The sequence below is a fragment of the Ureibacillus galli genome (assembly GCF_014836845.1).
Taxonomy (GTDB): Bacteria; Bacillota; Bacilli; order Bacillales_A; family Planococcaceae; genus Ureibacillus; species Ureibacillus galli.
The window spans coordinates 1-57,671 of sequence record NZ_JACSQA010000006.1 but is presented as its reverse complement, the minus strand read 5'-3'; the positions used below and the strand labels follow the sequence as shown (position 1 = coordinate 57,671).

General features: G+C 36.1%; 53 protein-coding genes, 1 pseudogene and 3 other annotated features (1 of these 57 running past the window's edge). Of the genes and pseudogenes, 6 read left to right on the top strand and 48 right to left on the bottom strand.

Annotation, left to right across the window (positions count from 1 at the left end):
• From H9636_RS06330 to H9636_RS06310, 5 genes are all read right to left on the bottom strand, one after another.
• Nucleotides 1-81 carry the beginning of a hydrolase gene (locus H9636_RS06330; protein WP_191706782.1) on the bottom strand. Its footprint begins 459 nt before the window's first position, so the window shows 81 of its 540 coding nt (coding positions 1-81); its start codon is at nucleotides 79-81; the stop codon falls past the left edge of the window.
• A gap of 145 nt (nucleotides 82-226) precedes the next feature.
• Nucleotides 227-2,632, bottom strand: coding sequence for a phenylalanine--tRNA ligase subunit beta (gene pheT / locus H9636_RS06325; RefSeq protein WP_191706781.1), 2,406 nt, complete (start codon nucleotides 2,630-2,632; stop codon nucleotides 227-229).
• A gap of 12 nt (nucleotides 2,633-2,644) precedes the next feature.
• On the bottom strand, nucleotides 2,645-3,682 hold the full coding sequence (gene pheS / locus H9636_RS06320; protein WP_191706780.1) for a phenylalanine--tRNA ligase subunit alpha: 1,038 nt from the start codon (nucleotides 3,680-3,682) through the stop codon (nucleotides 2,645-2,647).
• A gap of 109 nt (nucleotides 3,683-3,791) precedes the next feature.
• Nucleotides 3,792-4,023 (bottom strand) — a binding site (T-box leader).
• 218 nt (nucleotides 4,024-4,241) lie between these two features.
• Entirely contained in the window at nucleotides 4,242-5,003 is a 762-nt protein-coding gene (locus tag H9636_RS06315) for a TrmH family RNA methyltransferase (protein ID WP_191706779.1), read from the bottom strand.
• Between the two features lie 116 nt (nucleotides 5,004-5,119).
• Entirely contained in the window at nucleotides 5,120-5,584 is a 465-nt protein-coding gene (locus tag H9636_RS06310; RefSeq protein WP_191706778.1) for a GNAT family N-acetyltransferase, read from the bottom strand.
• A gap of 108 nt (nucleotides 5,585-5,692) precedes the next feature.
• Between H9636_RS06310 and sspI the strand changes: the two genes are divergently transcribed.
• A complete protein-coding gene (gene sspI / locus H9636_RS06305) occupies nucleotides 5,693-5,902 on the top strand; it encodes a small acid-soluble spore protein SspI (RefSeq protein WP_191706777.1) in 210 nt (69 codons plus the stop codon).
• A 47-nt stretch (nucleotides 5,903-5,949) separates the two neighbouring features.
• On the opposite strand, the gene H9636_RS06300 is transcribed toward sspI, so the two are convergent.
• Nucleotides 5,950-6,369, bottom strand: a complete 420-nt coding sequence (locus H9636_RS06300; RefSeq protein ID WP_404817741.1) for a MarR family transcriptional regulator — start codon at nucleotides 6,367-6,369, stop codon at nucleotides 5,950-5,952.
• Nucleotides 6,370-6,505: 136 nt separating this feature from the next.
• On the opposite strand from H9636_RS06300, the gene H9636_RS06295 reads away from it, so the two are divergent.
• Nucleotides 6,506-7,033, top strand: coding sequence for a CarD family transcriptional regulator (locus tag H9636_RS06295; RefSeq protein ID WP_191706775.1), 528 nt, complete (start codon nucleotides 6,506-6,508; stop codon nucleotides 7,031-7,033).
• A 185-nt stretch (nucleotides 7,034-7,218) separates the two neighbouring features.
• Here H9636_RS06295 and argF read toward each other — a convergent pair whose 3' ends face one another.
• From argF to H9636_RS06280, 3 genes are all read right to left on the bottom strand, one after another.
• Nucleotides 7,219-8,184, bottom strand: a complete 966-nt coding sequence (gene argF, locus H9636_RS06290) for an ornithine carbamoyltransferase (RefSeq protein ID WP_191706774.1) — start codon at nucleotides 8,182-8,184, stop codon at nucleotides 7,219-7,221.
• Nucleotides 8,185-8,467: 283 nt separating this feature from the next.
• Nucleotides 8,468-9,556, bottom strand: a complete 1,089-nt coding sequence (locus tag H9636_RS06285; RefSeq protein WP_191706773.1) for a M42 family metallopeptidase — start codon at nucleotides 9,554-9,556, stop codon at nucleotides 8,468-8,470.
• A 102-nt stretch (nucleotides 9,557-9,658) separates the two neighbouring features.
• Entirely contained in the window at nucleotides 9,659-10,141 is a 483-nt protein-coding gene (locus H9636_RS06280) for a dUTP diphosphatase (protein WP_191706772.1), read from the bottom strand.
• A 93-nt stretch (nucleotides 10,142-10,234) separates the two neighbouring features.
• On the opposite strand from H9636_RS06280, the gene H9636_RS06275 reads away from it, so the two are divergent.
• A complete protein-coding gene (locus H9636_RS06275; protein WP_191706771.1) occupies nucleotides 10,235-10,627 on the top strand; it encodes a sigma-w pathway protein ysdB in 393 nt (130 codons plus the stop codon).
• A gap of 68 nt (nucleotides 10,628-10,695) precedes the next feature.
• On the opposite strand, the pseudogene metG reads toward H9636_RS06275, so the two are convergent.
• The 21 genes and pseudogenes from metG to citZ form a co-directional block, all read right to left on the bottom strand.
• Nucleotides 10,696-12,336 (bottom strand): annotated as a pseudogene (metG, locus tag H9636_RS06270) (methionine--tRNA ligase).
• A 48-nt stretch (nucleotides 12,337-12,384) separates the two neighbouring features.
• Nucleotides 12,385-12,624 (bottom strand) — a binding site (T-box leader).
• Between the two features lie 121 nt (nucleotides 12,625-12,745).
• A complete protein-coding gene (locus H9636_RS06265; RefSeq protein WP_191706770.1) occupies nucleotides 12,746-13,015 on the bottom strand; it encodes a DUF1294 domain-containing protein in 270 nt (89 codons plus the stop codon).
• 72 nt (nucleotides 13,016-13,087) lie between these two features.
• On the bottom strand, nucleotides 13,088-13,447 hold the full coding sequence (rplT, locus tag H9636_RS06260) for a 50S ribosomal protein L20 (protein WP_122971136.1): 360 nt from the start codon (nucleotides 13,445-13,447) through the stop codon (nucleotides 13,088-13,090).
• A gap of 67 nt (nucleotides 13,448-13,514) precedes the next feature.
• Nucleotides 13,515-13,715: a 50S ribosomal protein L35 gene (gene rpmI, locus H9636_RS06255; RefSeq protein ID WP_122971135.1), complete on the bottom strand. Its 201-nt coding sequence runs from the start codon at nucleotides 13,713-13,715 to the stop codon at nucleotides 13,515-13,517.
• Between the two features lie 31 nt (nucleotides 13,716-13,746).
• Complete coding sequence (gene infC, locus H9636_RS06250; RefSeq protein WP_122971134.1) at nucleotides 13,747-14,253, bottom strand: translation initiation factor IF-3; 507 nt, start codon at nucleotides 14,251-14,253, stop codon at nucleotides 13,747-13,749.
• A 96-nt stretch (nucleotides 14,254-14,349) separates the two neighbouring features.
• Nucleotides 14,350-14,497: a sequence feature (ribosomal protein L20 leader region), on the bottom strand.
• Nucleotides 14,498-14,690: 193 nt separating this feature from the next.
• Nucleotides 14,691-16,622, bottom strand: coding sequence for a threonine--tRNA ligase (gene thrS, locus H9636_RS06245; protein WP_191706769.1), 1,932 nt, complete (start codon nucleotides 16,620-16,622; stop codon nucleotides 14,691-14,693).
• 391 nt (nucleotides 16,623-17,013) lie between these two features.
• The gene (dnaI, locus tag H9636_RS06240) at nucleotides 17,014-17,958 is read right to left on the bottom strand and encodes a primosomal protein DnaI (RefSeq protein ID WP_191706855.1); all 945 of its coding nucleotides are present in this window, start codon (nucleotides 17,956-17,958) and stop codon (nucleotides 17,014-17,016) included.
• A gap of 1 nt (nucleotide 17,959) precedes the next feature.
• Nucleotides 17,960-19,333: a replication initiation and membrane attachment family protein gene (locus H9636_RS06235; protein ID WP_191706768.1), complete on the bottom strand. Its 1,374-nt coding sequence runs from the start codon at nucleotides 19,331-19,333 to the stop codon at nucleotides 17,960-17,962.
• An 18-nt stretch (nucleotides 19,334-19,351) separates the two neighbouring features.
• Nucleotides 19,352-19,822: a transcriptional regulator NrdR gene (gene nrdR, locus H9636_RS06230; RefSeq protein ID WP_191706767.1), complete on the bottom strand. Its 471-nt coding sequence runs from the start codon at nucleotides 19,820-19,822 to the stop codon at nucleotides 19,352-19,354.
• Between the two features lie 168 nt (nucleotides 19,823-19,990).
• Nucleotides 19,991-21,010 carry a glyceraldehyde-3-phosphate dehydrogenase gene (locus H9636_RS06225; protein ID WP_191706766.1) on the bottom strand — a complete coding sequence of 340 codons (1,020 nt, stop codon included), beginning with the start codon at nucleotides 21,008-21,010 and terminating at the stop codon, nucleotides 19,991-19,993.
• A gap of 178 nt (nucleotides 21,011-21,188) precedes the next feature.
• Nucleotides 21,189-21,785 (bottom strand): dephospho-CoA kinase, encoded by a 597-nt coding sequence (coaE, locus tag H9636_RS06220; protein ID WP_318240998.1) that lies wholly within the window; start codon nucleotides 21,783-21,785, stop codon nucleotides 21,189-21,191.
• Nucleotides 21,786-21,799: 14 nt separating this feature from the next.
• Nucleotides 21,800-22,672, bottom strand: coding sequence for a bifunctional DNA-formamidopyrimidine glycosylase/DNA-(apurinic or apyrimidinic site) lyase (gene mutM, locus H9636_RS06215; protein ID WP_191706765.1), 873 nt, complete (start codon nucleotides 22,670-22,672; stop codon nucleotides 21,800-21,802).
• A gap of 12 nt (nucleotides 22,673-22,684) precedes the next feature.
• Nucleotides 22,685-25,312, bottom strand: coding sequence for a DNA polymerase I (gene polA, locus H9636_RS06210; RefSeq protein WP_191706764.1), 2,628 nt, complete (start codon nucleotides 25,310-25,312; stop codon nucleotides 22,685-22,687).
• Between the two features lie 144 nt (nucleotides 25,313-25,456).
• Nucleotides 25,457-25,879, bottom strand: coding sequence for a DNA polymerase I (locus tag H9636_RS06205; protein ID WP_225230107.1), 423 nt, complete (start codon nucleotides 25,877-25,879; stop codon nucleotides 25,457-25,459).
• A 136-nt stretch (nucleotides 25,880-26,015) separates the two neighbouring features.
• Complete coding sequence (gene hflC / locus H9636_RS06200; RefSeq protein WP_191706763.1) at nucleotides 26,016-27,032, bottom strand: protease modulator HflC; 1,017 nt, start codon at nucleotides 27,030-27,032, stop codon at nucleotides 26,016-26,018.
• On the bottom strand, nucleotides 27,029-28,021 hold the full coding sequence (gene hflK / locus H9636_RS06195) for an FtsH protease activity modulator HflK (protein ID WP_191706762.1): 993 nt from the start codon (nucleotides 28,019-28,021) through the stop codon (nucleotides 27,029-27,031). Before hflK ends, hflC begins: the two co-directional genes overlap by 4 nt.
• A 244-nt stretch (nucleotides 28,022-28,265) precedes the next feature.
• On the bottom strand, nucleotides 28,266-29,717 hold the full coding sequence (gene pnpS / locus H9636_RS06190; protein WP_191706761.1) for a two-component system histidine kinase PnpS: 1,452 nt from the start codon (nucleotides 29,715-29,717) through the stop codon (nucleotides 28,266-28,268).
• A complete protein-coding gene (locus H9636_RS06185; RefSeq protein WP_191706760.1) occupies nucleotides 29,714-30,427 on the bottom strand; it encodes a response regulator transcription factor in 714 nt (237 codons plus the stop codon). Before H9636_RS06185 ends, pnpS begins: the two co-directional genes overlap by 4 nt.
• Nucleotides 30,428-30,482: 55 nt before the next feature.
• Nucleotides 30,483-30,920, bottom strand: a complete 438-nt coding sequence (locus tag H9636_RS06180; RefSeq protein ID WP_191706759.1) for a MaoC/PaaZ C-terminal domain-containing protein — start codon at nucleotides 30,918-30,920, stop codon at nucleotides 30,483-30,485.
• A gap of 305 nt (nucleotides 30,921-31,225) precedes the next feature.
• A complete protein-coding gene (gene icd / locus H9636_RS06175) occupies nucleotides 31,226-32,491 on the bottom strand; it encodes an NADP-dependent isocitrate dehydrogenase (protein WP_191706758.1) in 1,266 nt (421 codons plus the stop codon).
• 202 nt (nucleotides 32,492-32,693) lie between these two features.
• Nucleotides 32,694-33,809: a citrate synthase gene (gene citZ, locus H9636_RS06170; protein ID WP_191706757.1), complete on the bottom strand. Its 1,116-nt coding sequence runs from the start codon at nucleotides 33,807-33,809 to the stop codon at nucleotides 32,694-32,696.
• Nucleotides 33,810-34,061: 252 nt separating this feature from the next.
• On the opposite strand from citZ, the gene H9636_RS06165 reads away from it, so the two are divergent.
• Nucleotides 34,062-35,030: an AI-2E family transporter gene (locus H9636_RS06165; protein ID WP_191706756.1), complete on the top strand. Its 969-nt coding sequence runs from the start codon at nucleotides 34,062-34,064 to the stop codon at nucleotides 35,028-35,030.
• Here H9636_RS06165 and H9636_RS06160 read toward each other — a convergent pair.
• The 8 genes from H9636_RS06160 to H9636_RS06125 all read right to left on the bottom strand — a co-directional run bounded on the left by H9636_RS06160 (nucleotide 35,017) and on the right by H9636_RS06125 (nucleotide 45,454).
• Nucleotides 35,017-35,406 carry an FxsA family protein gene (locus H9636_RS06160; RefSeq protein ID WP_225230106.1) on the bottom strand — a complete coding sequence of 130 codons (390 nt, stop codon included), beginning with the start codon at nucleotides 35,404-35,406 and terminating at the stop codon, nucleotides 35,017-35,019. The genes H9636_RS06165 and H9636_RS06160 overlap by 14 nt on opposite strands.
• A 161-nt stretch (nucleotides 35,407-35,567) precedes the next feature.
• Complete coding sequence (gene pyk, locus H9636_RS06155; protein ID WP_191706755.1) at nucleotides 35,568-37,328, bottom strand: pyruvate kinase; 1,761 nt, start codon at nucleotides 37,326-37,328, stop codon at nucleotides 35,568-35,570.
• 21 nt (nucleotides 37,329-37,349) lie between these two features.
• Nucleotides 37,350-38,309 carry a 6-phosphofructokinase gene (gene pfkA / locus H9636_RS06150; RefSeq protein ID WP_191706754.1) on the bottom strand — a complete coding sequence of 320 codons (960 nt, stop codon included), beginning with the start codon at nucleotides 38,307-38,309 and terminating at the stop codon, nucleotides 37,350-37,352.
• 305 nt (nucleotides 38,310-38,614) lie between these two features.
• Entirely contained in the window at nucleotides 38,615-39,580 is a 966-nt protein-coding gene (gene accA / locus H9636_RS06145) for an acetyl-CoA carboxylase carboxyl transferase subunit alpha (RefSeq protein ID WP_191706753.1), read from the bottom strand.
• Nucleotides 39,573-40,445: an acetyl-CoA carboxylase, carboxyltransferase subunit beta gene (gene accD, locus H9636_RS06140; protein WP_191706752.1), complete on the bottom strand. Its 873-nt coding sequence runs from the start codon at nucleotides 40,443-40,445 to the stop codon at nucleotides 39,573-39,575. Before accD ends, accA begins: the two co-directional genes overlap by 8 nt.
• Complete coding sequence (locus H9636_RS06135) at nucleotides 40,435-41,097, bottom strand: FadR/GntR family transcriptional regulator (protein WP_191706751.1); 663 nt, start codon at nucleotides 41,095-41,097, stop codon at nucleotides 40,435-40,437. The genes accD and H9636_RS06135 overlap by 11 nt, the downstream gene beginning before the upstream one ends.
• 314 nt (nucleotides 41,098-41,411) lie before the next feature.
• Nucleotides 41,412-44,492, bottom strand: coding sequence for a DNA polymerase III subunit alpha (gene dnaE / locus H9636_RS06130; protein WP_191706750.1), 3,081 nt, complete (start codon nucleotides 44,490-44,492; stop codon nucleotides 41,412-41,414).
• A 17-nt stretch (nucleotides 44,493-44,509) separates the two neighbouring features.
• Nucleotides 44,510-45,454: a DHH family phosphoesterase gene (locus tag H9636_RS06125; protein WP_191706749.1), complete on the bottom strand. Its 945-nt coding sequence runs from the start codon at nucleotides 45,452-45,454 to the stop codon at nucleotides 44,510-44,512.
• Between the two features lie 124 nt (nucleotides 45,455-45,578).
• Between H9636_RS06125 and H9636_RS06120 the strand changes: the two genes are divergently transcribed.
• Nucleotides 45,579-45,884 carry a YtpI family protein gene (locus H9636_RS06120; protein WP_191706748.1) on the top strand — a complete coding sequence of 102 codons (306 nt, stop codon included), beginning with the start codon at nucleotides 45,579-45,581 and terminating at the stop codon, nucleotides 45,882-45,884.
• Between the two features lie 61 nt (nucleotides 45,885-45,945).
• On the opposite strand, the gene H9636_RS06115 is transcribed toward H9636_RS06120, so the two are convergent.
• A complete protein-coding gene (locus H9636_RS06115) occupies nucleotides 45,946-47,253 on the bottom strand; it encodes a DRTGG domain-containing protein (RefSeq protein WP_191706747.1) in 1,308 nt (435 codons plus the stop codon).
• Nucleotides 47,254-47,426: 173 nt separating this feature from the next.
• Nucleotides 47,427-48,107 carry a metal-dependent hydrolase gene (locus H9636_RS06110; RefSeq protein WP_191706746.1) on the bottom strand — a complete coding sequence of 227 codons (681 nt, stop codon included), beginning with the start codon at nucleotides 48,105-48,107 and terminating at the stop codon, nucleotides 47,427-47,429.
• A gap of 182 nt (nucleotides 48,108-48,289) precedes the next feature.
• Here H9636_RS06110 and H9636_RS06105 point away from each other — a divergent pair, with 182 nt between their 5' ends.
• Nucleotides 48,290-49,381: a M24 family metallopeptidase gene (locus tag H9636_RS06105; RefSeq protein WP_191706745.1), complete on the top strand. Its 1,092-nt coding sequence runs from the start codon at nucleotides 48,290-48,292 to the stop codon at nucleotides 49,379-49,381.
• 102 nt (nucleotides 49,382-49,483) lie between these two features.
• Here the strand turns inward: H9636_RS06105 and H9636_RS06100 are convergent, their stop codons facing one another.
• From H9636_RS06100 to tpx, 8 genes are all read right to left on the bottom strand, one after another.
• Nucleotides 49,484-50,245, bottom strand: coding sequence for an ABC transporter ATP-binding protein (locus H9636_RS06100; protein ID WP_191706744.1), 762 nt, complete (start codon nucleotides 50,243-50,245; stop codon nucleotides 49,484-49,486).
• Complete coding sequence (locus H9636_RS06095) at nucleotides 50,238-51,011, bottom strand: ABC transporter ATP-binding protein (RefSeq protein ID WP_191706743.1); 774 nt, start codon at nucleotides 51,009-51,011, stop codon at nucleotides 50,238-50,240. Before H9636_RS06095 ends, H9636_RS06100 begins: the two co-directional genes overlap by 8 nt.
• Entirely contained in the window at nucleotides 51,011-51,964 is a 954-nt protein-coding gene (locus tag H9636_RS06090; RefSeq protein ID WP_191706742.1) for a branched-chain amino acid ABC transporter permease, read from the bottom strand. The genes H9636_RS06095 and H9636_RS06090 overlap by 1 nt, the downstream gene beginning before the upstream one ends.
• A gap of 4 nt (nucleotides 51,965-51,968) precedes the next feature.
• Nucleotides 51,969-52,850 carry a branched-chain amino acid ABC transporter permease gene (locus H9636_RS06085; RefSeq protein ID WP_191706741.1) on the bottom strand — a complete coding sequence of 294 codons (882 nt, stop codon included), beginning with the start codon at nucleotides 52,848-52,850 and terminating at the stop codon, nucleotides 51,969-51,971.
• 106 nt (nucleotides 52,851-52,956) lie between these two features.
• A complete protein-coding gene (locus tag H9636_RS06080; RefSeq protein ID WP_191706740.1) occupies nucleotides 52,957-54,111 on the bottom strand; it encodes an ABC transporter substrate-binding protein in 1,155 nt (384 codons plus the stop codon).
• 180 nt (nucleotides 54,112-54,291) lie between these two features.
• Nucleotides 54,292-55,407, bottom strand: a complete 1,116-nt coding sequence (ald, locus tag H9636_RS06075) for an alanine dehydrogenase (RefSeq protein ID WP_191706739.1) — start codon at nucleotides 55,405-55,407, stop codon at nucleotides 54,292-54,294.
• A 505-nt stretch (nucleotides 55,408-55,912) separates the two neighbouring features.
• On the bottom strand, nucleotides 55,913-56,842 hold the full coding sequence (locus H9636_RS06070; protein ID WP_191706738.1) for a class I SAM-dependent methyltransferase: 930 nt from the start codon (nucleotides 56,840-56,842) through the stop codon (nucleotides 55,913-55,915).
• Between the two features lie 128 nt (nucleotides 56,843-56,970).
• A complete protein-coding gene (gene tpx / locus H9636_RS06065; protein ID WP_191706737.1) occupies nucleotides 56,971-57,474 on the bottom strand; it encodes a thiol peroxidase in 504 nt (167 codons plus the stop codon).
• Between the last annotated feature and the right edge of the window lie 197 nt (nucleotides 57,475-57,671).

The window sequence follows — 57,671 nt, the reverse complement described above, 5'->3', positions numbered from 1 at the left end:
AAATTCACTATTATCTACGATTTCCGCTAGCCTTCCTTGTACATCAATTAGTACCAAAACTGTTTCTTCTTTTTGTAACATAAACATCCCCCTTAAATTTAAAGCATTGCGATATCCCCTTTCATTATAATAAAAATTTAAACAGCAAACAGCTAGAAGACCTTCTTATTTTAAAAGTAAATAAAAAAGAAGAGCGCCCGATATTACGAGCAACTCTTCTTTTATATTAGCGAAGTTCAGCGCCAGCTTCTGTTAATACTTTTAACACTTTGTTATGAGCATTTACTACTTCGTCATCTGTTAACGTACGTTCTGGATCGAAGTAAGTTAATGAGAAGGCAACAGATTTTTTGCCAGCTTCCATTTTTTCTCCTTCGTAAACGTCGAACACTTTTACTTCTTTTAATAATTTTGTACCAGCTTGACGAATGATTTCTACAATCTCACCTGCAGGTTTTGAACGATCTAGCTCCAATGCAATATCTCGTGTCATTGCAGGGAAACGTGGTACTGGGGCATAAACTAAATCTTCCACAGTTGCAGCTAAAATAGCTTTTAAATTTAATTCAGCTACATACGTTTCTTTCAAATCGTATTGTTTACGCTCAGTAGGATGTAAACCACCGATTAAACCGATTTTTTCCCCATCTAAGAAAATCGCTGCAGTTTGACCTGGATGTAAACCATCCACTGTTGTTTTTGTGAAGGATAAACGATCTGTTAAACCTAATTTTTCAAATAGGCTTTCGATAATTCCTTTTGCGACGAAGAAATCTACATTTAACTTTTCACCTTGCCATGTATGGTCAACCCATTTACCTGTTAACACAAAGGCAATATGTTCTTCTTCATAAGGTAACTGCTCTTCTGTTTGACCAAGGAACACTGAACCAATTTCATATAGGGAAACGGAATCTGCTTTACGTGCTACATTATAACTAGCCGCTTCCACTAAATGAGGAATGAGACTTTGACGTAAAGTAGAACGTTCTTCACTCATCGGCATTAATAATTTCGTTGTATCTTCTGCTTTTAACGCAAACTTTTGAGCCAATTCATCAGAAGTTAATGAATATGTAATGGCTTGATATAGACCAGCACCTTCAAGCACATTACGTACAATACGACGTTTTGCTTGGTAAGGTGTTAAACCACCTACCTGTTCATTTCCTTCTGGTAACGTCATTGGAATTTCATCATATCCAAATAGACGGGCAATTTCTTCAATAATATCTTCTTCAATTTTAATATCTTGACGACGTGTCGGTACATCAATAATTAATAAACCGTTTGCCGCTTCCACATCAAATTGAAGACGATTTAAAATGGAAAGCATTTCTTCCAAAGAAATTTTCATCCCTAGGCGTGAGTTAATATAATCTGGAGATACAACTACTCGTGCAGGTGTTTTATCTAAATCATCCACTAGTACTGTACCTTCTAATACTTCTCCGCCTGCAATTTCAGCTAACATTTGGGCAGCTCGTTCACTAGCTAATAGAACACGATTCGGATCAACGCCCTTTTCAAAACGTGCTGATGAATCAGAACGTAAACCTAATTCCTTCGAAGTACGACGTACAGATATCCCTTCGAAGTATGCTGCTTCAATGACAACAGTTGTTGTTTCATTTGTTACTTCAGAGTTAGCTCCACCCATTACACCGGCAACCGCTACTGGTTCCACACCATTTGTAATGACAAGATTATGGGCATTTAATGTACGTTCTTGTTCATCTAATGTGACAATCTTTTCTCCTTCAGTAGCTAAACGCACTACAATCTCTTTCGAATTTAATGACTCATAATCAAAGGCGTGTAACGGTTGACCATATTCCATTAAAATGTAATTCGTAATATCCACGACATTGTTATGAGGTCGTACACCAGCTGCCATTAAGTAATGTTGCAACCAAAGGGGTGATTCTGCGATTTTTACATTTTTCACTACTTTTGCTGCATATAATGGATTTTCTTTCGCTTCGACACGTACGTTAATGTAGTCCTCTGCTTTTTCAGAAATCGATTCATATTGAATTTCGGGTAATTTAACTTCCTTTGATAAAATAGCAGCTACTTCATAAGCAACCCCTAACATAGACAAGGCGTCTGAACGGTTCGGTGTTAAACCTAATTCAAGGACAATATCACGTAGACCTACTAATTCTAATGCATCGCTACCAGGAACAGCATCCTCTGGTAAAACGTAAATTCCATCAGCATAAGCTTTCGGAACAACGCGACCTTCCACACCTAGTTCTTGTAGGGAACAAATCATCCCGTTGGATTCTTGACCGCGCATTTTTGCCTTTTTAATTTTAACGCCACCTGGTAGGCGAGCACCAGGCAATGCCACGATTACTTTTTGTCCTGCTGCAACGTTTGGCGCACCACAAATAATTTGTCGTACGTCTCCTTCACCTACTTCTACTTGGCAAATATTTAACTTATCTGCATCCGGATGTTTTTCTTTTGATACGACATAACCTACGACAACGTTTGTCATACCTTGAGAACGATCAATGACTGCATCTACTTCAATCCCTGAACGGGTAATTTTTTCCGCCAGTTCTTCAGCTGCAATTCCTTCTATATCAACATATTGTTTTAACCAATTTAATGAAACTAACATATTCGTACCCCCTTACCCTTCTGTTCGATGGAATTGTGATAAGAAACGACTGTCATTTGTATAGAAATGACGAATATCATCCACTCCATATTTCAACATTGCGATACGTTCCGCACCAATACCAAAGGCAAAACCTGAAACTTTCTTCGAATCATAGCCTGCCATCTCAAGTACATTTGGATGTACCATACCAGCACCTAAAATTTCAATCCAACCTGTTTGTTTACATACGTTACATCCTGAACCACCACATTTAAAGCAAGAAATATCCATTTCCACTGAAGGCTCTGTAAAAGGGAAGAAGCTAGGACGCAAGCGAATTTCGCGGTCATTACCGAACATTTTTTTCGCTAGTTTATCAAGCGTTCCTTTTAAATCACTCATTCGAATGTTTTCACCAACGACTAATCCTTCAATTTGCATAAATTGATGGGAGTGAGTCGCATCATCATTATCCCGGCGGAATACTTTACCTGGGCTAATGATTCGGATTGGTTCACCTTTTTTCGCTTCCATCGTACGCGCTTGAACTGGTGATGTATGGGTACGTAATAGAGTTTCCTCTGTAATATAAAATGTATCTTGCATATCACGAGCAGGGTGACCTTTTGGTAAGTTTAAGGCTTCGAAGTTATAGTAATCCCTTTCTACTTCCGTTCCTTCTGCAATCGTATACCCCATTGAAACGAATAAATCTTCAATTTCTTCTACAACACGAGTTAAAGGATGACGATTCCCTGAACGAACTGGACGTCCCGGTAACGTTACATCAATCGATTCCTTTTCTAGTTGTTCTTGAATCGCTTGTTCCTCTAACACAACCGCTCTTTGTTCTAATTGGGCCGTAACGTTCTCACGTACTGCGTTTACAAGTGCCCCCATTTTCGGACGTTCTTCTGGAGATAGTTTCCCCATTCCCTTTAATAGATCCGTAATCGGACCTTTTTTCCCTAAATACGCCACACGAACGTCATTTAATTCTTTTAAATTGGAAGCGGCTTGTAATTTTGCTAATGCTTCTTGTTCCAATTGCTTTAACTGTTGTTCCACGTATAAAAACCTCCTTATGAATAGTCATCCTTTGTTTTTCATTATTAATTGGAAAAACGAATTTGTATAATTTCCCCAAGTCAAGAAAAAACAAAAAACCCCGCCCCTAAAAAGGGACGAGGACTAATTTCGCGGTACCACCCTAGTTATTACAAAAAATTGCAATCACTTCATTGACATAACGACTCTTCGGCCGGCTTTCCTTTCACATTCATCATGATCCCGGAAGCTGCTTACGGGGTGAACTTCAATATGCTTGACATTACATAAGCTTCCAGTCTTCGGCTTATGCTCCCTAAAATGTCTTTTTCATATTTACTCTTCCCGCTCCTAGCGCATTTTGTTTATTCATATTATGTTCTAAACCTGCAATTATTTTACGTCAAATCGGAAAAGGTTTCAAGTATTGTATACATAAAGAAATTGATTTGTTCTCTTATTTTATTGAAATATACGTGAAGTGATTAATTGTATCAACCTAGTTTAAACTTCGTTAACCATTTATAAAATAAAAAAAGACAAAGTGTTAAACAAACTTTGTCTTTTCCTTTAAAGAAAATTATTTTACAAATTGATACAATAAAATTCCCGTAGCCACCGCAACATTTAACGATTCGGCCCGTCCAAAAATCGGAATGATGACATTTTGATCTGTTTTGTCTAGTAGCTGTGGATGTATGCCACTTCCTTCATTCCCTACAATAAGGGCAAAGCTTTCTGAATGTTCAACATTTGTATATTCAATAGCATCTTGTAATGCTGTTCCATACACTTTCACACCACGAGCTTGTAAATCTTCCATCCATTCTGCCAGCTCACCTCGAATGACTGGAATATGAAAATGGGAGCCCTGTGCTGATCGTAATGTTTTTGGATTATAAGCATCCGCACATCCTTTTCCTAGCACGACCCCATCGATGCCAGCAGCATCCGCAGTACGAATCATCGTTCCAATATTCCCCGGATCTTGTACCGCATCAACGAGTAATACTTTCTTCCAATTTCCTTTTGCTTCTGAATCGACTTCAACTTGTTTACAGTGGGCAAATACCCCTTGGGAAGTTTCCGTTTCTGCCAGTTCTTTTGCAATAGTTTCTGTCACTTCTACGATCATGACATCATCTGTCGCCCACAGTAAAGGAAGTTCTACCCCTTCACGGACAATCATTTGTACAATTTGGTCTTTATTTTTTAACGCTTCCTCTACGAGATGGAAACCTTCTACGATAAACTCCCCTGTTTTTTCTCGCTCTTTTCGTGTCGTTACAAGTTTTTTCCAATGTTTTACTAGAGCATTTTGTGTTGATTCAATACGTTTCATAATATGACAGTTACCGCCTTTTCCTTCTGTTCTTAATGCCTAATTTTACATGAAAAGTAGGACTGTGTAAAAAATGTTTTCATCGTGATGATGAGGTTCCTTATAAAGCGTCATTATCATCGCACATTCTTAGACATATTCACAATTTTAAACTGTTCACCTGTTGGTCTTGTAATTAACTCTTCATTTAAAATCTCATATCCTGCTGATTCATAAAGTAGAATGTTTCTTGGAACGTTCATACGAACTTTACATTGAATTTTATTATAACCTTGTTGAACTGTAATTTCTTCAAGCTTCTGTAACAATTTTTTCGCATGGCCCTTCCCTTGACTTACAGGGCTTACAGATAGACGATAAAAATAAACATAATCGTCCACATATTTAAAACGAACTGAAGCAACTGGTAAATTGTCATCATATCCAACTAATGCAAAGGCGCCATTTTGCAACTCTTCTAATATCGATTGTTCTGTCTCCTTTAATGCACTAGAAGGTACTGGGTCATCTCGATACTCTTCAAAGGCTTGTATCATAACTTCACGTATTTCTTGAACATTAGTCGAAAATTTAATTTCCATAGAAACTTCCCCTTTATATATTTTGTTTAATTTAAGCAATTATTAATGTATTTACTATGTATAGTTTCAGTCAGACGAAGCAGACTAGTCATTGAGGAGGCGAATGCAATGAATTTTCAAATTAGAGATGCCATTACATCCAATGTAAAAGGTGATAGTGCAAATGAATTCCGTGATACAGTAGAAGATGCGATTTCACGTGGTGATGAGCATTTATTGCCAGGTCTTGGTGTATTTTTAGAAAAATGGTGGAAAACATCTAGTGCAGCTGAGCAAGAAGCATTTACTGAAAAACTATCTAAAGCTTTTCAAAATTAAAAAAGTATGGCTGACAAAGCATTCCATCATTCTTTGTCAGCTCCCTATTAATTTCCCCACTCGCTTTGAAGAATTTCTTTTATAATTGTATATTTCTCATTTCCGATTTTTTCTTGGATTTTCATTTCTAAATCTTTTTTTAATACGATATATTTCTCTACACACAATTCCCCAATATTTGTTAATTGAATGCATTTATCCCGATTATTATTTCCAGGCAAAATTTCTACTAACCCTTTTGATTCGAGTTTTTTAATAAACTTATGGGTCGCTTGTCGCGAAATTCGAACATTTTTTGTCACAGAAGAAATTGTTGGTTGCTTTTTATAAATTTTCATCATAATATACCATTCAGAATTTGAAATGGTGATATCACTTATTTCACTCCATTTTTCTTCTATTTTCTTTCGTATTGAACTATAACATTCACTAATTAACTCAAATAAATCTAATTGTTCATGTTCCACCATTCTCACCCCGTACCAATATTCGAAATAAATATACTGAATGACTAATCAATTGTCAACTAAGTTGACATTTTTCATTCATTAGCGTACAATTAAATTAGTCAACCAAGTTGACAATGAAAAGGGGGCAAAACATATGTTTAAGGTTGGAGATACCATCATCTATTCTGCTCACGGATTATGCCATATTGATGACATAAGTGAAAAAACTTTTTCCGGTGTTACGAAAACTTACTATGTATTACATCCACTCAATAACAATAAATTAGAAATTTGCACTCCCGTAGATAACAAATCCATTTCAATGCTTGAAATAATGAATAGAGAAGAAGCTATTGCAATTTTAAATGTATTTACACAACCTGGAATCGAATGGATTGAAAAAACGAATCATCGTACTCAAACTTATTCAAATATTGTGAGAAAAGGCGATCGTGAAGACATTGCGAAAATTATTCACACTTTAATGGTTAAAAAGTATGAAATTGAGAGCAATGAAAAAAAATTCCCTGAATATGATCGTAAACTTTTAATTTCGATTCAAAATATTTTATTTGCAGAATTGGCTATCTCTTTAGATATGACAATAGAACAAATTCATACAAAAGTACAAGAAATATTAAATATTCCAGTTGATGAATTGGAAATGATCGTCAATCAATAATACGTATTCCAGTGATCAGAAAATTGTCTAATTTTCTTTTCGCTGTTTTTTTATGAAAAAATAAAAGACAACTCAGCGTCTCCCAAGTTGCCTTTCCTATGTAGCGATGCTTTTTTCCACCTTGAAATCGGCATCGCATAATTAGCGGTAGAGTTAATCCCCATTAAAATAGGGAGGTTTCTTTCTTAAGCTAAAATAGAAGCTAACACGGCTTTTTGTGCATGTAATCGATTTTCTGCTTGCTCATAAATATAAGAATGAGGACCGTCAATAACGGAGGCAGTCACTTCTTCCTCACGGTGAGCAGGTAAACAATGTAAAAACATATAATCCGGTTTTGCATGGGCAACTAATTTGTCGTTAATTTGGTAATCTTTGAAATCGACTAAGCGTTTTGCTGTTTCCTCTTCTTGCCCCATACTAGTCCATACATCTGCATACACAACATCGGCATTTTTTACAGCTGCTACTGCATCATTCGTTACGGTAACAAGACTGCCATTTTCTTTGGCGATATTTTTCGCCTTTTCAATGATTTCATCATTTGGTTCGTAACCGACAGGAGTTGCGACAACGATATCCATGCCCACATGAACTGCAGCGACGACTAAAGAATGAGCAACGTTATTGCCATCCCCTACATAAGCAATTTTCAATCCTTTAAAAGATCCTTTGTTCTCAGCAATCGTCTCTAAGTCAGCCAACGCTTGGCAAGGGTGATATAAATCCGTTAAACCATTAATGATTGGAATAGAAGCATGGTCTGCTAGCTCCTTCACCATTTCGTGGGAATTTGCACGAATCATTACCCCATCAAGATAACCGGATAACACATGCCCCGTATCGGAAATCGGTTCCCCACGACCGATTTGTAAATCACGGGAATGCATAAACATCGCTTTTCCACCAAGTTGATTCATCCCCACTTCAAATGAAATTCGTGTACGAGTGGAATGCTTCTCAAAAATCATTCCTAATGTTTTTCCTTCTAATAACTTTGGACATTTCCCTGCCTTTGTAATCTTCTTCAATTGTGTCGCTAATGTAATTAAATCATGGACTTCTTCGCTCGTATAATCTAATAATGTTAATAAATCTTTCCCTTTTAAACTAGAAACTAATTTCAGTTGAACCTCTTCTAATAATTTCATTTTTTTCCCCGCCCCTTATACAATGGATGATGTATTTCATTATACATATGCATATTTATTAAATCAAGTGCATTTTTATAATAAGTTATATTTCTTTCCAATGTAATAAATATGCATATTTAAAGTATAAAAGTTAAATAAAATGCAAAAAACGAATTGATTTTTATAAATATTCATTACACGTAATATTAATTCCGATTGCATCATACTATTCTTATGCATTAAATTTGATTATAAACATAAAAAAAGGAAGAGCATTTTTGCCCTTCCTTTTCATTATTTATTAATCAAATATAATTTTATTGACTGTATCCCGGTCTAATTTTCGAATGATCTCTACAAGTAATTTAACCGTATTATGGTAGTCATCACGATGGATGACAGCCGCATGGGAGTGGATATAACGGGAAGCTATACCGATTGCCATAGCAGGAACACCATTCGCTGTTAAATGGATAGAACCAGCGTCAGTTCCACCGCCTGGAGTAGAATCAAATTGATAAGGAATGTTGTTTTCCTCTGCCACATCAACAACGAAATCACGAAGTCCTTTATGACCTACCATTGATGCATCAAAAATGATAATTTGAGGACCATCACCTAATTTTGAAGTAGATTCCTTCGGTGTAATACCTGGCGTATCTCCAGCAACACCCACATCAACAGCAAAACCAATATCTGGTTTAATTTTAAAGGTAGAAGTTTTTGCTCCACGAAGCCCAACTTCTTCTTGAACATTTCCCACACCGTAAACAACGTTTGGATGTTTAATATCTTGTAATTGTTTTAACACATCGATTGCAATGGCACAACCGATACGATTATCCCACGCTTTTGCCAATAACATTTTTTCATTTTTCATAACGTTGAATTCAAAGTAAGGCGTAATCATATCGCCAGGACGAATTCCCCATCCTTGGGCTTCTTCTTTTGAAGTAGCACCGATATCGATGAATAACTCTTTCATATCCACTACTTTTTTGCGTTGATCAGCAGGTAAAATATGAGGCGGTTTTGAACCAATAACGCCAATAATTTCTTCCCCTTTTCGAGTTGTAATCGTCACTCGTTGAGAAAGCATAACATGGCTCCACCAGCCACCAACCGTTTGGAATTTCACAAAGCCTTTTTCATCTATTTGAGTAACCATGAAACCTATTTCATCTAAATGGCCTGCAACCATTATTTTTGGTCCATTGGCATCCCCAACTTTTTTCGCAATTAAACTTCCTAAATTGTCTGTTTCAATTTCATCCGCATATGGTTCAATATATTTTCGCATAACTTCGCGAGGGGCACGTTCGTTCCCTGGTATTCCATTTGCATCAGTTAATTCTTTCAACATGGTTAATGTTTGATCTAATTCGGACATGTTGCAGCCTCCTAAATAGGTGTTTTCCTTATTATACCTCTAATATTTCGAATGTTGAAATATTAAATTCAAACAATTATAAGTTTTTCAAATAACCGGTCATTAATACCCTGATTTTTGACGTTCATAATTTTTTTCATTTTTTGCGATATAGGCTTGAATAATATCATCAAACGTAAAGCCTAAGTTATATGCCAAAATCCCATAACATTGCCAAACTCCGCGATAATGATCCATATTTGGTTGTTGAATAAATGTTAAGATTTGATCCTGTGTGCGTAAAAATGAATTCGTTAAATCCTGTTTCATCGTTATTTCTGGCCATGCGTCTAAAAATAGATTCTTTTCAATTCCTAATGAAAGTAAAAAGTGAATAGAATCGACAAACTCCTCTAAAATAACTTCTCTTTCAGAAGGACCTTTTGTACTCCAAAATTTAAAGCATCTTGTTTCATTCGCTAATTCTGCTAGTTCAATCATTAAAGCGAGCCCTTTTTCTCTAAAAACATCTCGGTCAATCTTTTGCGTTTTTTCGATAAATGCATCTAACTCTCTTTGCATTTCAAATAGTTCTTTAAATTCCATAAAAAAATCCCTCTTTTTCTTTTTAAAAATGAAACTTATTGTTCTCCTTAATCGTAAAGGAAATAACTATGTCTTTACAAGGGGGACTTTTACGTGGCTCTTCTATTATTCCGTTTGCTCATTATCATTTTAATCATTTACATATTTTATAAAGGCGTACGTTTCTTAACGGATCCAAAGCGTAAATTAGATGAAGCCTATGAAAAAGGACAATATTACTTCTATGATGATGTTAAAAATGTCCGAAAAAACTTTTTCATTTCCTATAAAGGTGCCCTTTTTGAGGGTGAGAAATATCTAGGAACGACTGAAGATGCCTTTGAGGTTGTATCCATCTTTGTTTGGGTGCACGACACGATGAAACTTCAAGGTTTAACAAAGGAAGACTTTTACTTTTTAGAAAAAGAAATTTTAATGAGCTACCCGAAAGCCAAAATAAACTGGAAAAATCCAATTGAACAGTTAATGAAAAATCAAAATGTATAACAACAATAAAATAAGGATTGTCTAACATGGCATGAACTATGCATGAAAGGCAATCCTATATTTTAAAATCATGTTGTAATAGAACGGCCATATAACTTTTCTATTTCTTTATCGATCTGGTTAACATCGATTCGTTCAAAAAGAGGATAAACGTTGCCTATCTTTGTTGGCAAATGCCTTTGAATCGTCCATGTACTTTCTTTTAATTTTAATATATCTTTTACTTGTTGAGTGGCAAAAGGTAAAAAGGGCTCTAATAATTGGGCAAGATTTTGAATGATGAACGTACAAGTTGCCAGTACATTTTTACATTCATCTACGTCTTCTTTTACGAGTACCCAAGGCTTTTGTTCATCAAAATATTTATTTGCCTTTCGAATATATTCAAAATTTGTTTCCAGCGCTTTCTTCATTTGCCCTCTTTCAATGAGAGAGCCAACTACATCGTAAGCTTTTTCAGTATCCCCCTCCATTTGTTCATCAATAACACCTTGAGGAATAGTTGATTCAAAGGACTTTTCAATAAATTTCAATGTTCGGTTGACAAAATTTCCAAAGGCACCAAGCAACTCACTATTATGACTATATATAAATTCCCTCCATGAAAAATCCGTATCTCGATTTTCCGGTGCATTCATTGTTAAAAAATATCGTATCGAATCTGGATTGTAGTTTGATAAAATTTCTGGTAACCATACAGCCCAATTTTGACTGGTCGATAATTTTCGCTTTTCCAACGTTAAATATTCATTGGATAATATATAAGTTGGCAGTGGTAGGGTATTTATCCCGAGTAAAATAGCGGGCCAAATAATGGTATGGAACGGAATATTATCTTTCCCGTGTATATAATAGGCAACAGTTTCTCGAGTCCACCAGTCATGAATATTTTCTCCATTTTGTTTGGTCCATTCGACACTTGCTGATAAGTAACCGGAAACGGCCTAAATCCATACGTAGATCTTCTTTCCTTCAAAACCTTCTATCGGCACATCAACCCCATTTGGTAAATCCCGCGTAACTGCCCGGTCTTGTATTCCTTCAGCTAAATACCGCTTCGTTAAAGCGATAGCATTTTCTCTCCATCGCTTTTCTTGTTCTGCTCCAGCAATGTATTTTTCTAACTTTTCCTGCAGAGTGGAGAACGACAAATAAAAATGTTCCGTTTCTTTTACGACCGGTTCCTGTCCACATATTTTACATCGTTTATCGATTAATTCTAAGGGATCTAAAATAGCCGAACAGTGATCACATTGGTCTCCCCTTGCTTTCTCTCCACAATTCGGACAAATCCCTTCTACAAAACGATCAGGTAAAAAACATCCATCATACTCACAATAAGCTTGATCTGTTTTTTTCTTATATAAATACCCATTTTCTAATAGCGTTAAAAATATCGTTTGAACTATTTGATGATGATGGGAGGCGTCTGTACGTGTATAAATATCATAAGAAAAACCGAGTTGTTGAAACACTTGTTCAAATTCTTTATGATACCGATCAGCAATCGCATTTACCGTCGTTTGTTCTTGATTAGCACGGATGGAAATGGGTGTCCCGTTGCAATCACTTCCAGATACATATAAAACCTTCTCTCCCTTTTGTCGATAATACCTTGCTAAAATATCCCCCGGTAATAATGCTGCAATATGACCTAAATGCAAAGAACCATTTGCATAAGGTCAAGCTCCTCCAATCAATATCGTCATCTATATTCCTCCTTCAAATAAATAAAAAAAACGCCCTAATCGACAAACGATTAGGACGAGTATTCCCGTGTTACCACCTAAATTCACAAGTAGCTCACACTACTTGCCTCTGCCAGTACGTATTCATACTGTTGCTGTTGTAACGAGTGCCTTCCTCGTCGTAGCCTACCCCTAGTTCGGTACGAAGCTCAAAGGTCATTTTCAATAAGGCTCATTTACTTCCTTTCCACCATCAGAAGCTCTCTTTAAAACTACCCCCTATTTACTTTTCCTTTTCAATGCCATTAAATTATTTTTTCAATATTATCGCATTATATTTCTACTTTTTCAAATATTAAAAAAATAAAAATTCTTGAAGGAGTATATTAAAGAATCCCCTATTTAGTAATTAGAGAATTCTTTTTTGTTATTAATAAATCGTAAAAATCCTTACGACGATATAAATATGTATCGCTGCAATTAACGGAAATCCAAAGGCAAAGGAATTATGTTTTGTTTTATGGCGGAATAAATACATTCCTAATACGCCCCCACACGCTCCCCCTAGAATAGCTAACGTAAATAATGATTTTTCTGATATGCGCCATTCATGTTTTTTTGCCCTGGACTTATCGACATACATAAAAATACATAGGATGATTGACATTACGGCAATATAAGATATTAATGCTAATTCCATCGGATCATCTCACCTTCCTTTTACATATATAAAAAGGCTGATAGGATGTCCTACCAGCCATTTATTGAATAATTATTTCGCAACTGCTTTTTTAGCTTCTTCAGCTAATTGAGCGAATGCTTGAGCGTCAGTTACTGCTAAGTCAGCTAACATTTTACGGTTAACTTCGATACCAGCTACTTTTAAACCGTGCATTAAACGGCTATAAGAAAGACCGTTTAAACGAGCAGCAGCGTTAATACGAGTGATCCATAATTTACGGAAATCACGTTTCTTTTGACGACGGTCACGATATGCATATTGACCTGATTTCATTACTGCTTGGTTAGCTACTTTATATAATGTATGTTTTGAACCAAAATAACCTTTGGCTAATTTTAAAACTTTTTTACGACGCTTGCGCGTTACTGTTCCGCCTTTTACGCGTGGCATACTAATTACCTCCTGCTAATTCTTCCGAATGTTTAATTTAATACGTACATTTATTACATAAACGAAATTATTTCATGTAAGTTAATAAAGATTTAATACGTTTGAAATCACCAGATGACGCAACTTTTGCTTTACGTAGGTGACGTTTTTGTTTTGTAGATTTGTTAGCGAATAAGTGGCTACCATAAGCACGGTCAAATTTTAATTTTCCTTTGCCCGTTTTTTTGAAACGCTTCGCAGCGCCACGGTGAGTTTTCATTTTTGGCATTTCGAATTTCCTCCTAAACTATTCGTCAATATTACTTTTTCTCGTTCTTTGGTTGAAGAACTAAGAACATGCTTCGGCCTTCCATCTTCGGTTTTTGTTCAACCGTCGATACTTCGGCACAAGCTTCAGCAAAACGATCTAAAACACGTTGCCCAATTTCCTTATGAGTAATAGCACGACCTTTAAAACGTAAAGAACATTTTACTTTGTCGCCCTTTTCTAGGAATTTAATTGCATTACGTAATTTCGTTTGGAAATCATGCTCATCAATTGTTGGACTTAAACGAACTTCCTTCATATTGATGACTTTTTGATTTTTACGAATTTCACGATCTTTCTTTTGCTGTTCAAACTTAAACTTACCATAGTCCATGATACGTGCGACTGGTGGCTTAGCTTGAGGGGCCACAAGGACAAGATCCAAGTTTGCACGAGCGGCAATTTCTAACGCTTCATTACGAGTTTTAACTCCAAGCTGATCACCATTATGGTCGATTACACGAAGTTCACGTGAGCGAATGCCTTCGTTTACATACATGTCTTTGCTAATACGAATCCACCTCCAAGGTTGTGTCGCGAATACATGAGATTAAGAGCAAAAACGCCCGGTTGAACGGTACACTTCCTAAGTATGTCCATAAAAAAAGGACGGACATTTCAGAAGATGTCCGCCCGCTATATATACATACGCTCTAAGACAGCGTAATTAATTCAACGTGTTAATACCTGTTAACTGCAATTGCGTCATTCAGGTGAGAAGCGGGCAGCCTCTACTTCAACCACAAACTGTATTCATAACCTAAATAATCATATCATTGTTGATTTACGATGTCAACAAAATTTCATCTATGATTTATTTGCCTTTATGATTTTACAACACGATGAACTTTTTGTCGATAATCTTTTTGCATTTCCCGATCGAAAGATGATAAATAAGAATGGTCCAAAAAGTTGAACCATTCTCGTACAAGATATTTATTTTACTGCTTCTGCTTTAATACTTTCTAAGAAACTTTCGAAGGAAATAGTTTCCGAATCTTTTGAGCCGTAACGACGAATGTTAACGTCTCCTGTTTCCATTTCTTTGTCCCCTAACACAAGCATGTAAGGGATTTTTTTCATTTGAGCTTCACGGATTTTATACCCGAGTTTTTCTTCGCGGTAATCCATTTCTACTCGGATGCCGGCTTGCATCAGTTTTTCTTCGATTTGTTTTGCATAGTCGAAGTGAACTTCATTGGATACAGGAATAATTTCCACTTGGACTGGTGCTAACCAAGTTGGGAATGCTCCTTTATATTCTTCGATTAAGAAGGCAACGAAGCGTTCCATTGTTGACACAACACCACGGTGAATCACAACTGGACGATGTTGTTTTCCATCTTCCCCAACATAAGTTAAGTCGAAACGTTCTGGCTGTAAGAAATCAAGTTGAACAGTTGATAATGTTTCATCTTTACCGATTGCTGTTTTCACTTGAACGTCTAATTTAGGACCATAGAAAGCCGCTTCGCCTTCCGCTTCATAATATTCTAGCCCCATATCATCCATCGCTTCTTTTAACATACTTTGAGCTTTTTCCCACATCTCATCGTCATCGTAATACTTTTCAGTATCAGCAGGATCACGGTAGGATAAACGGAATTTATAATTCGTTAAGTCGAAATCTTTATATACATCTAAGATTAATTCCACAACTTTTTTAAACTCTTCTTTAATTTGATCAGGACGAACGAAAATATGAGAATCGTTTAAAGTCATTCCTCGTACACGTTGTAAACCAGATAATCCACCTGATGATTCATAACGGTGCATTGTACCAAGTTCTGCAATACGGATTGGTAATTCACGATATGAATGCATCGATGATTTGTATACCATCATATGATGCGGACAGTTCATTGGACGTAAAACTAATGTTTCGTTATCCATTTCCATCGGTGGGAACATATCTTCTTGGTAATGACCCCAGTGACCAGAAGTCTCATATAATTTTTTCGATCCTAAAACCGGTGTATAAACATGTTTGTAACCCAATTTTACTTCTTTATCAACAATATAGCGTTCCACAATTCGACGAATCGTTGCCCCATTTGGTAACCATAAAGGTAAACCTTGACCTACTGTTTGGGAAAGTGTAAATAATTCTAATTCTTTCCCAATTTTACGGTGATCGCGCTCTTTCGCTTCTTCTAACATTTGAAGATGTTGTTTTAAATCTTCTTTGTTGAAGAAAGCGGTACCGTAAATACGTTGAAGCATTTTGTTATCAGAGTTCCCTCTCCAATAAGCACCTGCTAAAGATAATAATTTAAATTCTTTTAATTTACCTGTAGACGGTACATGAATTCCTCGGCAAAGGTCAAAAAAGTCGCCTTGGTAGTAAATAGACACTTGTTCATCTGCTGGAATTGCTTCTAACAGTTCTAATTTATATTCGTCGCCAACTTCTTCATAAATTTTTTGCGCATCATCTCGAGAAACATCTTTCCGTTCAATCTCGATGTTCTCAGAAATGATTTTTTTCATTTCCTTTTCAATTTTAGGGAAATCATCAGTTGAAATTGGTTCTGGCGAATCAACATCATAGTAGAATCCGCCTTCGATAACTGGACCAATCCCTAATTTAATACCTGGGTATAATCGTTTTAATGCTTGAGCAGTTAAGTGGGCAGTAGAGTGACGTAAAATCTCTAATGCTTCTTCAGATTTTGGTGTAATAATTTCAATCGCACCATCTTCTTCGATTGGTGTTTTCAAATCGATCAGCGTGCCGTTTAATTTACCAGCTAAAGCTTGTTTTTTAAGACCTGGACTAATGGAACCAGCTACATCAGCTGTAGAAGTACCGCGCGGGAATTCCTTTACGGCGCCATCAGGGAAAGTTAATTGAATTACTTCTGACATGTGTTTTCTCTCCTTTTTCATTTGTGGTAAATTTGCAGCTTTTTGAAAGGTAACGAATAGGACTTACAAAGCATTTCCAATAAAAAAAGCGCCATCCCTCGTAAAGGGACGACGCGTATGCTCGTGGTTCCACCCTTCTTCCTTCCGAAACAAACGTTTCAGACGAAGCTCTAGGTCGGTTAACGTACCGATTGACGTTAGCAGATTATCCCTGCTAAAGCTCCAAGGTAGTAAAGTATGTGTCGTACTAGGAAGCTCCCAGCCTAGGCTTCCCTCTCTATAAGTCGTCTCACAAACTTATTGTCCTTTTCAAAGCTTGCATATTTAGATTAATTATTATGAAAGTATACGCCCGAAATTACAAAAATGCAACTATGAATAATAGAATATTTTAATTTTCGTGGCGACGATTTTTTCCGCCCATTTCAATTGGTACCGTAATCGCTCGGATACGTTCCATAATGCGGGCAGCTTTAATCACTTCCACTTCACCACGGGAATTTTGTGCTAAATGGTGTTCTAAACCTTTGTAGTCAAAATTAGAAGTTATGAAAGTTGGGAGTTGTTCACTCATTCGATAATGTAAAATGGTACCGAGGATTTCATCACGTGCCCAACTGGATAACGTTTCTGCCCCAATATCATCTAGCATTAACACTTGCGCCCGTTTTACATAATCCACTTTTTCATTTAAAGATTGATCATGAATGGAATTTTTCATTTCCCGTAAAAACTCTGGCACGAAAACGACGACAGATTGAATTTTTAAAGTCGCCAGCTCATTGGCAATAGCACCTAGTACAAAGGATTTCCCGACACCAAACTGACCATATAAGTAAAAACCTTTTGAAGGTAATTCATTCGTACTTTTATATTGGGCAATAAAATCTGCTGCTTTATTGGCAATATTGACACGAGATGTATGATCAATTTGTAAATCTTTCAATGTTGCACTTAATACATCCTTTGGCATATGCATACTTGAAATCATCTGTTCAACTTCCCGTCGTTCATCTTCAATGATTTTTTGCTGACATCTTTCATAACGAACATCTATTGTATTTTGGGAAATATATAGTTTTGGTACAAATCCTTTTAAATAGTTTGTACAATTTTCCGTATTACCACACTGACAGCAGTCAATGGATTGACTAATATATTCTTGCAATTTCGGTAAACTTCTATCGACCATATCTGTCGTTACGATTTGATCATTTTCTGCTAAAAATTTTTGAATTTCACGATTTTCTAATATTTCACGACGAATTTGATTGTATCGTTCTTCAAAGGACGGTACTTTAATTGTTCTTTTTAATGATTGATTAATCGGTTCGATGTTAGTTCACCTGCCCATCTTGTACACCAAGTTTTTTTAATATTTTCAAACGCTCTTGCTCAAAATCAATCGCCTTTTGCTCTTGTTGTTCATTCTCGCTATTTTCTTCATTTCTTTTATAAAACCATTCCGGAATCATTTCTTTACTTGCCCGCGTTTGCTTTTTATAGCCAGAAGCAGCCGCTTGCGGTTTATTGTCGTTTTCATTTTTCCACTTTGTATATTTATCTCGTTCCGTACGAGCTAAGTCCATCGCTTCTTTTGCCGTTTTTAAATTTTTCCTCATCCAATGATCTGCTATTCTTTCAACATATTTTCGAGGAAGCTTCATATCTGTTGTCAGCATGACATATTCGAGCAATACATTGACTACTCCTACTGGCATCCCATGTTTCACAATTAAATCTTCCGCCAATTGAACCGAAGATGGTAAAGGTTCCTTGCCATTATTAATGTCCTTTAACACTTGAAGGGGTGGAGTCGTTTCCAAATACAATTGTAACTCTTGTTCCTTTGATATTTTTTCAGGAATTTGTTGTTCCTTTTGAACAAAGGTTTTCTCCAATTTTGGCGCTTCCTTCGAAAGGGTTAATTTGTAATAATCCGCTGCCGCCTTTTTTAATCGATCCTGAGAAACTTGCATATTATCATCTAATGCTAAAATCACAACTTTTTGCATATCCAACGGAGATAAATGATATAAAAATGCCAGTTTGGCAATCACTTCCTTTACCTCAGCCGTAATACTGCTTGAAGGTATAAGATTTTCTGATAGACCAGACATTAACAAATTAAAATCAAACTGTTCATAATAAAAAGGGTAATTTTGACTTAGTTGATTCCCATTTGCCTCAATCACATCCTTTGGAATATTCGTATGAACAGGCTTGTACACATCCATAAACGAACGGGATACTTCTTTAAAGGACTGTTTATTTAATGGCTTAATAAAACGTCTACGTAATTTCCGATATGCCTGTTCCCCAATTTTCGAAAATAAAAACATCGATAACAATGGGTCTTGGAAAAAGGAATGGGCATCAAGGGGACGAATTATTTCGTATATAAAGTGGCGGCTATCTTCCTCATCCTTGCGCCATGTACGAAGTAATCCGATTGCTTCTAAAGCAATTCGTGCTTCAAACACTTTTCCAATGGACATATTTAAAACGTTCATTAAATAATAATGGGTCATAGGCGTACTATGTAAATCTTCCCCTTCTGCCCATAAAGTTAAATAAAGACTAATTGGTTCAGGACCTGTCAACGGTTGATAAAATAATGTTAACAATTGGCGTTCATTTGTTGAAAGAAATTGAGGGAGACTGATTTCAAAATGATCTGTAGGCTGCACTTCTTTATACAAATGAACCATTTAATTCCCTCCACACATTCATTTTTTAAGATCCGTTTGACGATGTAGTAAATCTTTCAATTCTGATATAAAGACATTAATATCTTTAAATTGACGATAGACGGAGGCAAATCGTACATAAGCGACTTCATCCTCGTTCGCTAGTAAATCCATGACCTTTTCTCCTACATCTTCCGATCGGACTTCCGAATTGCCTATTCTTCTCAAATCCTTTTCAATCGATAGGACAATCCCCTCTAACGTTTCTAAAGCGACTGGTCGTTTCTCACACGCTCGGATTAAACCGCGTAATACCTTTTCTCGACTAAATTCTTCCCTTGAACCATCCTTTTTAACGACAATTAAAGGTGTCTCCTCGATTTTTTCAAAGGTTGTAAAGCGAAAGCCACAAGACTCACACTCACGTCTTCGGCGAATTTCTTTATTGTCATCTACTGGTCTAGAATCGACTACCCGCGTTCCATTATATTGACAATCTGGACATCTCATAAAAATTTTCTCCCGTCTCACTTTTAATTAGTAATCTTATTATAACAAATCTAGTTGTTCTAGAAAAATAGCTCTTCTTTGTGTATGCAAAACTACATTTTAATATATTTCAACAAATAAAAAAAGGGATAGGAGCCTTAACTCCTATCCTATCCCTAATTCGTTTAATTAAGCTACTACTACTTCTAAAGCTTTCGCAATTTTCTTTGTTAAATCAACAACACGTGCTGAGTAACCCCACTCATTATCGTACCAAGCAAGTACTTTCACTTTACGACTACCCATTACCATTGTTAATGGACCGTCCACAGTTGAAGAATAAGTTGTTGTATTGTAGTCAGTTGAAACTAAAGGTTCCATAGTGAAGTTTAAAATCCCTTTCATTGGCCCTTCAGCTGCTGCTTTGAATGCATTGTTCACATCTTCAATTGTGACATCCTTTTTCAAATCTACAACTAAGTCTACTAGAGAAACGTTTGATGTTGGTACACGTAACGCCATACCGTGTAGTTTCCCTTTTAACTCCGGCAACACTAAAGATAGAGCTTTAGCAGCACCAGTTGAAGTTGGAATAATTGATTCTGCACATGCGCGGGCACGGCGTAAATCTTTATGCGGATTGTCGATATTTTTTTGGTCATTCGTATAAGCGTGAACAGTCGTCATTAACCCGCTTTCAATTCCAAATGTATCATTTAACACTTTTGCTACAGGAGCTAAACAGTTTGTTGTGCAAGATGCGTTTGAAATAACATCATGTTGATCTAAATCTAACAAGTCATCATTTACACCCATAACAACTGTAATATCTTCATTTTTACCAGGAGCAGTTAAAATGACTTTTTTTGCACCTGCTTCTAAATGCATCGCAGCTTTATCACGGTCGTTAAACTTTCCTGTCGCTTCAATAACGATATCAACACCTAGTTGTTTCCATGGTAATTTAATCGGATCACGTTCACTGATAAGCTGAACACGTTTACCATTTACAATTAAAGCGTTTTCTTCAGCTTCAACAGTTCCTTCAAATTTACCATGATTTGTGTCATACTTAATTAAATGTGCTAACGTTTCTGATGGGTAGCTCGCATTGATTGCTACAATATTAAATTCATCTTGTACAATTGCTTGGCGGAAAACCATGCGTCCAATACGGCCAAAGCCATTAATAGCAATAGAAACTGTCATTATTTATATTTCCTCCTGTGTTTGCGTTTTTAATAAGGTTATCTTTTCTCATAAATAGTATAGCACATTTAAGAAAAAGGTGAACATATTTCTTGTAGATTTAAAAAATTTCTATTTTCTGAAAATAATAAATAAAAAAAGACTTGGTTATAAAAACCAAGTCTTTCAAAGTATTCGTTTATTCAATGACTTCCCAATTGCGTAAAATACGTTGTAATTGTTCCGCCGTTTCTTCGATTGTGCCATTATTATTAATAACCGCATCAGCACCTTGTTCTTTAATCGATAAAGGTAATTGGCTTGAAATCCGGGCGGTTGCTTCCTGTTCGCTTAACTGATTTCGTTCCATTAATCGTTTTAGCTGTGTTTCTTCCGTAACCGAGACAACTAAAATTTTATCTACAAAATGTTGAAGTTTGCTTTCAAATAATAATGGAATATCCATAATCACAGTTTGAGCACCCTTTGCGACATGTTCATCTCGCTGACGAAGCATTTCTTGACGTATTGCAGGATGAATAATGCTATTCAATTGTTTACGTTTTTCTTCATCATTAAAAATAATTTCTCCGATTTTTTGACGATTCATCGCCCCATCTTCCGTTAACGCGACCTCACCAAAGGCTTCTACTATTTTTTGTAATGTCGGTGTTCCCGGTTCAACTACAATTCTTGCTACTAAATCAGCATCGACAATCGGAAGACCATAATCCTTTAACATATTTGCAACAGTACTTTTTCCACTTGCAATACTTCCTGTTAATCCAATAATCATACTCAACACACCTTTTAATGTTGGCATTTTGGACAATAAACTGAAGTACGTCCCCCAATGACCAACGATTTTGTTAAAGTGCCACAGGTAGGGCAATTTTTCTTACCGTACATCTTCAATCGATGCTGCATACTACCTGCTTCTCCATTAATATTACGATAATCTGAAATGGTCGAACCGCCTCTTTCGATACTTTCTAGTAAAATGGCGCGGATCACTTCAAACAATTCTATTTTTCTTTTTCTACTAATGCGATTCGTTTTCCTAGCTGGGTGGATACCCATTTTAAATAATGATTCCGTTGCATAAATATTGCCACAACCAGAAATCACTTGGCCATCCATGATCACTTCTTTGATCGGCTTATTTTGATACTTTGGAAGCTCACATTTATTTAAAAAGTAATCACATGCATCATCTTCAAATGGTTCGGGTGCCATTTGAAGAAGGGGTGGATGCTCCTCTATTTTTGTCATAAAACGCATTTCGCCAAATCGGCGTATATCTGAATAGACAAGAAGTTCCCCTGTCGTCAAATAAAAAATGGCATGCACATGTTTACGAAATTTTCCCTCACCAATTTCGGACAACGATTTAACTACAAACCAGGCACCCGTCATTCCTAGATGATTGACGAAAAGGTATCGATCTACCCCTTTTTCAATATGAAAATAAATATATTTGGATCTTCTAGTAATTCTATTTATCTTCATTCCTTGCATCACTTCTTCGAATAGATTAGGGTCCATGTTTTTAACAATACATTGCTTCCCCGCTCCCCAAGAAGTGAAGATCGTTTCGGATAGTTTGACGCGTTCGATTGTTTTACCTTCTACAGCAGGCACTAGTTCTCGAACAACTCCTTCTACCTCTGGTAATTCAGGCATAATCCCACTTCCTTATTTTGCATCGTACCATGTATGCCCGTATGAGAAATCTACTTTTAATGGGACAGCCAGTTCAATGGCATGTTCCATTACTTCTGGTACAATTCGCTCTAAAATTTCAATTTCCTCTTTCGGTGCTTCAAAAATTAATTCATCGTGTACTTGTAATAACATTTTCGTTTGTAACCCTTCTTGTTTTAAACGGGCATCCATATCAATCATTGCTTTTTTAATAATATCAGCGGCACTACCTTGGATTGGTGTATTCATCGCTGTTCGTTCTGCAAAACTGCGCAAGTTAAAGTTTCGAGACGTAATATCCGGCAAATAACGGCGACGATTTAAAATCGTTGTAACAAAGCCATTTAATTTTGCTTCTTGTACAATTCTGTCCATATATTCTTTTACACCAGGGAAACTTTGCAAATATTTATCAATAAACTCACCAGCTTCTTTTCGTGTAATATCTAGATTTTGGGATAAACCGTAATCACTAATTCCATACACAATACCGAAGTTAACCGCTTTAGCAGCACGACGCATATTGGATGTTACCTCTTCTTCTGAAACATGGAATACATCCATCGCTGTACGAGTATGGATATCCATTCCTTGAATAAAGGCATCTACTAAATTTTCGTCCTTTGACATATGGGCTAAAACACGTAATTCAATTTGGGAATAGTCCGCTGCAAATAAAACCCAACCTTCTTTCGACGGCACAAAGGCTTGTCTAATTTTTCTCCCTTCTTCTAGACGAATCGGGATATTTTGAAGGTTTGGATCCGTTGAACTTAATCTTCCAGTAGCTGTTAATGCTTGTTGGAATCTTGTATGAACCTTACTATCCTCACTGTGTACCTCTTTAATTAATCCTTCAATATAAGTCGATTGTAGTTTCGCTAATTGACGATAATCTAAAATAAATTTAACGATTTGATGTTCCGATTGAAGCTTTTCTAAAACATCAGCAGCAGTCGAATAACCCGTTTTTGTTTTCTTCACAACAGGAAGGCCTAACTTTTCAAATAAAATAACCCCTAATTGTTTTGGAGAATTAATGTTAAACTTCTCTCCAGCAAGTTCATAAATCTCCTTTTCTAAAGCAGTTATTTTTTGTTCTAATTCTCCGCCCATTTTTTCCAATGTAGCAATATTCACTTTAACTCCTTCACTTTCCATAATTCCAAGGATAGAAGCTAAAGGAAGCTCTAAATCATGATATAAGTCAAACTGTTCGTTTTCTTTTAGTTTTTCTTCTACAATCGGTTGTAATGACCAAATGGCAAAGGCTTTACGACAAACATGTTCTGCCAACACTTCCATCGCAGGTACAGTCCATTTTGCCCCTTTCCCATAAATCGTTTCATTTGCTTGTACATCCGAATAACCATATTCTTTTGCTAATGTAGCAAGATCATCGCCCGATACTGCTGGATTTACAATGTATGTCGCTAGCACTAAATCGAAGTCAACACCGCGCAATTCGATATTAATACGTTTTAAAATGGCTTGGGCCGCTTTACTATCAGACATATATTTGATCTTTGATTCATCTTCGAGCCAATTTTTAATCGCTTCATTATTTTTCATATCTTCAAAAGAGATATAAAAGTTTTTCTTTCCATCAGTGAAACCTAACCCTAAAATACGACAAGTATGATAATGTTCATTTTCCAACTCAACATGAACAGCCATAACATCCTTTAACATGTCTGTTGTCACGTCCGTTACGATGTCGAAGGCTAAATCTGCCGTTTCTTTTTCTTCCATACGGAAATCACTTTTCTCAATTAACGATTTAAAGGATAGTTCTTGCCATACATTTAACACTTCTTCTTCATTCGGTCCAGGGTAATTTAAATCTTCCAATGAAATATCAATCGGTGCCTCAGTAAAAATCGTCGCCAGTTTCTTCGACATTTTCGCTTGTTCTTCGTTTTCCACAAGCTTTTCTTTCATTTTTGATTTTTTCATCGCTTCAATTTGTTCATATAAGGCTTCTACTGAACCATATTCTTTTAATAATTTAATCGCCGTTTTTTCGCCGACACCAGGTACGCCAGGAATATTATCCGATGTATCCCCCATTAAGCCTTTCATATCGATAATTTGAAGAGGGGAAAGTCCATATTTCTCTTCGATATGGCTTGGCGTATATTTTTCGATGTCTGTCATCCCTTTACGAGTAATGTAGACCGTTACTTTGTCTGTTGCTAATTGGGTTAAGTCTTTATCGCCAGATACGATAATAACGTCCATGTCTTCAGATTCAGCTTGTTTCGCAAGGGTTCCAATAATATCGTCTGCTTCGTATAATTCCTTTTCATAACGTTTAATTTGATACGCATCAATTAATTTACGTAAATATGGGAATTGCTCTGAAAGTTCAGGTGGGGTTTTTTGACGTCCCCCTTTATACTCACCATACGATTCATGACGAAAAGTCGTCTTCCCAGCATCAAAGGCGACAAGCATTTTCGTCGGCTTTTCTTCTTCTAATATTTTTTGAAGCATTGTTGTAAAACCATAAACAGCATTCGTATGAACCCCGCTGTCATTCGTTAATAAAGGCAAAGCGAAAAATGCTCGATAGGCCAAACTATTTCCATCTAATAATAATAACTTTTCTTTTGTCATGTATGGGTCTCCTTCACACTTATCTCAAGATTCTCTTTATATTCATCACTTCTCTATTTTACTTTATCCTTAATAGAGCCTTTTTTCCATTATAAAACACGTATTGATACGATGACGATCAATACGTGTTATTTAAAGAGAATATTAACCTTGTATTTTCGATTGCTTCGGATAAAAGATTTCTTCGTAAACAACCGTTAGTAAAAAGGCATTCATAAAGGCAAAAATAAAGTAAAGGGGCATTCCACCCAGTTCAAACCCCATTAAATAGCGTCCAAACACTTCAACAAACCCTACTTGAGTAAAGAAAAAAATCATCCCTACCCCTACTTGCCAAATTGGACGTTTATCTTTCCTTTTTTCAAACTTAAACACTTTTTTAAAGCTATTTCGAACATCCTCTGCAATTCCAACCGTTAAACAAAAGATCACGATAAATACAATCGGTATATGAAAAATATTTAGTTTCATCCAAAAGTATGGAGTTGAACTAAATAAAGCGGTCATTGAACAAGACATAATAAAGGCCAGTAATACATTTTGAATCCATTTATTTATAACACTCAAACGTCCATACCTCTCTTTCTAGTAAAACCTATCTTTATTATAACAACAATTATATTATTATAAAGTAGTAAAATATGACACTATAAAAGAAAAACATCTATAAATATGGTTTCCCATACTTATAGATGTCATTAGTTTACTCTAAATAGCCCGATAACAATTTCGCATAAGGAGAATTCGATGGTAAAATAATCATTGTATCTTCACCAATCGTCTGTTTATACGACTCTAGCGTTCTATATAAAGAATAGAACTCAGGATCGACCGAAAAGGCTTTATTATAAATTTGAGCAGCTTGAGACTCCCCTTCCGCTCTTATTAAAGCGGCTTCCTTTTCAGCAGCTGCAAGTAATTCTTTCACTTGTCGGTCCGTTTGAGCTTCGATACGGTTTTTAGCAGCATCCCCTTCTGACAAGTATTTTTGTGCAATCGATTCCCGTTCAGAAATCATCCGTGTATAAACAGACTGCTCATTTTCTTCCGGTAAATCGGTACGACGAATCCGTACGTCTACAACTTCAATTCCGAAATTCCCACTTACTAAAAGTTCATTCACTTTGTTCGTTACTTGTTCATTAATACTTCCCCGTGATGAATCTTCATCATTAATAATTTCATCATAATTTAATTGCCCAAGCTCGTTACGAATGACCGAATAAATGAACTCTTCCATACGGGATTCAGCATTAATTAATGTACCTGAATTGGAGATAAGTGCTTTTGGATCTGTTACTCTCCACACCGCATAGTTATCAATGATAATTCGTTTTTTATCTAACGTGTTAATCTCTTCTTCCGTCATATCATAAGTCATTAAGTTTTTCGGTAATGTCGTTACACTTTGAACAAATGGGATTTTAAAGTTTAAACCAGGTTCTTCTTCATATTTCACTACTTCACCAAACTGGCGAACGACCCGATATTCATTTTCCTTAACAACATAGACATTGGCAATGAGTATGGTTAGTAAAGCAAAAATAGCAGTGAATAATATAGCTGATTTGGCAAATTGACGTCCATTAATCGGTTGTTTATTTTTTTCTTTTAACACCTTTGCTTCTTGAATATTCACAACATCTTTTTTCTTTTTATTGCCAAACAAAGCTTTAATGAATTTTTCTAAATCCCCATCATATTTGTTGTTATTACTCATTGTTTATCACTCCCTTCAGACGTTTCCGCTGTCGGTTCCTTTGTTTCTTCTGTTTCTTTTACAGGAGAAGTCGTTGTCGGTTGTAATGGTAAATATTTCAATGTTTCTCCATCGTCATTCATAATATAAAGTTGCGTATTTGGCAGTACATTTTCTAACGTCTCGATTATTAATCGTTGACGAGTTATCTCTTGATTGCCTTTATATTCGGCGTATAACTTTTTGAAAATCTCGACTTCCCCTTCAGCCTCCTGGATTCGGGCAACTTTCTCCCCTTCTGCACGGGAGATAATCGCATCCTTTTCCCCTTCTGCTTCACTTAATTTTTGATTTTTATATTTTTCTGCCTCATTCGTTTTCGTATTTTTCGTTTCACGGGCATCCGTTACCGCTGTAAATGCAGCACGAACTTCATCATTAGGTAATTCCACGTCTTGTAATTTAACACCCAAAATACTTACGCCTATATCATATTTTTCAATGAGGCTAACTAGTAAATCTCTCGTATTCGCCTCAACCTTCGCCTTTCCATCAGTTAAAGCTTCATCAATTGTAGAACTACCTATAATCGAACGAATAGCGCTGGATGTTGCATTATGTAATATTTGTTTTGGATTTTCTGCATTAAATAAATATTTTTCTGGATCTGTAATTTTCCACTGAACAACTAAATCTGTTAAGACGATGTTTTCATCGCCTGTAATCATTTTCGTTTCATCATCGTATGCTTCAATTTCACCATCTTCATTTTGTTCATAGCCGAATTGTAAACTGTATGTTTCCTTTGATAGAACTTCAACTTTTTGTATAGGCCATGGCATTTTAAAATGAAGACCTGAATCTGTAATTGTTTCATCTGCGTTACCAAATGTAATAACAACCGCTTGCTCTGATTCGTCCACTGTATACCAAGAAGTAAACACAACGACCAGTGCGACAGCAGATAGCAGGATTAGTCCTGTCATTAATAACGTCCGCTTTACACTCATTTATAATCCCCCTTATTTTTCAAAAGGTGTAATATGAACCTTTAGTTAATTTACGGACGTTATTGTAAAAAGTTTCAATAAAAGATATTTCCGAAAATAAAAAAGTGCCCCAATGATTGGGACACTTCCTACGGGGACTTCTTATGAACTTTAAGCTAATTGCTAAATCTGAAATAGGGGGGTTTCTGTTAATTATCATATCGTTTAAATATGAATTTACGATAACAGTTTTGTAAATGTATTGTTAATTACTCTTTTTGAGAGGAATATAAACTTTCATACAAGTACCTTTCCCTACCTGACTTTCCACACTTATTTTTCCTGCATGGGCTTCAATTAAATGTTTTACGATGGCAAGCCCTAACCCTGTACCACCTGAATTACGACTGCGCGCTTTATCCACTCGGTAAAACCGCTCAAAAATACGGGCAATTTCACTTTTTTCAATGCCCATCCCTTGATCTTCTACTTCGACAATGCCATACTCGCCATTTTCTTTAATTCGAAGGGTCACAGTTGTATTTTCAGGAGAATAAGTAATGGCGTTCGCAATTAGGTTTGTAAATATTTGAATAAGTCGGTTGAAATCCCCCATAACCGTCACATCACGGACAATGTCTACATCAAATTGCATGTTTTTTTCATCTAAACGAGGGCTTGTTAACTCAACAGAACGTATTAACACTTCTTGTAAACTTGTAGGCATGAGATTAACAGAGAATCCATGTTGCTCAATTTTCGATAATTCTAATAAATCTTGAATTAACATTTGAAGTCGATTACTTTCCTGATGAATAATATCTAAGAAGGAAAGAAGCATCTTCTCATCTTTAAACGCACCATCTAAAAGGGTTTCTGAAAAGCCTTTAATCGATGTAATTGGCGTTCGTAATTCATGGGAAACGTTGGCAACGAAGTCTTTTCGAATTTGTTCAAGTCGAATAAGCTCCGAAATATCATGCATAACGATGACAACACCTAACCATCGGCCATGTTCCCCTACTACTGGTGCACCATAAACTTGCTTATATTGAATTTCCTGATGCACAACTACTTCTACTTGCTTTCTATATGGTAACTCCGTTAAAAAAACATGGTCAATAAACTTTTCCAACTCTTCAGGTAAACCTAACGTTAAAAAGTTTCGCCCCTTTACTTCATCAATTTTTAATTCAAAACCATTTAAAAATTGACGATTGACGATGGATACGGTCGCCTCTCGATCAATCATAATAAGAGCACTACCCATGTTTTCAATTAATGTGTTTAACCGTTCCTCTTCAATTTCACGGGTTTTTTCAATTTCTTGGAGATTTCTTGCTAAACTATTAATTGAATTTCTTAATTCTACAATACTCATTGGACCTACCGCATAGGCACGGGCACGGTAATTTCCTTTTGTTAACTCACGGGCAGTTTGCGTTATATTTTCAACGGGGTCTAACAAGTTTCGAATTAAATAACTAGCAACACAGCCGATTAATACTAATGAGACCAACAATAAAAAAGTAATAATATAATTAAAATGTTTACTAATATATGCGATTTCCTCAGCATTCAGCTCGATATTCGTTTCAGCTGAAAAATTTTGAATATAAAAAGGGAATAGCTGACCTAAGACGAAGCCAAGGACAGCTAAAATTGAACCGGTTAATATAATAAAAATCACAAATAATCGGTTACGATAGGAATTCATAGATTTTTTGGCTCCTCGAATTTATATCCAATCCCTCTAATCGTTTTAATAAACTTCGGTTTGCGGCTATTTTCCTCGATTTTGTCTCGTAAATGACTAATATGTACGTCGACAATTCGAGTATCTCCCGCAAAATCATAGTTCCAAACAGCACTCAACAGTTGATCTCTCGTTAACACACGGTTTTTATTTTCTAATAAATAAACAAGCAACTCAAACTCTTTCGGCGTAAATTCTAGAGGTTCGTCATCTAAAAGTGCTTCAAAACGGTTTGGATATACTTGTAGTTTTCCATATTGATAAACCGTATTTTCTGGATCTTCTTGGTCTTGATGTTGGACTGGTGTGAAGCGACGTAAAACTGCCTTCACACGTGCAACGACCTCGCGCGGACTAAATGGTTTTGTCATATAATCGTCGGCACCTAGTTCTAATCCTAACACTTTATCGAATTCATCATCTCGAGCAGTCAACATAATGATTGGAATATTTCGTTTTTGGCTACGTAGTTCTTTACAAACTTCCATACCATCCATCGTTGGTAACATTAAATCTAATAAGATTAAGTCTGGTGAATGTTCGAGTGCCATATCGAGTCCTTCTTTTCCATCATGGGAAAGTAGTACTTCATATCCTACACGTTCTAAATTGTACTTTAATAAAGTTGCAATTGATACTTCATCTTCTACCACTAATATTGTTTTTGACATAAACAACCTCCAAAGTCGATTTGAAACCCCCATTTCAAATCAGTTAGCCATATCACTAATGGGGAGGCAATACTTTGATAACTCCTTCAATTACCTGTATTCTCTTTTCTTTAAAAGCATTTACATAAATATCTACTACTTTTTCCGTAATATCAATATGCTGAACTTCTAATAAGAATTCTATTGTTTCGTTATGATAGACCGGTTCCAAATAAATCAAATTTTGTTCGAGAACATGGGAACCAGGACCAGGCATATGTTTAGAGATAGCAGAAGTAATGATTCCATTTAACATGATCGTCGGCACAATCGGCTTTTTAAATGGTGTTTCAAGAGCATAATCATGTTGAATATAGAGTGGATTACTGTCGTTTGTTAACCCTAAATATAAAAGTAAATCTTTATCTTCGATTTTTTCGGTTATTTGTAATTTTTCTCCAACAGTAATTTCATCAATCTTCTTCCCAAGTTTCATACCCTTTCGTAGCAGCAATTAAGCAACCCCTTTATAGTGAGATTAATTTCATAGTATCAATTATTTCAGAAAATAACAATATTATATGGAAAGTTAACCTTGATTAGTATATTTCTTAAAACGGATTCAACAAATCTATCCAATCGTTAAAGAATAAAGTGTAATAAATGATAAATGAATGTAGAGCTATTTCAATAGATGCTAGACAGTAAAATGTTTACCAAAATAAATAAGGGTAGCTTTTCGTGTATAAAGTAAATTACTTTTACTTTATTCACAAAAGCTACCCAATTATTCATATCGATATAAAACGCTTATTAGAATTAAAGGTTTTTAATTAATTCATTAGCGAATTCAGAACATTTCACTTCTGTAGCACCGTCCATTAAACGAGCAAAGTCATAAGTTACAACTTTAGAAGCGATTGTTTTTTCAACAGATGCAGTCACTAAGTCTGCAGCTTCTTGCCATCCTAAGTGCTCAAGCATTAATACACCTGAAAGTAATACTGAAGATGGGTTTACTTTATCTTGACCAGCATATTTAGGAGCTGTACCGTGTGTTGCTTCGAAGATCGCATGTCCAGTAACATAGTTAATGTTAGCTCCCGGAGCGATACCGATACCACCAACTTGTGCAGCTAATGCATCAGAAATATAGTCACCATTTAAGTTCATTGTAGCAACTACGTCGAACTCTTTTGGACGAGTTAAAATTTGTTGTAAGAAGATATCAGCGATAGAATCTTTAATGATTACTTTACCAGCAGCTACAGCTTCGTCTTGAGCTTTGTTCGCAGCTTCTACACCTTCAGCTTCTTTAATTCTGTCATATTGATCCCAAGTGAATACTTTATCGCCATATTCACGTTCAGCTAAATCGTAACCCCATTGTTTAAATCCACCTTCAGTGAATTTCATGATGTTACCTTTGTGAACTAATGTTACAGAAGGACGGTTATGTTTAATAGCGTACTCAATTGCAGCACGTACTAAACGTTCAGTACCTTCAACTGAAACTGGTTTAATACCGATACCAGAAGTTTCTGGGAAGCGGATTTTGTTAACGCCCATTTCTTCTTTTAAGAAGTTAATAACTTTTTTCACTTCTTCTGAACCTTGAGCATATTCAATACCAGCGTAAATATCTTCTGTATTTTCACGGAAGATAACCATATCAACATCTTCAGGATGTTTAACAGGAGATGGTACACCTTCGAAGTGACGTACAGGACGTAAACATACATATAAATCAAGTTGTTGACGTAATGCTACGTTTAGGGAACGAATACCGCCACCGATTGGTGTTGTAAGAGGTCCTTTAATAGCGATTAAGTATTCATTGATTTTATCTAAAGTTTCTTGTGGTAACCATTCACCAGTTTGGTTGAATGCTTTTTCACCAGCAAGTACTTCTAACCATTCGATTTTCTTTTCACCGTTGTAAGCTTTTTCAACAGCTGCATCGATTACGCGAGATGCTGCAGCCCAAATATCAGGACCAATTCCGTCACCTTCGATGAAAGGAATTGTTGGGTTGTTTGGTACTTGAAGTACACCGTTTTCTACTACAATTTTACCGTTAGTCATGAATGTTGCCTCCTAAATTCATAAGTCTAGAACCGTATTTGTTCAATTACACCTTGAGGTAACTGATTCAGATTTCACATCTTAAAACGATATAAAATCGGTTACACCCGCAGGAGCCAATTGCTATAAATTAATCAGTGTTATACACCGGCTAATTCATGTGAAATACAGTCCTAGACAATTTTAGCATATTTTTATAAAATTATCGCTCATCAATTGGAACATATTTTTGCATTCCTGGTCCAATATATTCTGCACGAGGACGAATTAAACGATTGTTCGCATATTGTTCTAAAATATGTGCAATCCATCCAGATGTACGAGACACTGCAAAGATTGGTGTGAATAAATCATGTTCGATTCCTAATGAATCATATACAGATGCTGAGAAGAAGTCTACGTTTGCTGGAAGACCTTTTTGTTCAACGATCATGTCATGAATTTTCACTGACATTTCATATAGTTCTGGTTTACCAGTTAATTTTGTTAATTTTTCGCTCATTACACGTAAATGTTTCGCACGTGGATCACCTTTACGATATACGCGGTGACCAAAGCCCATAATTTTTTCTTTGTTATCTAATTTTGTTTGGATATAAGATTCAACGTTATCGATAGATCCAATTTCAGATAACATTTTCATTACTTGCTCGTTAGCTCCACCGTGTAAAGGACCTTTTAACGCGCCGATTGCAGATGTAATACCAGAATAAATATCTGATAATGTTGCTACACATACGCGAGCAGTGAATGTTGAAGCGTTTAATTCATGGTCAGCATGTAATACTAACGCTTTGTTGAATGCTTCTATTTCAATTGGTGCTGGTTCTTTACCATGTAACATATATAAGAAGTTTGCAGCATATCCTAATTCAGGTTTTGGTGCAATTGGTTCTAATCCTTTACGGATACGAGAGAAACCAGTTACTACAGTTGCAATTTTAGCTTGTAGACGAATTGCTTTACGGTAGTTTGCTTCTGGAGACATGTCGTCTGCTTCTTCGTCATATACACCTAATAAAGATACAGCTGAACGAAGAGCTGCCATTGGGTGTACTGTTTGTAATGGATAAGATTTGAATTGATCGAAGATTGCTTGAGGTACTTCAGCATTTTCAGCTAGAGCTTTTGTTAACTCAGCAAGTTCATCTGCTTTTGGTAGACGAGTGTGCCATAGTAAATAAACAACCTCTTCAAATGTAGCATTTTCAGTTAAATCATCAATGTCGTATCCAACATATGTAAGTGTGTCGTCGATAATCGAACTGATTTTTGATTCTGCAGCTACAATACCTTCTAAACCACGTGTTGCTGTCATAAAAAATCGCTCCTTCTTAATATTATTAGTTTGTAAGTGCTTTCTTTCTTTTCTATATAGCACCTAAAATGTTCTGCTCATATGAACCTATAAGTAAATCGCTTACACGACTATTATAATAAATTTTGACGGCTTTGTGAATGAAATTAGATGAAATTAAGAAAAAACTGAATAGGAAAAGAAAAAATTGATTAAAAGAGAATAATGCAAGCTGAACGAGATTTGATATTACATAAATTGAGGTGAAACACTTTGCAAACGAACAAAATGAATACTTTTCCCTTTAAAAATAACTTGAAATATTTAGTTTTAATTGTTTATTTTATCCTTCTGTGGTTAATATTACCCGTTTCTTTAGCAATCTTTTTTGCATATTTTCTTTATCCCGTCATCAACTTTTGTCATAAGCGATTAAAAATACCATACATATTAAGCGCTATCCTTATATCCTTATTAATCTTCATGGCAACATATTCATTTTTTTATATTACCGTTCAAAGTATCATTTCTATTTATCCTGAACTAAAAGTACAAGTTCAAAACCTAGATATTTTAAATTCAGGAAATCATATTATGTTAGAAACGATTTTTAATAAGTCCCTATCCTATATTGACACCGCCATTATGGGACTAGCCAACATTTTACAAGATATATTATCTTATATTATCGAGTTATTTATTTTCCTAGTTGCCTTCTTCTTTTCACTATTTGAATCAAAAAAAAATCGGTTATGGTTTTTTATTTACGTTCCAAAACAGTACCGTGAGGAATGGAAAAATTATTTTAAAAAGGCAACAAGTCTTTTTGGTTATTTCATTTACGTAGAATTTCAATTGTTTGTTATTACATTTATTTTATTAAGCTGCGGACTGGCGTTGTTACAGTTTGAAAATCCTATAAATAAATCTTTTTTAATTTCATTAGCGGATGCCTTACCCTTTTTTGGGATAGGACTATTTCTTATTCCGATTGCGATTTATTTCTTTTCCATTGGCGAAAAATACTTATGCTTTGCGCTAATTGTTCTTTATATCTTTATTCAAATTACAAGACAACTTGCAGAATCTTTATTGTGGGCATCTACTTTCCACTTGCGAACGGTCCACACATTTTTTATAAGTGCTGCCTCCATTCTCCTGTTTGGTTTTTACGGCATATTACTCAGTCCATTTCTATTACTGATCGCTGTTAAATATAAGCAAAAATCTATCTACGAATAATAAAGACTTGTCCATTTTTCATTCTTTTCCTTAACCATAAATAAATAGCAGGTTTAAACCATTTTCTCGTAAAAGGAATAACGAATAAAAAACCTAACAAATCTGTTAAAAAGCCTGGTAATACTAATAAGATTCCACCTACAAAAATTAAAAAGGTATGAATCATTGCTTCCCCAGGTGGTTCACCTACAGATACACTGTTACGTATATTTTGAACGGACTGAAGCCCTTGTTTTTTTGCTACAGTAATACCGATGATACTAGTTAAAATGATCAATAATAATGTATTAAATACTCCAATTCCTTTTCCAACTAATATAAAAATAGCAATTTCCATTAATCCCATTGCTATCATCAAACCGAATATCTTTCTCAAAATGATAACCCTCCCGTTTAAAGAGTATTCTACTGTAATATACGATTTGTTATACGAAAAGTTTCATCCCCCTCGTTTCATACATTATAAAAAGGAGAACATCTCTACTGTTGAGATGCTCTCCTTTCATTCATTAAAAACCGTCTTAATCCAATTAATATTTAAAGAACACTAGCATGTCCTTTATAAATAACACCCGTTTCGGCATCCATTGTAATTTCTTGACCGTTTTTAATAATATTCGTTGCTTCTTTAACTCCTACGATAACAGGTATGCCTAGACTTAGTCCTACAACGGCAGCATGGCTTGTTAGGCCACCTTCTTCCGTGATAATCCCTGCACATTTTTCAATATTCGGCATCATTTCACGATCTGTACCGACAGTCACTAAAATACTACCTTCCGTATTAAAGTTTTTTGCTTCTTCTGCGTTTTTCACAACGACAGCATTTCCTACAACGGATAATTTACCAACACCTTGTCCTCTAGCTAACAAGTCGCCAATCACATGAACTTTCATTAAATTAGTTGTCCCTGCTTCTCCTACCGGTACACCTGCTGTAATAATAACGACATCTCCGTGATCAACATATTGATGTTTCAATGATGCATCAACTGCTAATTCTAACACTTCATCCGTTGTCGACACTTTAGGTGTCACAATCGGTGTTACGCCCCAAACTAGAGTTAATTTTTGAGCTGTTGATTGGATATTCGTAATCGCAATAATCGAAACACCAGGACGATATTTAGCAATCATTCGTGCTGTTGTTCCACTAGCCGTAGGGGCTAGGACTGCTTTTACTCCTAAATTTATAGATGTATAAGCAACTGCTTGAGAAAGGGCTTCTGTCATCGTAGAACCTTTCTCTTTACTACGAGTCGTTACAATAGAGCGATAATCTAATGAGTTTTCTGTATACTCAGCAATGTTATTCATTGTACGGACAGATTCTACAGGGTATAAGCCAGCAGCTGTCTCTCCTGAAAGCATTATCGCATCGGTACCATCAAAAATAGCGTTGGCAACGTCGCTTGCTTCTGCACGTGTAGGACGTGGATTGCGTTGCATAGAATCTAACATTTGAGTTGCTGTAATAACCGGTTTACCAACTAGGTTACATTTTTTAATTAACGATTTTTGAACTAGTGGTACGACTTCGGCAGGAATTTCTACACCTAAATCACCGCGAGCGACCATTAAACCATCCGACACTTCGATAATTTCGTCAATATTATCGACACCCTCTTGGTTTTCAATTTTAGGGATAATTTGAATATGGCTACCACCGTTTTGTTCAAGCAATTCTCGAATTTCAAGTACATCTTTTGGTGTACGAACGAAGGAAGCAGCAATAAAATCAACACCTTGTTCAATACCAAATAAAATATCTTGCGCATCTTTTTCAGTAATACCAGGAAGTTTGACGGAAACACCCGGAACGTTAACGCCTTTTTTATTTTTTAGTACACCAGCGTTTTCAACTATTGTATGGATTAATCCTTGTTCCATATCCTTCGCTAATACACGAAGTTCAATTAAACCATCATCTAAAAGAATTTTGTCGTTTTGGTTTACATCTTCGATTAATTGATTATAAGTAACCGAAAAACGTTTTTCATTGCCAACGACTTCTGTCATGGAAATATCGATGACTTGCCCTTGAGTTAAATGTAATTCACCATTTTCCATTGTATGAGTTCGAATTTCAGGACCTTTTGTATCAAGCAAAATCCCTACTGTTTTTCCTAATTTTTCAGCAACATCACGAATAGTCGCAATTCTTACCGCATGTTCTTCATGGCTACCGTGGGAAAAGTTTAACCTTGCAACGTTCATACCAGCATTCATTAATTCTGCAAGGATTTCTGGTGATTCACTTGCTGGACCGATTGTACATACTATTTTTGTTTTTCTCATATTATCTCTCCGTTTTTTAAATTATATTGACAGTTCTTTCGATAATGAATATAACGTCAGATCTGCTTTATGTTTTTTTGTAAATGCATCCTCTAAATCATAATCATATACTTGATGATTTTTTATACCTACTGCTCGTCCACCTTTACCTTCCAGTAAAACTTCCACAGCCTTCGCACCAAAGCGTCCGGCTAATACTCTGTCTCGAGCAGAAGGGGATCCGCCTCGTTGGATATGACCTAATACCGAAACTCTTGTTGTAATATCGCCCTTCTCTTTTAAAAGTTTTGCTAGCTCATTTCCTGACATTACACCTTCAGCAACAATAATAATACTATGTTTTTTACCTCGTGCAACACCGTGTTGTATTCTGCTAATAATATCTTCGATGTCATACTCTTCCTCTGGTATTAAAATTGATTCAGCCCCTGCGGCAAGTCCAGCCCATAAGGCAATATCTCCAGCATCCCTACCCATTACTTCCACAACAAATGAATTTTCGTGGCTCGTAGCTGTATCACGAATTTTATCGATTGATTCAATAACAGTATTTAATGCTGTATCAAAACCAATCGTATATTCTGTACCAGGTATATCATTATCAATCGTTCCTGGCACACCAACACAAGGGAATCCTTTTTTCGTTAGAGCCAATGCACCGCGATAAGAACCATCTCCTCCTATCACAACTAAACCTTCAACACCGGCTTCCTTCATTTTTTCAATTCCTTGTAGCTGATAACGGTCTTCTTTAAATTGTGGACAACGTGAAGAAAATAATTTCGTCCCTCCCCGTTGAATGATGCCTCCAACGGAACCGAGATCTAACAGTTCCATTCTTCCTTCAATAAAGCCTTCATATCCATGATAAATCCCCATGACATCAACACCATGGAAGTTTGCTTTACGAACGACCGCACGGATAGCTGCATTCATTCCAGGTGAATCTCCCCCACTTGTTAAAACGGCTATTCTCCTCATCGTTCTTAAACCTCCTAATATTTCCTCATATTAAACACATTAGCATAAAATGGAGTCATTGTAATTATTCAAAGCTATATATAACGATACTTTTACAAAATAGCAAATTGATGACGAAACAATCGGAATTATTTTTATAAAAGTTTAAGAAAATAACGATTCATGTATTTATTTTACCCTTATTACAAAAAAACGACAAAACCCATTTTGGATTTTGTCATTTTTATTTCAGACAAGCACTCTCCAACCATTAAAAGTATGGAGATGAAAATGAAATTTATTCATTATAAGCTTGAACGCTTTGATTATACTTCGTCTTCTTCGATAAATTGACCGATTTTTCTAAACTTATTATAACGATCTTCAATTAATTCTTCTTCCGATAAAGCATTTAACTCTTTTAATGCCTTTTCCAGACATTCTTTTAATGATGTTGCTTGAACGTGAATATCCCGATGTGCTCCCCCTGCGACTTCCGGAACAATATCGTCGATGATATCCATTTTTTTCAAATCATAAGAAGTAATTTTCATTGCTTCTGCTGCTTGTTTTGCTAAAGAGGCATCTTTCCATAAAATCGATGCTGCACCTTCAGGTGAAATAACAGAGTAAGTTGAGTTTTCGAGCATATAAATTTTATTAGCAACCCCTAATGCTAATGCTCCACCACTTCCTCCTTCACCGATAACGATACTAATAACAGGTACTTTCAGTCCCGCCATTTCAACTAAATTTTTCGCTATCGCTTCACTTTGTCCACGCTCTTCAGCTGCTTTTCCCGGATAAGCACCTTTCGTATCGATAAAACAAATAATTGGACGTTTAAATTTTTCTGCTTGTTTCATTAAACGTAAAGCTTTTCGATATCCTTCTGGATGTGGCATCCCGAAATTTCTTCGGATATTTTCTTTTGTTGCTTTACCCCGTTGGTGACCGATGACAGTAATCGGTTGTCCATTAAAACTTGCTATTCCTCCAACGATTGCTTCATCATCCCCAAAAAAACGATCGCCATGTAATTCGATAAAGTCTTCAAAAATTTCTTCTATATAATCTAATGTCGTTGGACGTTGGGCATGTCTTGCTACTTGTACTCGGTCCCAAGGTTCCATATTCGAATAAATTTGCGTTTCTAATTGTTTTAATCTTGTTTCTAACGTTACAATTTCCTCTGACATATCCACATCTGCATTTTTAGCGATTTCTTTTAATTCATCGATTTTTTCTCGAAGTTTTACTATCGGTTCTTCAAACGCCATTGATTTAGACATGAGATATACCTCCTTTACGATGTAATCTCACAACTGTTGCAAGTTTATCGCGCATTTCTTTTCTATGGAAAATCGCGTCCAATTGTCCGTGGGCAAGTAAAAATTCTGCCGTTTGGAAATCATCCGGTAATTTTTCCCGAACCGTTTGTTCAATAACTCTTCTACCTGCAAACCCGATCAACGCTTGCGGTTCTGCAATATTTAAATCTCCTACAGAAGCAAAACTTGCAGATACTCCACCAGTCGTAGGATGAGTCATAACGGAAATGAATAACAATCCTTGATCACTATGTCGTTTTAAAGCAACACTCGTTTTTGCCATTTGCATAAGAGAAAGGACCCCTTCTTGCATACGAGCTCCACCACTTGCTGTAAAAATAATGAACGGTACTTGCAATTCTGTTGCTTTCTCAATAGCACGAGTAATTTTTTCACCTACGACAGAACCCATCGAACCCATACGGAAATGGGAGTCCATAATAGCGACAACAACTTGTTCCCCTTTTACTTTTCCTTTACCTGTTAAAACAGCTTCATTTAACCCGGTTTTTTGAGAATCGATCTCAATTTTTTCTAAATAGGATGGAAACTTTAAAGGGTTGGAAGTTCGGATATTGTCATCAAAGGCTTCAAATGTGCCTTCGTCAATAAATATAGATACGCGTTCCCAAGCGGTCATTTTATAATGATAATCACAATTTGGACAAACTTTTAAATTATGTTCTAATTCCTTTGTTAAATAAATCTTTTTACATTCAGGACATTTTGTCATTAAATCTGCGGGAAAGGAGTTCTCTTTGTTTCGATCTACAATGACACCTTTTTGTTTCTTTTTGTTAATCGATAATAAACTTTTAATTGCCACTGCTTTTCCCCCTTAATTTTTTTAAATAACGAATCCAATCATCGTATGCTTCCAATGCTTCCTTTTCATAGCCTAACTGCAATGATTTTAAAAGAATTTGCAGCATTGGTTTTTCTTCTTCTGTTGTCGTTTTCTTTAATGGTGTTGCACTATATGCCGCGAGTTGTAGCCATATTTTTAAGGCTAATCGATTTCCAGAAGCGATAATGAGTTCTCTTAGTAAATGATCTCGAACAACTTCATGTTCCACTTCTAGTTTCATGAACAAACTTTCCCAAACAGGTAAACTTCTTAAAGATTGATTCGAACAAATAATGCGAATTGCTTCCTTTTCATGCATCCTTCTTGTCGTGTGGACATCTTCCACCGCTTTATTTTCTTGCAATATAAAAGATGCTAAGATCTCGACTAGTTGATTGGAATGGATGGAAGCTAAAAATGTACCTCCTCCATGTCTCGTTTCAATAAGTCCAAGCAATTCTAAACTTCGCAATGCTTCTCTTACAGATGAACGACCAACATTCAACCTTTCAGATAACACTCGTTCAGATGGAAGTTTTTCTCCTGGCTGAATCCCCTCATGCTTAATTAACTCTCTCAGCTGTTTGACAATCTCTAAAAATACTTTTTTGTTTTCCTGTTTTTTATCCATAAGCACCTCGCAAGACAATAGGAACTAAAAAAGACACTATCGTTCAATATTATCAATTACGCCTAACGTAATTGCGTCCAGATTTTGGACTTATGCTTGTCACATAAGTCAACCCCTTTACAAAATCTGTAAACTCCCGTTTCTAAGTTTAACATGGGACCAATTAAATGAATGGCATTGTTAAACTAAATCACATAACAAACATAAAGTGGTCTGACCACTTTTAACCTATCCTACATGATGTTTCTCTATTTGTAAAGAAAAAAACTGTGCAACGGTGCACAGTTTTTACAATGACTTCTTATTTTTACACGTCATTGACTATTTCTCATTGTTTTTACTTTTATTTGATTATTTCCATTGCGATAGTCTAATACCCCTTCAACATAAACAATCCGATTTTCTTTCATCCAGCCAATTACTTCATTGTATGTTTGAGGGAACAGCGTAGTAGAAATTGTTCCAAATTCATCTTGGAGTTGGATGAAAGCCATTAACTCCCCTTTTTTTGTACGAATTTGGCGAATTGATTCCACCATACCTACTAATTTAACGAAAGAATTTGGTCTTAACTGAACTAATGACACTGTAGTTGCGTTAATATCCTGCCATTTCCCGCGCTCTAAAGCGACGGGATGTTCAGATAAATAAAAACCGAAAGCTTCTTTTTCAAATTGAAGTTTTAATTTATCCGGTATTGGACTAGCTTCCACATATTTCGGTTTCCCAAATAGTAATACTTCTGAAGAAAATAAGTCATTTTCCTCTTCATTTGGACGAACTAAAGAAGCATGTTTTTCTGCCGCTTCAACCGTTGCTAAGAGGGTCGCTCTATCTTTTCCAAAGTCATCTAAAGCACCGGATTTAATAAGGGGCTCAACTACTTTACGATTAAAATGACTGGCACTTAAGCTAACAGCGAAATCAAATAAATCTTCAAATGGCTGCTCCTTTAACTTACGAATGGCAACGATTTTTTGTAAAAAGGGTTGGGGCACTCCTTTAATAGCCGATAAACTGAATCGAATTTTCCCGCCTTCAACAGTAAATATACGCTGACTTCTTTGAATGGAAGGTCTCAGTATGCTAATTCCCTTCTGTTTTGCTTCTAAAATAAGCTGGAATAGTTTTTCGTTGTTACCCGTTGCATTTGTCATTAAAGCCGCATAAAAGTTTGCTGGGAAGTTTGCTTTTAAATAAGCCATTTGATAAGAAATAAAACTATATGCAACCGCATGACTTTTAGGGAATCCGTAATCTGCAAATCGAACAATTAAAGCGTATACTTCCTTTGCTACTTGTTCTGGGTATCCTTGACGAATTGCACCTTGCACAAAAGCTGACTGCTGTTGTTCTAACACTTCTCTTTTCTTTTTACTTACCGCTCTGCGTAGTAAATCTGCTTGGCCAATTGTAAATCCAGCGAACAAATGGGCAATTTGCATAATTTGTTCTTGATAGACAATTACGCCATAAGTTTCTTTTAAAATAGGCTCTAAAACTGGATGCGGCATAACCACCGGTTCTTTTTTTGCCTTTCTTCTAGCGTAGACAGGTATAAACTCCATCGGCCCTGGACGATAGAGGGCATTAACCGCTACAATATCTAAAAATTCAGTTGGAGCAATTTCCTTTAACGCATTTTTCATGCCATCTGATTCCAACTGAAAAATCCCCGTTGTATCCCCTTCCCTTAACAACTGGAACGTTTTCTCATCGTCTAAGGGAATTCGATTAAAATCAATCCACTTTTTATGAGTGTAATAAATTGAATGGCGGATCGTTTCTAAAATCGTTAAGTTCCGTAACCCTAAAAAGTCCATCTTTAACAAACCGATTTGTTCCACTTCCTGCATCGGCCATTGGGTTAAGTAAATGCCATCATGTCCCTCTTCAATCGGTACTACTTCCACTAAAGGTATCGGACTAAGAACTACCCCTGCCGCATGGGTAGATGCATTTCTCGGCAAACCTTCCAACTTTTTAGCTGTTTGGAACCACGTTTGCCGAATTTCCTCTGCTTCAACCCAAGTTCTAAATGGCTGCGAACTAGTATAAGCCTCTTGTAATGAAATGCCTAGTTTGTTAGGGATTAGCTTAGAAATCATCGCTAATGTTTCACTTTCAAAATTAAACATTCTTGCCACATCACGGGCTACAGCCTTCGCCGATAAAGTACCGAATGTAATAATTTGGGCTACATGTTGTTGTCCATATTTTTGAGCAACATATTGGATGACCTCTTGTCGCTTTGTATCGACAAAATCGATATCAATATCCGGAAGGGTAACCCGTTCAGGATTTAAAAACCGTTCAAATAATAAGCCAAACTGTAATGGGTCAACTTGAGTAATATGGAGGCAATAAGCCACAAGGGAACTGGCGGAGGAACCCCTTCCAGGTCCTGTTAAAATGTTTTTACTTTTTGCAAAATGCATAAAATCGGACACGATTAAAAAATAATCTGCGTATCCCATAGAATTAATGACCTGTAATTCATATTGCAATCGTTTTCGATATGCTTCATTTGGCGTATCCGTTTGTAAACGTTCCTTTAATCCTTCAAAAGCCTTTTCAGTTAAGACGTCCTCAGCCCTTTGTCCTTGTTGTAAAGGAAATTTCGGCATAAAATATTGATCATTTGTTAGTTCCACTTGACAGTTTAATAAAAACTGTCTGCTTTCTTCCAACCATTGGGGCTTGTCCTTAAACCATTCCTGCCATTCGATAGCAGTAGGCATATATTGATTTTCTTGCTCTCGTTCGATATTCTCGTTCAATTTCACACCGGTTTCGATTGCTCGAGCTACTTTATAAGCAAAATAATCTTCCCGATTCATATATAAACATTCATGAATCGCCATACATTTGATATTCAGTCGATCACTAAACTGTACAGCCTGCCCTTCAAATGGAGCAACCTTTCCACTACTCCGGGATATCCCCATATAAAGATTCGTTTGAAAAGTCTCCACCATCTGTTGAAGAAAGGGAATATGATTTTCGTGAATCCAATGTTCTGACGTTGGTATAACGGCTGCGCATCCTTTTGAATAAGCTGCTAACCAACGCCATGGTAATAATTCATCATCTCGAATAGAAATAGCACTACTTATTTTCAATAAATTTTTATACCCATCATTTGTTTGTGCATATATTAAAACCGGAAATAAGAGTTCATTCGAAAATCGTACTTGAACAGACAATCCAACTACCGGGTGGATTCCTGCTTGCTTAAGTGAACGCCAAAAAGGCAAAAGCCCGTACAATTTCGTATTTACCATTGCACACGCTTCTGCCTTTTGAGATTGTAAAAAAGGGATGAGCTCTTCCATACGAATTGTACTTTTTAATAAATCTGCACTTGTTCGTACTTGCGGATATACGACTGTCAAACTTCATCCCTCCTATATTAGTTATAATTTTGACAAAGCACTTTTAAATCTTCAATCAATTGGTCTGCTTCTTCCCATGAATAAACGGTCGCACCAGATGCTAGAGGATGACCTCCTCCATTGTATCTCTTCGCCAATTCATTAATGACTGGACCCTTTGAGCGTAATCTAACGCGAATTTGACTTTCTTCTTCTACGAAGATAACCCACGCACAAACCCCTTTAATATTACTTAAAGAGCCGACTAATAAAGAAGTATCAGAAGCAGTAACGTGGAATTTATGTAAAAGATCCTTCGATAATTTAATAAAACAAGCGCCATTTTCATCCATCACAAAGTTCTCATACATATATCCTTGAAGATGTAATAGGTTAGGTTCTTTTTCATACATCCCATTAAATACTTCATTTCGGTCAAAATTATACTTTATTAACTGACCCGCAATTTCAAAAGTACGGACGGATGCACTTGGATATAAAAAGCGCCCTGTGTCTCCTACTATCCCTGCAAAAATAAGTCGGGCAGCATTATCTGACATCTCCCATCCTTTATATATTTGACCTTCAATGAACAGTTCATAAATCATTTCACTGCAAGAACTGGCATTTGTATCAACCCAAAGTAAATCACCGTAAGCATCATCGTTTGGATGATGGTCGATTTTGATTAAAAAATCACCCTTTGTATAGCGGGCATCATCAATACGATCTGTATTTGCTGTATCTGTTACAATCACTAATGCATTTTCAAATACATCGTCACTAATGCTATCGGGTGTATCTAAAAAAGTTAAGGATCGGTCATGTTCACCAATCGCATAAATCGTTTTACTTGGATAGTTTTTTTCTAGTAATCTTTTTAAGCCGATTTGGGAGCCGTATGCATCCGGATCGGGACGAACATGTCTATGAATGATAATTGTATCATATTGCTCAATTTTGTCGATGATTTGTAATTTCAAGTGGATTTCCCCCTATAGCTACTATTTTTTGTTGGTTGTGTTAGCTTTTTTATTCAAAAATCGTTACAATAATGAAGGCACTACATACATATAGCAATTGTTGCACCTTAATGGGAGGTTAAAAATGTTAAACTATATTTTTGTATTTTTTATCGTTGTTTCCTTTGTCGCTTATTTTTATTATAAAACGAGACAATTTCGTTCCACATTACCAATTCGTAAAAAATGGTACAAAGCAAAAGCAGGTGTTGCTCTAGGAATCTTTATTATGGTATTCGGCTTAAATACTTGTATCATTTACCCTACGCTTGTTGGATTTATCATTGCAGCGGTATTTATCCTAGTTGGATTTATGGAAGCATTCTCAAGCTACAAACGGGTTCGCCACGAAGGACAATTCGTAGAAGAAGAATACGAGTTAAATAAATAGTGAAAGGAAGCAATATACAACGATGTTGTATATTGCTTTTTTATTGGATAATGTTGAAATATTATCGTTCTAATAGTTGGAACATCATCATCGCTTTTCCAACAAGGGTTGTTTCATGAAAAACATCAAAATCCATTTTCACGAATTTACGACTCATATCTAATATATGAGGAATGACAGTTAAGACGCTTTCCATTTGAACCGGTTTAATAAAGTAAATAGTCATATTTTCTGCCACTGCATCTCCACGCTTTCTACGTTTTAATGCAAAGGCGCCAACTTCTGAAAGTAATGTTGTAAAGGCACCGTAAGAAATCGCTCCGAACTGGTTCGTCATTTGCGGTGTTACCGTAAATTCTACGACGACATCTTCTTCCCCCATCACTTTCATTTCGCTTTTTACTAAATCATCGATAGTTTCACCGTGTTGCGGTTGTCTTTGGGCATGTTGTAGCGCCTTTAATACGTCTTGACGACTAATAACACCTTGTAATATCCCGTCATCATTGACGATTGGCAGTAAGTCAATTCCTTCCCAAATCATTCGATGTCCCGCTGATGCAACACTTGTTTTCATTGAACCTGAAATTGGATTTTTCGTCATCACTTTATCGACCGTTTCAAACTCTGATTTCCCGATAACGTCCTTCACTGTTATCATACCAACTAATTTGTTAGCATTCGTAACGACAGGGAATGCACCATGGGTAGTTTGTAAGTTTAATTTGTGGAAGTCTGCAATCGTATCTGTAATTTTTAACGATGCCGTCTCCTCAATCGGAACATAAATGTCTTCAATTAATAAAATATCTTTTTTGATTAATTGGTCATAAATAGCACGATTGATCATTGTTGCTACAGTAAACGTATCATAACTTGATGAAATAATCGGTAATTCTAATTCATCTGCCAATCGCTTATTATTTTCCGTTGTATCAAAACCGCCTGTTATTAATACCGCCGCTCCTGCCTTAAGGGCATTTTCATGGGCTTTAAAGCGATTCCCCACAATTAAAAGATTTCCTGCATCTGTGTATCGCATCATATCCTCTAATTGCATGGCACCAATGACAAACTTATTCAGGGTTTTATGCAACCCCGCTTTACCCCCTAATACTTGTCCGTCTACGATGTTTACGATTTCAGCAAAAGTTAAACGTTCAATATTTTCCTTTTTCTTTTTTTCAATTCGAATCGTCCCTACCCGCTCTATGGAACTAACTAATCGACGATTTTCTGCTTCTTTAATTGCACGATATGCAGTACCTTCACTGACTTGCATTTCCTTTGCAATTTGACGTACAGAAATTTTGTCGCCAACAGGCAGCGATTCGATATATTGTAATATTTTCTCATGTTTTGTTGACACTACGATCACCTATTCCCATCTATCTTTCCTTGCCAATAGTGTATCATATTTCAATTATGTATAGAAAAAAAGAAAGTAGCTTATCCCAGTTTGATTTGACATACAAACTTTTCATTACCTTTCGCTACTTTCTTTTATAATTTCCATTATTATTCGACTTATCAATCGGAAAATTATAACTCTACTTTTTCACCTGGATTTAAAATTTGAACTTTACTATTGTTTACTAAATCAGCAAAGTACTTTGGATCCTGCTGAATGACTGGGAAAGTATTGTAATGAATAGGGACAACCGTTTTTGGATTTAGCAACGATACGGCATAAGCAGCATCTTCTGGACCCATTGTGAAATTATCACCAATCGGTAAAAAAGCTACATCAATTTCGTTTCGATCTCCTATTAGCTTCATGTCACCAAAAAGAGCTGTATCCCCTGCATGGTAAATCGTTAGTCCTTCAGCATAAAATAAAATTCCAGATGGCATTCCAGTATAAATGATTTCATTATTTTCCGTTACATAGGATGAACCATGGAATGCTTGCGTAAATTTTACTTTACCAAAATCGAATTGATACGAACCACCGATATGCATTGCATGCGTATTTACCCCTTGCCACGATAAATAATCGGCTAGCTCATTTGGTGCTACAACTAGAGCATTATTTGCCTTTGCTAATTCAACTGTATCACCGACATGGTCATTATGTCCGTGAGTTAATAAAATAACATCCGGCTTCTCTTCCTCTACTTTTAAATCTGTCGAACCATTTCCACGGATGAAAGGATCAATTAATATGTTCGTATCATTTGTTTTAATTTTGACTACTGAATGCCCATGATAAGATAGTTCCATTCTTTATCCTCCTTGAAAGTATGTTCAAATTAACTTATTCCGCTTTTATAAGCTTTTTTCCTTCTTTTTGCTATACTATATAAAAGTGTTAAAATATGAATTATTCGTATTTATTGTACCCCGTTTAAGCTATCGGTGTAAAACAATGGATATGTCTTTTTTTAATCTCGAGGAGGGTTTTTATGAATAAATTACAACAACTACAAAGTTATTTAAAAGCAAATGAATATGATGCAGCTTTTATTACAACACCAGATAACGTTTTTTACTTTTCCCATTTTAAAAGCAATCCCCATGAACGTTTATTAGGAGTAATGGTTTTCAAAGATGCGGAACCTTTCTTAATTTGCCCTAAAATGGAAGCACCCGATGCGAAAGCAGCTGGTTGGGATGGAGAAATCATCGGTCACCTTGATACAGATAACCCATGGGAATTACTTGCACAGGCTGTACAATCCCGTGGTATCCAAATGACAACGGTAGCTATCGAAAAGTCCCATGTAACAGTTGAACGTTTGGAAGCTCTTCAACAAATTTATCCGCAAGCTACCTTTGTTCGTCTTGACGATCAAATTAACCAATATCGTGTTATTAAAGATGAAGTAGAAATTGCAAAATTGCGTAAAGCAGCAAGTTTAGCTGACTATGCGATTGAAGTAGGATGTAAAGAAATTGCTGAAGGCAAAACGGAAATGGAAATTTTAACAGCCATTGAAAATGCCATTAAAGAAAAGGGTTGTTCAATGTCCTTTGAAACAATGGTACTTTCCGGTCCTAAAACGGCATCTCCCCATGGTACGCCAGGAGATCGTAAAATTCAAAAAGGCGATATGATTTTATTTGACTTAGGTGTTATTTATGACGGCTATTGCTCAGACATTACACGTACTGTTGCCTTTGGAGAGCCATCTGAAGCACAAAAAGAAATATACAATGCGGTTCGCCAAGCAAATGAAGGAGCTATTGCAGCAGTAAAACCTGGCGTTCGTGCTATGGATTTAGATAAAATTGCTCGCGATACAATTAGCAATGCCGGTTATGGTGAATATTTTACTCACCGTTTAGGACATGGACTTGGGATTTCTGTTCACGAATTCCCATCTGTAACAGGAACTAATGAAATGGTACTTTCCCCTGGAATGGTCTTTACAATTGAACCAGGCATTTATAAAGCCGATGTGACAGGTGTTCGTATTGAAGATGATGTTGTTGTAACCGAAGACGGCGTTGAAGTTTTAACGAAATTCACAAAAGAATTAGTTGTTTTATCATAACGATGAATCAAAAAAGTAAAAGGTGAAGCGAATATTTCTTTCGCATCACCTTTTTCATATTTTAGTAAGGAATATACGCTAAATGACTAGAAGAACACAGAATTAAACTTGTTTCGAGGCAGATATCCCCTCATCCTGAACTTCTTCTTGAACTTTTGTTGATTTTCTCCCTAAATAGGCTTCTACAATTCGAGAATCTGTTAAAAGATCTGCTGATTTCCCTTCAATGATAATCTTCCCTGTTTCCATAACGTAGCCAAAGTCAGCTATTTTTAAAGCTTGCTTTGCATTTTGTTCCACAAGAAGCACCGTCGTTCCTGTTTCTTTTATTTCTTTAATTATCGCAAAAATTTCTGACACGATTAATGGTGCAAGACCCATGGACGGTTCATCGAGTAATAGTAATTTAGGTTTTGATAATAATGCCCGGGCAATGGCTAGCATTTGTTGTTGTCCGCCAGAAAGAGTACCGGCTAGTTGCGTTTGTCTTTCAAATAAAATAGGGAAACGCTGCATTACGTTTTCTATGTCTTCTTTTACCCCTTTGTCCTTTCGATGATAGGCACCCATCTCTAAATTTTCTAGTACTGTCATTGAAGATAAAATAGCACGTCCCTCAGGAACAAGGGCGATTCCTTTACGAAGTAATTGATCGGGTCGTAATCCTGTTACATTTTCTCCAAGAAATTCAATTGACCCTTTTTTAGGCTTCAGTAAACCGGCAATCGTTTTCATTGTTGTCGATTTCCCAGCACCATTTGCCCCAAGTAACGTAATAATTTGTCCCTCGGGTACTTCTAAGTCAATGCCTTTTAATGCTTGAATTTGTCCATAAAAAGTTTGAACATTCGTTAGTTTAAGCAATTTCTACATCCTCCTCCCGACCGAGGTAGGCTTCAATAACTGATTCATTGTTCTGAATTTCATATGGAGTACCTTCTGCTAATTTCTCTCCAAAATTTAACACAGTAATGCGATCGCATAGTTTCATTACAAGGGGCATGTCATGTTCAATAATTAAAACCGTTACCCCTTTTGATTGAATAAGTTTAATTAAATCATACAAACTATCCGTTTCATTTTCGTTCATCCCCGCTGCCGGTTCATCTAATAATAGTAATTTAGGATTACTTGCCAACGCTCTAGCAATTTCAAGCCTTCTTTGCTGGCCATAAGCAAGGTTCTCCGCCAATGTATCTTTATGTTCCAATAAGCCAACTAAATCTAAAAGCTCCTCTGCTTTTTGGGTAAGTCCCCTCTCCTCGCTCTTTTGCTTTTTTGTCCGGAAGACACTGCTAAATACGCCGGATGAGCTTCTACAATGACCGCCAACCATAACATTTTTTAAAGCAGACATTTGGGAAAAAAGACGAATATTTTGATATGTTCGACATATTCCTTGTTCCGTAATTTTATGGGATTTTAAACCGGTAATATTGGTGTCATGGAAAAGGATTTGCCCTGATGTTGGTTCAAATATATTCGTAATTAAATTAAACATCGTCGTTTTCCCAGCACCATTTGGACCAATTAAACCATAAATCTCCCCTTCTTGAATTTTAAATGAGACATCTTTTAAAGCATGAATACCGCCAAAGTTTTTTGATACGTTTCGTATTTCAAGCACCATTAACGGACCCCTCCTTTAGAACGTTTCAACCTTTTAAACTTGCTTAATAAATGAATATCTAATATACCTTGTGGGCGTACGGCCATTAATATAACTAACATAATTCCGTAAATAATATATCGATATTCACTGACAAAGCGTAAAACTTCTGGTATTAACGTTAAAAAGATAGCTCCGAAAATCGAACCGATAATTACTTCACTACCTCCAAAGACTGTGAAAATTAATATTTCAACAGCCCGATGGTAAGAAAAATCGGAAGGTGAAATGTATCCCATGACATGGGCAAACAGTGCGCCGGCTAAGCCAGCTAAAAAAGCACCTTGTGAAAAGGAAAGAACTTTAAAGTAAGTAATATTAATGCCCATCGATTCCGCTGCTTTTTCATCCATTTGGATAGAAGAAAAGGAACGACCTATCCGTGAATTTTGTTGTCGGAAAACAAACCATATAGTCCCGATGACTAAAATAAGTAAAATGACAAACACCATTAAATAAACAAATTGATTATTTCTTAACCCAAACATCGCAGGTTCTATCCCAACATTACGTGCTAACTTTAATAATTCTCTACCCATTTGGGGAATTCCAGTTAAACCGATTGACCCTTTCGTAAGGGATTCCCAGTTTACAAAAATAACCCGAATAACTTCTCCAAGTCCTAAAGTCGCAATCGCTAAATAAACACCAGATAACCTTAAGGATGGGATTCCAATAATAATACCTAAGCAACCTGCAACTGCAGCGCCAACTAAAACACCAACAAAAATAGGTAAATCAAAATGAATCGTTAATAATGCCGAAGTATAAGCACCAACCCCCATAAAACCCGCACTACCTAATGATAACTGCCCTGAGGATAATGGGACATAAACGCTAATCGCAAGAAGAATATTAATTAATATAAATGAAGCAATTTGTAAATGGTATGGATTAATAAAATCAGCTAACATAGTATCACCTGCCCTCCGCTATCTTTGATCCGAAAATGCCTTGTGGTCTTAATAAAAGAATGACGATGATCATGATAAATGCGATGGCATCTCGATAACCTGAATCCCCATATGCTACGAGGAAAGTTTCAGATAAACCTAAAATTAATCCACCTACCATGGCACCCTTGACATTTCCCATTCCTCCTAGAATGATGATCGCAAGGCCTTTCAAACCGATAGCTAATCCCATTTGAGGACTGACGGAGTTAAACGCCATTCCGACTAATATTCCTGCAATTCCTCCCATTGCAGAGGCAATAATAACTGTTAACGTAATGATTTTCTTTGTATCTACTCCTAGAATACTAGCTGTTTCTAAATTTTCAGCCGTTGCTCGTAACGCTTTCCCCGCTTTAGTTTTCGATAACCAGATCGATAAGCCAATCATTAAAATAATTGAAATGACAAAAATGACGATTTGAACGATATAAATCGTTAACGAACCGATTTCAATACTCATCTCTGCAAATTCAGTACGAAATGGTTTATTCCCAGCACCAAAAAGATGATGGGATAAGTTTTCAAGCAATATGGAAACACCAATCGTACTAATCAAAGGCGCTAAATGAGAAACCCCACGTTTACCCCTTAACGGACGTAAAGTGAAGGTTTCTAATAAGTAACCTAATATCGACGTAACGACGATAGAAGCAACAAAGGCTAACCATAACGGCCAACCTAATACACCTGTCGTCATCACTCCTACAAAGGCTCCTACCATAAAAATTTCCCCATGGGCCATATTAATAATGCCTAAAACGCCAAATACAAGGGTAAACCCTAGGGCAACGATTGCATAGATGCTGCCCAAGGTCATGCCATTAATAAATTGTTCTAATAGCAAAATCATCATCCTTTAAAATCATTTTTAATATAAATGGCAAAAAATGAAATTGATTTTTTCAACATGAAGATGAATCCGTTTATTCTTCATTTCTTTAAAAGTTTAATTATTGGAATTCAACGAATTTTCCATCTTTTATTTCGACAACTTTAACGTCCATTACTACGTCACCGATCTCATCAAAAGAAAAGTTCCCTAATAAACCTTCGAAGTTTTTCGTTTCTGCTAATGCCTCATGGAACAGTTCTCGATCAGCTTCCCCTGCCCTTTTTAATGCATCAGCATAAATATATAATGCATCATAAGCTTGAGCTGCAAATTGGTCAGGTAATTTTCCATAGGCTTCTTCAAATTTTTTATTAAATTCAACTACTTTCGGATCTTCCGACTCTCCAAACCATGGTGTAGCAACGATTAAACCGTTTGCTGCTTCGCCTGCAATTTCCAGCACTTGAGGTGAGTTGAAACCATTACCTCCAACAAATGGAACTTCAATGCCCATTTTACGTGCTTGGTCCATAATGACGGCCCCTTCGTTATACAATGCGGAAGCTAAAATTAAATCAGGATTTGCATTTTTAATCTTTGTTAATTGTGCATTATAATCGCTTTGCCCTTTTTGGAACGTTTCAATTGTTACTATTTCTAGCCCCATTTCTTCTGCAGCTTTCTTCATCGTATCGAAGCCCGATTTAGTTAACACATCGTCATTTCCATAAATAAGCGCCACTTTTTTCGCACCTGTTCTTTCAACTGCTTTTTCCATCGCCGTTGGAATCGCTAATGCTTCCGGAATGGAATTTCGGAAAACATAATCTCCAATTTCAGGGATCCCTTCTGCCGTAGTTGATGTACCCATAATCGATATTCCATTTAAATCTGCTTCAGGAGCTACTGCAAAAAATTCTGTACTTAATGTAGGTCCTATAATGGCAAGAATCTCTTCGTCATTCATTAATTTTTGAGCAGCTGAAAGGGCTTGCTCCGCCTCTCCAGCAGAATCTTCAATTACTAAATCTATGTTAACTTCTCCTTGTTCATTTATTTCGCTTTGAGCTAATTTTAATCCGTTAGTAATGGCTTCTCCATAAGCTGCACCAGCGCCAGTTAAATAGGAGACAACCCCAATTTTTGCTTGAATCGTTCCACCATCTGTATTTGTTGAGCCTTCATCACCGGTGCTTGACCCACTACATGCCGTAAGTAAAAATAACATCAATACGACCATAACAGTGAACGACTTTTGAAAAATCCCTTTCATCTAAATTCCCCCAATAATTTATTTTTAGTAGAGCAATTCTATTAAATTACATTTTTATGGAAAAGTAAATGATAAATTTCAAAATAGTTAATATTTTCTGATAACTATTAAGTGCAATAAAAAAAGCCACTTGTTCTTTTTCTCACAAGTGGCTGACTATTTATCTTGAACAACTATCGCTTAAAGAAGCAGAGAATCTACAGGTACATAATCACGGCCTTGGTCTTCCGCAACAGCTTTATATACAACGTGACCTTCTAATGTATTTAACCCTTTTTTCAACGCTTCATTATCAATACATGCTTGTTTATAACCTTTGTTTGCAATTTGTAATGCGTAAGGAACCGTATTGTTTGTAAGGGCAATTGTTGATGTACGTGGTACTGCACCAGGCATATTCGCAACTGCATAATGGACAACATCATGCTTAATGTAAGTTGGGTTATCATGAGTCGTTACACGATCTGTTGTTTCAAAGCTACCGCCTTGGTCAATCGCAATATCTACAATAACAGACCCTGGACGCATACTTTTCACCATTTGTTCAGTAACTAGTTTAGGTGCTTTTGCTCCAGGAATTAATACCGAACCAATAACTAAATCCGAATCCTTAACTGATTCCGCAATATTGTAAGGGTTAGACATTAGCGTTTGAACGGAAGAACCAAAGATGTCTTCTAATTGACGTAATCTCTCTGGGTTCAAATCTAAAATCGTTACATCGGCGCCCATCCCAACTGCGATACGAGCTGCATTTGTACCTGCCATACCACCGCCAACAATAGTTACTTTACCGCGTGGAACGCCAGATACTCCCCCTAAAAGAATACCTTTTCCACCATTCATTTTTTCTAAAAATTGTGCCCCAATTTGAACAGACATTTTACCAGCTACTTCGCTCATTGGTGTAAGAAGTGGTAAAGATCTATTTGGTAATTGAACCGTTTCATAAGCGATACCAACTACTTTATTGTCTAATAAAGCTTGTGTTAACTCAAGTTCCGGTGCTAAATGTAAATACGTAAATAAAATTAACCCCTCATGGAAATACGAATACTCGCTTGGTATTGGTTCTTTAACTTTCATTACCATTTCTTGTGCCCAAGCTTCTTGTGCTGTGCTAACAATTGTTGCTCCTGCCGCAGCATAATCTTCATCTGCAAAGGATGAACCTAAACCTGCACCCGTTTCAATATAAACTTCATGTCCGGCACTGATTAATGAAACTACTCCAGCAGGCGTCATTGCAACACGGTTTTCATTGTTTTTTATTTCCTTTGGTACTCCAATTTTCATAGCTGATCCCTCTCCCCGTTGTGAACTTATGTATTCAAATAATTGAATTTATATACATAATAACAATTTTCCAGCTAATATGTAAGATACTATTTTGAAGTTAATTAAAAAATATTTTTTAAATAATAAAAATTTAGGAAAAAGTAGTTTTTTTCTTGGAAAATTAAGATTTTTTATCTCTAAAAACTTTTTTTCATTTCCCATATAGATAACATAACACGTTAAAAAACAAAATCTAACTGTAAATGATTTGTTATAATTTCAAAATTTTAACTGTTGAATCTCAAACTTTTCATACATTATTTTTCGTTTTCAAAATTAAAGGCAGGAAATGAAAAATCTTTATCCGTTCATATAAAAATAGGATAGATTTTTTTTTATTATTTTATGTATCTTCTGTCCAAAAATTTAGAGAAAAGTATAAAATGATACTTTGGAGACAGTAAAAGAAAAAAGTCATTACCCTCTTCATATGGTAATGACTTTCGTTTCATTTCGAATCTTTTTATTTATTTTCTTTCCACATTTGAACTTTTTCAAAAAACATGGACATTGCTTCTTTATTTGACATAGCTGGAACTTTAGCTAGCAATACTTCTCGGGGAGCTCTCAATTCTTTACTTTGCTTTTGTAAAATAAGAATGCTTTTCTCATGGGCCTTTGATGCAAATAAGTTTTCTGGCAGTTGAATTACCGCCTGAATCCAAGCGTGTTTTTTCAAATATTTTTGCAATGCCTTCGCTTGATTTGATTCAAATAAATTCGCAGGGATTAAGAAAAATAAATAACCCCCATCTTTTGTATAGTTGATTGATTGTTCAATAAATAAATGGTGGGCATAGCTCATTTCTTCATGGGCACATAACTCATAGTCTAATGCGACTTCCTCATTCGGATAATAGCCTACTGGTAGGTCACAAATAACTGCATCAACAGGATCGACTAACATTTTTTGCAATGCATCTTGATGATAAAGTAAAACTGGTTGTTCCAATAATTCAGCTGTATCTGCAGCTAATCGAATTAATAATTCATCCACTTCGATTCCCGTTGCCGATACTTTATCATTTAGCAAATTCATCACAGTAAAAAGTAAGTTACCTGTACCGACGGCTGGATCCAACATGGTGATCAGGTTATTTTTTAGCTCGTTTTCGAAAAACTGCTCTACAAAATAACCAACTAGAAGACCTAAAGTGTCAGGTGTCATTTGATGATTTGGTTGAGAAGTTTTTCGCATTCCTTTTAAAATGGCAATTTGAATGGCTTTTCTTATTTCTTCTTTCGTTGCCTCTTTCCCAATCCATGTTTCTTTCTCATCAAGTACATCTTCAAGGGCTTGTAAAATACCATCTAAAAAGGAAATCCCCTTATTTTTTTCATACTTTTCTGCTTTCTCATTTATGAATGAAAATATTTGCTCAAACTTTTCCATAATAAACTCCTTTTGAAATGAACAACCCACTCAAAATTTGAGTGGGTATCCATTAACCATTCCAATTTATAGACAATTAGCCTATTAATCATTCTATCTTACCTTATGAAAGGAAGAAACGTAAACCATTAAATTAAAGCTTTAACAGCTTCAATCGCTGCCTCATAATTCGGATGACTTGTACCTTCTGGAACGTACTCAACATAAGTTACAGTATCTTCTTTGTCGATAACAAATACAGCACGTGCCAATAGACGAAGTTCTTTCATATACACACCATATGCTTCACCAAAAGATAAATCTTTATGGTCAGATACGGTATGAACGCCGTCAATTCCAGCTCCTGCACACCAACGTTTTTGAGCAAATGGTAAATCTACAGAAACTGTGTAGAATGCCACATCTCCGCCTAAACTTGCTACTTCTTCATTAAAACGACGTGTTTCAGCATCACAAACACCTGTGTCTAAAGAAGGTACCGATGCGATTAATCTTACCTTTCCTTCTGAATCCTTAAGTGTTACTGGTGATAAATCATTTGCTAATACTGTAAAATCCGGTGCTTTGTCACCTACTTTTACTTCATTTCCAACTAATGTTACTGGGTTGTTTTTAAATGTTACTTGTGCCATTTTTAAGTCCCCTCCTTCATATTACTTAAATAATCTTACTAAACATATTTCCCTCTTTGCAAATAACTTACCTTACAAAATTTTACGGAAAAAACCATCTGAACAATTTTGTTCAGATGGCAGATTGTCGACAAAAGGCCTTCAGAATGGTCACATTCTGAAGGCCTTTTGTAATTTTGAACGTTTTTCGGGTATTT

Bases quoted from the DNA above. Each gene is read 5' to 3' on its own strand.
- H9636_RS06110 (WP_191706746.1), bottom strand. From the start codon at position 48,107: ATGGAACTATCTTATCATGGGCATTCAGTAGTCAAAATTAAAACAAAT.
- pyk (WP_191706755.1), bottom strand. From the start codon at position 37,328: ATGAGAAAAACAAAAATAGTATGTACAATCGGTCCAGCAAGTGAATCA.
- H9636_RS06310 (WP_191706778.1), bottom strand. From the start codon at position 5,584: ATGGAAATTAAATTTTCGACTAATGTTCAAGAAATACGTGAAGTTATG.
- H9636_RS06080 (WP_191706740.1), bottom strand. From the start codon at position 54,111: ATGAAAGGGATTTTTCAAAAGTCGTTCACTGTTATGGTCGTATTGATG.
- thrS (WP_191706769.1), bottom strand. From the start codon at position 16,622: ATGTCAGAAGTAATTCAATTAACTTTCCCTGATGGCGCCGTAAAGGAA.
- sspI (WP_191706777.1), top strand. From the start codon at position 5,693: ATGAATTTTCAAATTAGAGATGCCATTACATCCAATGTAAAAGGTGAT.
- tpx (WP_191706737.1), bottom strand. From the start codon at position 57,474: ATGGCACAAGTAACATTTAAAAACAACCCAGTAACATTAGTTGGAAAT.
- accA (WP_191706753.1), bottom strand. From the start codon at position 39,580: ATGTCTAAATCAATGGCGTTTGAAGAACCGATAGTAAAACTTCGAGAA.
- H9636_RS06295 (WP_191706775.1), top strand. From the start codon at position 6,506: ATGTTTAAGGTTGGAGATACCATCATCTATTCTGCTCACGGATTATGC.
- rpmI (WP_122971135.1), bottom strand. From the start codon at position 13,715: ATGCCAAAAATGAAAACTCACCGTGGCGCTGCGAAGCGTTTCAAAAAA.
- rplT (WP_122971136.1), bottom strand. From the start codon at position 13,447: ATGCCACGCGTAAAAGGCGGAACAGTAACGCGCAAGCGTCGTAAAAAA.
- ald (WP_191706739.1), bottom strand. From the start codon at position 55,407: ATGAAAATTGGAGTACCAAAGGAAATAAAAAACAATGAAAACCGTGTT.
- H9636_RS06095 (WP_191706743.1), bottom strand. From the start codon at position 51,011: ATGGTGCTTGAAATACGAAACGTATCAAAAAACTTTGGCGGTATTCAT.
- H9636_RS06235 (WP_191706768.1), bottom strand. From the start codon at position 19,333: ATGGTTCATTTGTATAAAGAAGTGCAGCCTACAGATCATTTTGAAATC.
- H9636_RS06135 (WP_191706751.1), bottom strand. From the start codon at position 41,097: ATGGATAAAAAACAGGAAAACAAAAAAGTATTTTTAGAGATTGTCAAA.
- citZ (WP_191706757.1), bottom strand. From the start codon at position 33,809: ATGACAGCAACACGTGGTTTAGAAGGTATTGTAGCTGCAGAATCAAAA.
- H9636_RS06185 (WP_191706760.1), bottom strand. From the start codon at position 30,427: ATGTCAAAAACAATATTAGTGGTAGAAGATGAAGTATCAATTGCAACT.
- argF (WP_191706774.1), bottom strand. From the start codon at position 8,184: ATGAAATTATTAGAAGAGGTTCAACTGAAATTAGTTTCTAGTTTAAAA.
- H9636_RS06120 (WP_191706748.1), top strand. From the start codon at position 45,579: ATGTTAAACTATATTTTTGTATTTTTTATCGTTGTTTCCTTTGTCGCT.
- icd (WP_191706758.1), bottom strand. From the start codon at position 32,491: ATGACTAACGGTAAAATTGTAGTAGAAAACGGTGTACTTCAAGTACCA.
- pheT (WP_191706781.1), bottom strand. From the start codon at position 2,632: ATGTTAGTTTCATTAAATTGGTTAAAACAATATGTTGATATAGAAGGA.
- polA (WP_191706764.1), bottom strand. From the start codon at position 25,312: ATGACAAAAGAAAAGTTATTATTATTAGATGGAAATAGTTTGGCCTAT.
- H9636_RS06225 (WP_191706766.1), bottom strand. From the start codon at position 21,010: ATGACAGTTTCTATTGCTATTAATGGCTTTGGCCGTATTGGACGCATG.
- H9636_RS06105 (WP_191706745.1), top strand. From the start codon at position 48,290: ATGAATAAATTACAACAACTACAAAGTTATTTAAAAGCAAATGAATAT.
- H9636_RS06070 (WP_191706738.1), bottom strand. From the start codon at position 56,842: ATGGAAAAGTTTGAGCAAATATTTTCATTCATAAATGAGAAAGCAGAA.
- nrdR (WP_191706767.1), bottom strand. From the start codon at position 19,822: ATGAGATGTCCAGATTGTCAATATAATGGAACGCGGGTAGTCGATTCT.
- pnpS (WP_191706761.1), bottom strand. From the start codon at position 29,717: ATGAATTCCTATCGTAACCGATTATTTGTGATTTTTATTATATTAACC.
- H9636_RS06315 (WP_191706779.1), bottom strand. From the start codon at position 5,003: ATGAAACGTATTGAATCAACACAAAATGCTCTAGTAAAACATTGGAAA.
- mutM (WP_191706765.1), bottom strand. From the start codon at position 22,672: ATGCCTGAATTACCAGAGGTAGAAGGAGTTGTTCGAGAACTAGTGCCT.
- hflK (WP_191706762.1), bottom strand. From the start codon at position 28,021: ATGAGTGTAAAGCGGACGTTATTAATGACAGGACTAATCCTGCTATCT.
- infC (WP_122971134.1), bottom strand. From the start codon at position 14,253: ATGTATGTAAACGAAGGCATTCGCTCACGTGAACTTCGTGTAATCGAC.
- H9636_RS06090 (WP_191706742.1), bottom strand. From the start codon at position 51,964: ATGTTAGCTGATTTTATTAATCCATACCATTTACAAATTGCTTCATTT.
- H9636_RS06265 (WP_191706770.1), bottom strand. From the start codon at position 13,015: ATGGAATTAGCATTAATATCTTATATTGCCGTAATGTCAATCATCCTA.
- coaE (WP_318240998.1), bottom strand. From the start codon at position 21,785: ATGATTATTGGATTAACAGGAAGTATTGCAAGTGGAAAAAGTACTGTT.
- H9636_RS06285 (WP_191706773.1), bottom strand. From the start codon at position 9,556: ATGTCCGAATTAGATCAAACATTAACCATGTTGAAAGAATTAACTGAT.
- H9636_RS06280 (WP_191706772.1), bottom strand. From the start codon at position 10,141: ATGGAATTTAAAGAACTATTTGAAATGCAAAGAGAGTTAGATGCATTT.
- hflC (WP_191706763.1), bottom strand. From the start codon at position 27,032: ATGAGTAATAACAACAAATATGATGGGGATTTAGAAAAATTCATTAAA.
- pfkA (WP_191706754.1), bottom strand. From the start codon at position 38,309: ATGAGGAGAATAGCCGTTTTAACAAGTGGGGGAGATTCACCTGGAATG.